Source organism: uncultured Exiguobacterium sp., from assembly GCF_964277885.1.
Lineage (GTDB): Bacteria > Bacillota > Bacilli > Exiguobacteriales > Exiguobacteriaceae > Exiguobacterium_A.
On sequence record NZ_CAXYJR010000008.1, the window covers coordinates 1 to 54,462 of the forward strand.

Consider the following 54,462-nt stretch of genomic DNA (forward strand, 5'->3'; position numbering starts at 1 on the left):
TCTCCATAAAGTGTTTGACTTGCTCGTTGTGTGACCGAAGTCACGATTGACGAAGCTTGCGCTTCATTCGTTTTTGTATTCCGTAGAATACGATTTTTGCCTCATCGTTCAGTTTTCAAAGTCCAATATGTCATTTGACGACTTTTAAATCTTACAGTAAAGTAATATGTGATGTCAATTACTTTTTTGAAGTTTTTTTCGTCTGTGACGTTCGCGTTTGGCGTGTGCCTCAGCGACATGTATTAATATATCAACTCTTGTTTTTTTCGTCAACTGTTTTTCTAAAAAAACTTTAGAAAAAAGATAGACCCGCTTGAACCGGTAAAACACTACCCGTTCGCGGGTCTTTTTCATTACGCTTGTTTTTGCGATTGCCCTTGAGAAGCAGGCTTTTCTTGTAAGCGGTGCAGCATCAGAATCTGATACGCGTTACAGACCAAGAGTGTCGCAAGTGCTGCCCACAACATCCGTTTGTCTTGTGTCGCCTGCAGAGCAGGTACCCATTCAATCAAGGTGATGACTGTCATGAGGAACAATGTCGGAATGAATGCCGTAAAGTTCGTTTCACGTGCTTTCGTCCGCGCGACTAGGAAGGCGATTAAAAGTAAGACGACCATCTCGCCAATATAGAGGCTAGTCTTATCAAAACCATATGCTAGTCCGCGTAGATAGACACCATCAAACAGTGCAAATGCGATCAAGACGATCTGAACACGATTCCAAAGCTTTGCGCCTCGGAACAGATCAAGTCCGACACGGTGTAAGATCAAGTACGAGAAGAATCCCATCAAACTGATGGCAGTCCACGTACTACTGTAGGAGAGAGCCGTCACATATCCGCTGATCGATTGATTTCGGATATATCCAGGTTCCGCTACCAAGTTAAACACGAAGCCGGCGAGCGTTCCAATCAGGAGCGTCATCCAAAACAGCTTCAAAAATCCTTTAATCTTCATTCTTATCCCTCTACTTTTTCGATGACACGCGTGGCGAGTTCATTATAGTACGTCTCAAATGGATGATCATCGCGATAGATCGATGGAGCGAAGTCCGCATCATTCGCATATGGTTGTCCAAGTGGAATCTTAGCTAGAATATCGGTTTTTAACGCTTCTGACAACCTCTCTCCGCCACCACTACCGAAGACATATTCTTTTTCGCCTGTCACTTTGCTTTCAAAGTACGCCATGTTCTCAACGATTCCGAGGAGACGATGGTTCGTTTTGATCGCCATTGCCCCTGCTCGTGCTGCAACAAAAGCAGCTGTTGCGTGAGGTGTCGTGACGATGACTTCCTGACAGCTCGGGAGCATCGAATGAATGTCGAGCGCGACATCCCCTGTCCCTGGTGGAAGATCAAGCAACAAGTAATCGAGATCGCCCCATTCGACGTCTGCGAAGAAGTTATTGAGCATCTTCCCGAGCATTGGTCCCCGCCAGATGACTGGTGCATTATCTTCGACGAAGAAGCCCATTGAGATGACCTTGACGCCAAAGCGTTCTGGTGGAACGATTCGGTCGTTGACGACAGTCGGACGTGTTTCAATTCCCATCATGTCTGGAACACTAAAGCCGTAGATATCGGCATCAATCAAACCAACCTTCTTCCCTGCTCGTGCGAGGGCGACTGCTAGGTTAACAGAAACCGTTGATTTTCCGACGCCCCCTTTACCGGAAGCGATCGCGATGAACGTCGTACCGGATTCTGGTTTAAGGATCGACGGTGTCGTCGCTGCTTGGATCCCGTGATCACCAAGTGCCTCAAAACGGAGTCCCACCGTCTTAAATCCTTTTTCTTTTAGTTCCTTGACGATTTGCTGTTGGAGCACGAGTTGCTCCCCAGAACCGGATTGTGCTAAAGCGATTTTCAGACTGACATAATCACCTTTAATCCGGACGTCACGAATGCCGTTCGTATCTGCAAGCGGGCGGTCAATCGTCGGATCGACGAGCGTTCCGACTACCTCGCGAATTTCTTGTTCATTCAACATAGTGCCTTCCCCCTGAAAACGTTCGATTTAATCCTTATTAGTATAACAAAAATAAGAGAGCGCTTGCACATTTCGACACCGGAAAGGATGACTTTTCCATGTCCGATGTCTGTTTTCATCATTTAGATCAATCATTCGCTCATTTTAGAACATTCGGTTCCATGTACGAGGACCCACGACACCATCGACATCAAGTCCTTGACGTGTTTGGTAGGCGCGCACCTTCTGAGTTGTCTCTGCATCAAAGCGCTGAGTCACGGTTGCTTTGACTGCACGCTGGATTCGTTCGATATCCCGTGGATTCATATTAGCTGCACCTTGATACAACGGACGACCTGGATACGGAACAATCGCACGAGAGCGATTCATCGTTTCTTCAGACACTCCTTGTAATTCAAAGTGTGGATAATCCCTAAAGCTCGTCCAGTCCCCACCCCAAGAAAAACCACGTTGTTTCATCGCAGTAACGATCTTTTGAAAGCGTTGATCGTTTCGAAACAGCGCTTGTGTACCGTCTTCGGAATATTGAAAGAGGTCGACGGCGATACCGCGGTTATGACTCGATTGTCCCCCACGTGCGTTCGTCACGATCGGTCCAGGTAACGTCCGTCCCTGTGCGTACAACCGATTCTGTTCCGCGATGGATCGGTACCCTTGCGCGACACCGACATAAATTCCTTGCGCATGCATCTCCCGGATGACCTCTTGCGTCCGTTTGGCGACTTCTCGTGACAGTCCCGACGCATTCAATTTCCGATTCGCTCGCTCGAGTAACCAGCTGATCGATAATGCCATCTATGCTCACTCCCCTTTGTTTCCTGTTCCCGAAAACAAAATCCGCTATACTTATGGAATGTATAACAAATCTAACTGATATCAAAAGGAGCATGATATGAAAAAACGTCTTATTTGGACGCTTGGCGTCACCTGCCTCTTACACCTCGGCTTCATACTGTATCTAACGCTGCAATCCGCTGTAGCTCCTGAGACAAAACTACCTACTAATGCAACTGTCTTGAGTGAGGAAACCTCTTTTACGGGACATGTCGGTCAAGAGACTGTCCACACCCAGATCGACTTCGTCAAGCCTCTCTTCCTCATCAGCATTCCATTGACGTTTACGGTCGTCTATTTATTACTCGTTCTATTGCTTCGACTGATGCGCATTCGTTCACGCTGACTTCGACCATTCTTTCCGAAATCCATTCGGAAGAGTGGTTTTTAATACACAAAAAAAACCTCCCACCACAAGGGTGAGAGGAATTCGAAAAGAATTAACGTTTCGAGAATTGTGGTGCACGACGAGCTGCTTTAAGACCGTATTTTTTACGCTCTTTCATACGAGCATCACGAGTCAAGAAGCCTTTCGCTTTGAGTGCGCCGCGGAATTCTGGATCCGCTTGAAGAAGAGCACGTGAGATACCGTGACGGATAGCGCCTGCTTGACCAGTGAAGCCGCCGCCTTTGACCGTTACGATTACATCGTACTTGCCTTCTGTTTCTGTGATTACGAGTGGTTCTTTTGCAGTCATGATCAATGTCTCATAACCGAAGTATTCGCTGATATCGCGACCGTTAACTGTGACTTTACCGTCTCCAGCAACAAGGAAAACGCGCGCTGCCGCGTGTTTCCGGCGACCAGTGCCGTAGTAACGTACATCTGCCATCGTGTAGTTCCTCCTAAATTCGTATTAACCGCGAAGTTCGTAAACTTCTGGTTGTTGTGCTTCGTGCTTGTGTGCAGCTCCAGCGTAGACGTGGAGTTTGTTGAACATTTGACGACCGAGGCTACCTTTTGGAAGCATTCCTTTGATCGCGAGTTCAAGCATGCGCTCAGGTTTGTTAGCAAGCATATCGCGTGCAACAGTCTGCTTTAAGCCGCCTGGATGACCAGAGTGACGGTAGTAGACTTTTTTGTCGAGTTTGTTACCAGTTAAAACGATTTTCTCAACGTTGATGAGGATAACGTTATCCCCACAGTCAACGTGTGGTGTGAACGTAGGCTTGTGCTTACCACGGAGAAGTGATGAAACTTCGCTCGCAAGGCGACCGAGTGTTTTACCTTCAGCGTCGATAAGGAGCCATTTGCGTTCTACATCAGTAGCTTTCGCCATGAAAGTTGTGCGCATGTAAAATACCTCCTAAGGAATTAAAAGTTCTGTTTTTGATTTTTCATTTATTCACTAGGTGAATCTATCATAATCTTAGGTGTACGGGGCTAAGATTGTGGTTTCATAATAAATGAAATGCCAATAAACATTGTATGTTTTTTAATAGACAATGTCAATTGCCTTTTTTCACTCCGGATAGAAAACTTCCCATAGATAGAGTCCATGAGGAGGCGCCGTCACGCCTGCGACGTTTCGGTCCTTTGCCAGCAACATTTTTTTGATGTCCTCTGGTGCAAAACGACCGCGTCCGACGTCAAGTAACGTCCCAACCATGATCCGGATTTGATTATAGAGAAACCCACTGCCCTGGAATCGAAAAACGAGTTCGTCACCGACTGTCATCAACTCTGCCTCGTAAATCGTCCGAACCCGGTTATCCGTTTCCGTCTTCGCAACACAGAACGAACTGAAGTCGTGCGTGCCGACGAGATGTGCCATCCCTTGACGAATTCGCTCGAGATCGAGTGAATACGGAATATGAACAGACAGATTCCGACGAAACGCATTTTCTTCGCGGCGGACGAAATAGCGGTATTCCTTCCCTACGACATCGTAACGCGCTTCAAAGGTCGGTTCGACCTCCTCGCAGCTCCGGACACGAATATCCGCTGGTAAGAGCGTATTCAGTGCCTTGACGACGTTCTCCGGGGGAATCGCTAGTTCCGTATCAAAATGAATGACTTGCCCGTAGGCATGCACCCTCGCATCCGTCCGTCCCGACCCGATGATCTTGACGGGATGTTTGTGCATCCGCGCAAGCGTCGTTTCAATTACTTCTTGAATCGTCAATCCGTTTGGTTGCACCTGATACCCGGCGTAGCCGGTTCCGTCATATTGAATCGTACATTTTAAACGACGCATTACCCGATCCCTCGCAATCCTACTAAACTGATCGTCAGGAGGACAAGCAAGATCATCAGACCTGTATCCCGCATCGTCCACTTGGATTCCCGTAGACGTGTCCGCCCCTCTCCTCCACGGTACCCCCGTGCTTCCATCGCTGTCGCAAGATCCTCTGCCCGCTTAAAGGCGGAGATGAACAACGGAATCAATAACGGAATGATCGCCCGTAAACGTTCCTTGATCGGTCCTGCCGATAAATCAACACCACGTGCTTGCTGTGCCTTCATGATTTTCTCCGTCTCCTCCGCTAAAGTTGGTAAGAACCGAAGCGAAATCGATAACATGAGCGCAATTTCATGCGTCGGGACACGAACGACCTTGAACGGCTTCAACAACAATTCAATCGCATCCGTCAGTTCGATTGGTGAGGTCGTCAGCGTGACGAGTGTCGTGATCGAGACGAGATAGAAGAAACGTAATGAGACGATGATCGCGAGTCGCAGTCCTTCTTCATAGATCCGAAGCCAGCCGAGTTCGAAAATCACAGCCCCTTCGCGCGTGAAGAACAGCTGGATGACGAACGTAAAGACGATCAGGAATAGAATCGGTCGCAGTCCCTTTAGAACATAACGAAGCGGTAAGCGACTACTCATGAGTGCTAAGAACGTAAAGATGAGTAAAAAGATGTTCGTTGCTGCATTGTTCGCAAGAAAGACGAGCGGAATGAAGCAGAAAGCAAAGATGATCTTCGCAAGTGCCGACGACCGGTGCAAGTACGACTGACCGGGAATATGTTGTCCGACGATCATTCGCTCACCCCTTTCGTCATCAACCACTCGATCAACTCGGTCTCCGTCCGGATATCCGGTCGTTGCAATCCGCGTCGATCAGCGACTTGCCAAGCAAGCGATAAGACGTGCGGAAGATCGAGGTGGAATTGCTCGAGCAATGTCTCTTCTTTAAACAGGTCAAGCGGTAGTCCGTCAAACGCCACCTGGGCGTTTTCCATGACGATGACACGCTCGGCATACTCAAGCACCTGATCCATGTCGTGCGTGATCAGGAGCAATGTCATACCGGTCTCTGCATGGAGCCGAGCAAACAGACTCAGCATATGCTTGCGCCCTTGCGGATCGAGTCCTGCCGTCGGCTCATCGACGATCAACACGTCTGGTTGACTAGCGAGTACGCCGGCAATTGCAACACGCCTCATTTGCCCACCAGACAGGTCAAACGGCGAACGACTCCAAAAGACTTCATCGAGTCCGACAGTCCGTAATGCCTCTTTCGCTAATTGCTCAGCCGTCGCGGCATCATGACCGAAGTTCATCGGACCGAACATGACATCCTTTAAGACCGTCTCTTCGAACAATTGATATTCCGGATATTGAAAAACAAGCCCGACGCGACGTCTTAATGGCTTGAGGTCCTGTTTTTTCTTCGGTTCAACGATGATGTCATCGACTTGTACCTTCCCCGCTGTCGGCTTGAGCAACCCATTGATGTGCTGCACGAGCGTCGATTTCCCGGATCCGGTATGCCCTACAAACGCAACAAGCGCCCCTGACGGAATCTCAAGATTCACATCACGCAGCGCGACTCGTTCGAACGGACTATTGAGTTGATACGTATAATTTAATTCCTGGATTAAGATTGGCATAAACGGTTCACCAATTCTCTTTCATCTAGTATCGTCTCCTCGAGTGAGAGACCTTGCGCCCGTAAGCGTTCTTGTACCCGAACAACGAATGGAACATCGAGTCCGATGTCTTCTAAGAACGATGCATGACGAAAGACTTCCTGAGGGGATCCTTCTAATACGATTTTCCCGGCATCCATGACGATGACACGACTAGCCCGTAATACTTCGTCTAATTCGTGTGTAATCGCGATGACCGCCATTGGGTGGGTCGCATGGAGTTCCTGAACGGTCGACATGACCTCTTGTCGTGCTAATGGATCAAGCATCGATGTGGCTTCATCGAGCACGAGAACATCAGGGCGCATCGCAAGCGCCGAAGCGATTGCGACACGCTGCTTCTGTCCGCCGGATAGTTGATGGGGTTCCCGATCAACAAAATCCGTAAGGCCAACGCGCGCTAGACTGTCGTCGATACGACGAACCATTTCCTCGCGTGGCACACCCCAGTTTTCTAGAGCAAATGCCACGTCGTCGCGCACGGTCGTGCCAACGAATTGATTATCTGGATTTTGGAAGACGATGCCGATTGCTCGGCGCATCTCCCACAGTTGCTCCGGATTCGCACTTGAAAAGCGCTCAGCAACCGTAACGGTCCCTGTTTCCGGTAACAACAATCCATTAAACAATTTCGTCAGCGTTGATTTTCCAGAGCCGTTGTGACCAACGATGGCGACCCATTCACCTGAACGAATCGTCAGAGAGACCTCGTGTAAGGCTGCTTGCTCCTGTTCCGGATACCGATAGGTGACCTGTTCCAGTTCAATCAGCTTGTCCATGATCTCTCCTCCTTCATCAAATCAATACTTTCATTTTGTAGCAAAAGGGCAGAAGCGGGATACGCACTGCCCTTTTATGGCGAATCATTTAATGAGGATTAAACGAGTTCGATGATGACCATTTCTGCGCCGTCACCACGACGTGGTCCCATTTTCATGATGCGTGTGTAACCACCTTGACGCTCAGCAAAACGTGGAGCCACATCAGCGAATAATTTTTGGATCGCGTCTTGTGCTTTGCCCTCTGCGTTTTGACCAGCAGCTTCACGGCGAACGAACGATGCAACTTGACGACGAGCGTGGAGATCACCGCGTTTACCTAAAGTGATGAGTTTCTCTACGACTGGACGAAGTTCCTTCGCTTTTTGTTCTGTAGTTTGGATACGCTCATTGATGATGAGATCAGTCGCAAGGTCACGCAAAAGTGCCTTACGTTGTGAGCTTGTACGGCCTAATTTCGAGTATGCCATGGATGGATTCCCTCCTTCGTGCAATTAATAGTATTAGTCTTCTTTGCGCAAGCCTAGTCCGAGTTCGTCGAGTTTCGCTTGAACTTCCTCGAGTGATTTACGTCCGAGGTTACGGACTTTCATCATCTCGTCTTCGCTCTTGTTCGCGAGTTCTTGAACCGTGTTGATACCAGCGCGTTTCAAACAGTTGTACGAACGAACTGAGAGATCGAGTTCTTCGATCGTCATTTCGAGTACTTTTTCTTTTTGATCTTCTTCCTTTTCGACCATGATTTCAGCATGGAGCGCTTCGTCCGTAAGACCAACAAAGATGTTTAAGTGTTCTGTCATGATTTTCGCACCGAGTGACACTGCTTCTTCAGGGCGGATTGAACCGTCCGTCCAAACATCTAGCGTCAACTTATCGAAGCTCGCATCTTGACCGACACGTGTTTTTTCAACTTGATAATTTACACGTTGAATTGGCGTGTAAATCGAGTCGATTGGGATTACACCGATTGGCATATCGTCCCGTTTGTTATCTTCAGCCTGAACATACCCACGACCACGGCGTGCTGTCAGACGCATATGAAGTGATGCACCTTCTGCAAGCGTTGCGATGTGAAGTTCTGGGTTGAGGATTTCGACGTCGCTGTCATGCGTAATGTTCGCAGCAGTGACAACACCAGCGCCTTGAATATCGATCTCAAGCGTTTTCTCTTCTTCCGAGTACACTTTGAGGGCGAGTTTCTTAAGGTTCAAGATGATTTGGGTAACGTCTTCTACAACGCCATCAATCGTCGAGAACTCATGAAGAACGCCATCGATTTGGACTGCAGTGACTGCAGCACCCGGAAGTGAAGACAATAGGATACGACGCAATGAGTTACCAAGCGTTGTACCGAATCCACGCTCAAGCGGCTCAACTACGAATTTACCAAACGTAGCATTCTCGCTTAACTCGATCGTTTCAATCTTCGGTTTTTCGATTTCGATCATCTGAACCCCTCCTTGAATATCGTCATGTTGGCCATCGCGTTCAATCGCCAACCGCCTTGTGTACGTTTCTACTGCCTTGCTTGGTCAAACGATCAACAAAAGTCTACTCGAATCCCCGCTCTGCAGTACAAGACGGGTTACACGCGACGACGTTTTGGAGGGCGGCAACCGTTGTGTGGTACTGGAGTAACGTCACGGATTGCAGTGACTTCGAGACCGATTGCTTGAAGAGCACGGATAGCTGCTTCACGACCTGCACCAGGACCTTTAACGTTAACTTCTACAGTACGCATACCGTTATCCATTGCTGTTTTAGCAGCTGTTTCAGATGCCATTTGTGCAGCGAAAGGAGTCGATTTACGTGAGCCTTTGAAGCCCATGTTACCTGCAGTTGCCCAAGAGATTGCATTCCCTTGCATATCAGTGATCGTAACGATCGTGTTGTTGAATGTTGAACGGATATGCACGATACCAGATTCAATATTCTTTTTGACTTTACGTTTACTACGAACGTTCTGTTTGCGTTTTGCCATCTTAGTTTACCCTCCCTTACTTCTTCTTGTTCGCTACTGTACGGCGTGGGCCTTTACGAGTACGCGAGTTGTTTTTAGTGTTTTGACCACGAACTGGAAGACCACGACGGTGACGAACACCACGGTAGCAACCGATTTCGATCAAACGTTTGATGTTGAGTGAGATTTCACGACGAAGGTCACCCTCAACTTTGATTTTGTCTAAACCATCACGAAGTTGGTTCAATTGTTCCTCAGTCAAGTCGCGAGTACGAGTATCTTCAGAGATACCAGTTTCTTTCAAGACTTTTTGAGCAGTCGTTTTACCAACACCATAGATGTAAGTGAGTGAGATGACGATGCGTTTCTCACGTGGAATATCTACACCAGCAATACGTGCCATGTGTGCACCTCCTTGTTTAATTACCCTTGTTTTTGTTTATGCTTAGGGTTTTCGCAAATAACCATTACTTTGCCTTTACGGCGGATAACTTTACATTTTTCACAGATCGGTTTAACCGAAGGTCTTACTTTCATTGTGAATACCTCCTCCTGAAAAAATCGGAGTTTTTATTTGAAACGGTATGTGATCCGTCCGCGAGTCAAGTCGTATGGTGACAACTCAACTGTTACTTTATCTCCTGGCAAGATCCGAATGAAGTGCATCCGAATTTTTCCTGAGACGTGCGCGAGGACCGTGTGGCCGTTTTCTAACTCCACCTTAAACATCGCGTTTGGAAGCGGCTCGATAACCGTACCTTCCACTTCGATTACATCTTGTTTCGCCATCAATTATACCCCTTTCTCTATAAAGTTGATTGGGAGCCCAGACGATTTGTAGCGCTAGGGGCTTTCTACAAGAGCCATTGAGAGATCATCGGTCACAAACACGAGTGGATACTGGCTTATAGAAAGGTGACACCAATAACGCGCACAGCTCACTCTGCATCGACCGTTAAGATCTCGTAGCCGTCGTCTGTGATGGCGATGGTGTGCTCAAAGTGGGCGCACATGCTACCGTCCACCGTCACTACCGTCCAATTGTCGGATAGTGTGCGAACATAGCGTTTCCCGACGTTGACCATTGGCTCAATTGCCAGTGTCATGCCGGTTTTCAGGCGCGGCCCTTTCCCCGGTGGTCCATAATGTGGAATTTGCGGATCTTCATGCAAATTTTGTCCCACGCCGTGGCCCACATATTCGCGGACTACAGAAAAATTCGCAGCTTCAACATGTGACTGAATCGCATGCGAAATATCTGTCAGGTGCACGCCAGCTTTGGCGCGCTCCAATCCTTTATACAGAGATTCTTCAGTTACGTCAAGTAACCGCTTCGTCTCTTCAGAGATTGTACCTACCGGATATGTCCAGGCTGAATCTCCGTGATACCCATTGTACTCTGCTCCGATGTCAATCGAGATGATGTCACCGTCCTGAAGTACACGATCTCCCGGAATACCATGGACAAGCTCTTCGTTCACGGAAGCACAGATGCTACCCGTGAAACCATTATACCCTTTAAACGATGGTGTTGCCCCTTGACTTCGAATATAGCGTTCAGCGATCACGTCGAGTTGCCCCGTCGTGATACCTGGGCGAATATGAGCTTGAAGCTCCTTATGCGTCCGGGCGACGATTTGTCCTGCTTTACGCATGATGTCGATTTCACGCGGCGCTTTCGTAATGATCATTACTGATCACCAAGGAGTGCCTGAACATCGGAATATACATCGTTGATCGGACGATCACCGTCCAAATTACGAAGATACCCTTTTTCTGCGTAAAAGTCAATCAAAGGTTGCGCTTGTGCGACATTGACTTCCAAGCGACGACGTACTGTCTCCTCTTGGTCATCTTCACGTTGTACAAGTGCTGATCCGTCGATATCACAGATCCCTTCCACTTTTGGTGGGTTATAGAGAACATGATACGTTGCTCCGCAAGTTGGGCAAATCCGGCGACCTGTCAAACGAGGGACAAGTTTCTCCGGGTCTACACCGATGTGGATGACGTGATCAATTTGTTTGCCCAGATCTTCAAGTAATGCTTCAAGAGCATCTGCTTGCTTCACTGTGCGTGGGAAACCGTCAAGGAGAAAACCATTTGCACAGTCTTCTTTGGCGAGACGCTCACGTACGATGCCGATTGTGACTTCATCCGGAACGAGTTCCCCTTTATCCATGTATGATTTCGCTTCTTGCCCGAGTGGCGTCGAATCTTTGATCGCCGCGCGGAACATGTCGCCTGTCGAGATGTGGGGGATCGCATAGTCTTCGATGATTTTCGCAGCCTGCGTTCCTTTACCAGCACCCGGCAAACCCATCAATACTAGATTCATGTCGGTAGCCTCCACTTCTATAGCTCTATAGACACAACAGAAAGGAAAGGGATGGTCCCCTTCCTCCCGCCTTATCGGATAAAGCCTTTGTAGTGTCGTTTAACCAATTGACTTTCAATCTGTTTCATCGTCTCTAATCCTACACCGATGACGATCAACAAGCTCGTTCCACCAATCTGCACCGAGTTCGGTAAGCCAGCAAACTTAATAAAGAATGTCGGCGTCACCGCGATGACAGCAAGGAAAAGTGAACCGAAGAATGTCAGACGGTATAGAATCTTCGTGATGTACTGCTCCGTTTGCTTACCAGGACGAATACCAGGAATGTATCCGCCTTGCTTTTGAAGGTTCTCTGCCATTTGTTCCGGATTCACCTGAACGAATGTGTAGAAGTACGAGAACGCGATGATCAGTGCCACATAGATCGACATACCGATTGGACTCGTGTAGTCGAAGATGTCACGGATCTTCGTTGCCGTTTCCGGACTTGCAAAGAAACTCGCAACCGTTGGTGGCGTCACCATGAACGACACCGCGAAGATGACTGGAATAACACCGGCAGCGTTCAATTTGATCGGCAAGTGTGCCGATTGTCCGCCAACTGGTGTCCGGTTCACCGTACGCTTAGCGTACTGAATCGGAATCTTACGTGCAGCTTGCTGAACATAGATGACTCCGACGATGACCGCGATGATGATTAAAAGCAAGAGTACGATATAAAGCACGTTTACAAACAAAGCATCCCCTGCATTTTGGAGCTTCGTTTCATAAATCTGGCGGAATGCATTCGGGAAGCCCGCGACGATCCCAGCGAAGATGATCATTGATATCCCGTTACCAATGCCCTTCTCCGTGATGAGTTCACCGAGGAACATCAAGAATGCCGTTCCCGCTGTCAATACGAGTGCAATCATAACGTATGTCCAGGTGCCGAACTGTTCGTCGACAAGACCTGGGTAGATACGGTTAAATCCAAGCGCGATTCCAAACGCTTGGACTAAGCCGAGTACGATCGTTCCATAGCGCGTTACCGTTGCTAACTTCTTACGGCCCGCCTCTCCTTGTTTTGCCCATTCGGCAAACTTTGGAACAACGTCCATCTGTAAGAGTTGGACAACGATCGAGGCCGTGATATACGGCATGATTCCCATCGCAAAGAGTGAGAAATTCTTCAAAGCATTCCCGCCGAACGAGTTCAAGAAACCGAGAACACCGTTCTGGTCAATCTTAAACACTTCCGTGTTTACCATCGGCACCGGGATATGTGCTCCGATACGGAACACGATGATCAGTGCCAAGGTAAAGAGAATGCGCCGACGAATGTCGGCTACGCGCCACATATTGGAGATCGCTTGAAACATTAGATCACCTCAACCGTACCGCCGGCAGCTTCGATTGCTTGCTTCGCAGCGTCGGAGAACTTATGAGCTTTGACTGTTAGTTTCTTTTCGATCTTACCGTTAGAAAGAATTTTCACGCCGTCTTTCATGCCTTTGACTGCACGAGTCTCGACAAGAAGTTCTGGAGTGACTTCAGTTCCTTCTTCAAAACGGTTGAGTGTGTCAAGGTTAATGACCGCGAACTCTTTACGAGTTGGGTTGTTGAAGCCGCGTTTTGGTAAACGACGGTAAAGTGGGTTTTGTCCACCTTCGAAACCTGGACGAACACCACCGCCTGAACGAGCTTTTTGACCTTTATGACCACGGCCAGAAGTCTTACCGTTACCAGAAGACATACCGCGACCTACACGGTTGCGTTCTGAACGTGAACCAGCAGCTGGTTTCAATTCATGGAGTTTCATAGTGGGGCACCTCCTCATAAAATTATATCGAACTATTACTCTTGAATTTCTTTTACTGTCACTAAGTGTGACACGTGGTTAATCATCCCACGCATAGCAGCGTTGTCAGGTACGACAACAGTCTGGTGCATCTTACGGAGACCAAGCGTACGAGTAGTAACGCGTTGGTTCTCCGGACGACCGATCATGCTGCGTGTGAGGGTAACTGCGAGTTTCGCCATCTGTTTTCCCTCCCTTTCTTAACCGCGAAGTTCTTCGACGGTTTTACCGCGGAGTTTCGCAACTTCTTCAGCACGTTTGAGTGATGTGAGACCTTCGACAGTCGCACGAACCATGTTGATTGGAGTGCTTGATCCAAGTGATTTTGAAAGAATGTCGTTGATTCCCGCTAATTCGAGAACCGCACGAACTGGACCACCAGCGATGACTCCAGTACCTTCAGAAGCAGGCTTCAAGAAGACGTGACCTGCACCGAATACACCGTTGACTTCGTGTGGAATTGTTGTGTTAACGATTGGAACGTTAACCATGTTTTTCTTAGCATCTTCGATTGCTTTACGGATCGCTTCAGGCACTTCCTGAGCTTTACCCGTACCGAAACCTACGTGACCATTCTTGTCACCAACGACGACGAGGGCAGCAAAACGGAAGCGACGGCCACCTTTTACTACTTTCGCGACGCGGTTTACGGTAACAACGCGTTCTTCGAGTTGATCCATGTTAATTTCTAACTGGCGCATGTAGAGGTTCCCTCCTTTTCTATTAGAATTTGAGACCAGCTTCACGAGCTGCTTCAGCTACAGCTTTGATACGTCCATGATAGAGATATCCTCCACGGTCGAAAACGACTGTTTCGATACCTTTTTCAAGAGCGCGCTCAGCTGCGAGCTTACCAACTGCTGCCGCAGCGTCAGTCGTGTTGCCTTTTTCAAGGTCGAGTGATGATGCAGATGCGAGTGTTGCATGTGTTGCATCGTCAATGACTTGTACGTAAATGTTCTTGTTCGAACGGAATACGTTCATACGTGGACGTGTTGCAGTCCCGATGATTGTACGACGGACACGACCATGACGTTTTTTACGCGTAGCGTTTTTATCTGCCTTTGAGATCATTTATGCCACTCCTTTCCGGTCAATTCGCATTCGCGAATTACTTACCTGTTTTACCTTCTTTACGACGAACGACTTCATCACTGTAACGAATACCTTTACCTTTGTACGGCTCAGGTTGACGGTACGAACGGATCAATGCAGCGACGTGACCAACACGTTCTTTGCTGATTCCGCGAACGATGAGTTGCGTATTCGTAGGAACTTCGACTTCGATGCCTTGTTCCGGAGTGTACTCGATTGGGTGTGAGTAACCGAGGTTGAGTACGATTTTGTTACCTTGCTTTTGTGCACGGTAACCAACACCTTGGATATCGAGTGTCTTAGCGAAACCGTTGCTTACACCTTCGACCATGTTCGCGATAAGCGCACGAGTCGTTCCGTGGATCGTACGGCTTGCTTTCTCGTCGTTCGGACGAGTGACAGTCAATTCATTACCTTCTACGTTAATCGCCATAGCTGGGCTGAACTCGCGTGAGAGTTCCCCTTTAGGACCTTTTACCGTAACCGTGTTGTTTTCAACTGTTACTGTAACGCCTGCTGGGATGACGACTGGCTTTTTACCAATACGTGACATTTAAGACACCTCCGTTCTTTTTATGCGTGTATTACCAGATGTATGCGATCACTTCGCCGCCGACTTTTTGTTGGCGAGCTTCTTTGTCAGTCATTACACCTTTAGATGTTGAAACGATAGCGATTCCGAGACCACCGAGTACTTTCGGGATTTCATCAGCTTTCGCGTAAACGCGAAGACCTGGTTTCGAGATACGTTTGAGTCCAGTGATAACGCGCTCGTTGCTTGCGCCATATTTAAGGAATACGCGGAGCGTACCTTGTTTGCTGTCCTCGAGATATTCAACATCGCGGATGAAACCTTCACGTTTGAGGATTTCAGCGACTTCACGTTTGATTGTAGAAGCTGGCATTTCCAACTTCTCATGGCGAACCATGTTTGCATTACGAATGCGTGTAAGCATATCTGCAATCGGATCTGTCATAACCATGCGATGTACCTCCTTTCACAACTTTAATGAATTACCAGCTTGCTTTTTTAACACCAGGGATTTGACCTTTATGAGCAAGATCACGGAACTTAATACGGCTGATACCGAATTTACCAATGTAACCGTGTGGACGGCCAGTGATACTACAACGGTTGTGTAAACGAACCGCTGAAGAGTTACGTGGGAGTTTGCTCAAGCCGATGTAGTCGCCTTGTGCTTTCAATTCTGCGCGTTTTTCAGCGAAGCGCTCAACGAGTGCTTGACGTTTTACTTCACGTGCGATCATTGATTTCTTAGCCATGTTGTCGACCTCCCTTATTTTTGGAATGGCATGCCGAGTGCTGTGAGAAGCTCACGTGACTCTTCATCCGTGTTAGCAGTAGTTACGATAACGATGTCCATACCACGGACTTTCGATACGCGATCGTAGTCGATCTCTGGGAAGATCAATTGTTCCTTCACGCCTAGCGTGTAGTTACCACGGCCATCGAAAGATTTTTTCGATACGCCACGGAAGTCACGTACACGTGGAAGTGACACGTTGATCAACTTGTCGAGGAATTCGTACATGCGCTCGCCACGAAGTGTAACCTTCGCACCGATTGGCATACCTTCACGAAGTTTGAAACCAGCGATTGATTTCTTAGCTTTCGTGATGAGTGGCTTCTGACCAGTGAGGAGCTGAAGCTCTTCGACTGCCATGTCAAGTGCCTTAGAGTTCGTAACAGCGTCACCAACACCCATGTTGATTACGATCTTATCGACTTTCGGCGCTTGCATTACAGAACTGTAATTGAATTTCTCCATCATTACTTTGACGATTTCGTCTTGGTATTTAGCTTTTAAACGGTTCATCAGAAAGTGGACCTCCTTTCTTTAAATCTTCTTATTTATCTAAAGCTTCGCCCGATTTTTTAGCGATACGTACTTTCTTGCCGTCAACCACAGTGAAACCAACGCGTGTTGGGTTACCTGTCTTAGGGTCGATGAGCATAACGTTCGATACGTGAATCGGTGCTTCTTTCTCGACAATTCCGCCTTGCGGGTTGAGTTGAGAAGGTTTTGAGTGTTTTTTGATCATGTTAACGCCTTCGACGATTACGCGATCTTTTTTAGGCATAGCTGTAAGGACAACGCCTTGTTTGCCTTTGTCTTTACCAGTCATAACCTGAACTTTATCACCTTTTTTGACATGCATCGTTAGAGCACCTCCTTGTAGGAATTCTTTGGAATTAAAGTACTTCCGGTGCCAACGAGACGATCTTCATGAAGTCTTTTTCACGAAGTTCGCGTGCGACTGGTCCGAAGATACGTGTGCCACGTGGGCTTTTGTCATCTTTGATGATGACTGCTGCGTTTTCGTCAAAACGGATGTACGAACCGTCTTTACGACGAACGCCACGTTTAGTACGAACGACTACTGCGCGTACAACTTCACCTTTTTTGACAACGCCACCTGGTGTTGCTTGTTTTACTGTACAAACAATAACGTCACCGATGTTAGCAGTTTTACGACCAGAACCACCGAGGACTTTGATCGTCAAGACTTCACGAGCTCCTGAGTTGTCTGCTACTTTTAAGCGAGATTCTTGTTGAATCATACGATTGTACCTCCCTCCGGATGTTTATTCACCCGAACTAATTAGAGTTTAGATGATTACTGCTTCTTCAATGACTTCTACGAGACGGAAACGTTTGTCCTTAGATAATGGACGTGTTTCTTGAATGCGTACAACATCACCGATTTTAGCTGTGTTGTTTTCATCATGCGCTTTGTACTTTTTAGAGTAGTTTACGCGTTTGCCGTAAAGCTTGTGCTTTACTTTTGTTTCAACTGTAACTACGATCGTTTTGTCCATTTTGTCAGAAACGACGCGTCCAGTTAACACTTTGCGGTTGTTAGTGCGTTCCATTGAGTGTTCCTCCTCTCAGAATCCGAGTGAATTATGCGTTGTTGATGCCGAGTTCGCGTTCACGAAGAACGGTTTTCGCGCGTGCAATCGACTTGCGCACTTCACGGATACGAGCAGGGTTCTCAAGCTGACCAGTCGCGAGTTGGAAACGAAGGTTGAACAACTCTTCTTTCCACGAACCGACTTTACCGTTAAGCTCTTCAGTTGTTTGCTGACGGAGATCAGTTGCTTTCATTCGTATCACCACCATTTTCTTCACGTTTTACGAACTTACATTTTACTGGAAGTTTGTGTGATGCAAGACGGAGAGCTTCGCGTGCGATCTCTTCCGATACTCCTGCGATTTCGAACATTACTTTACCCGGTTTGACGACTGCTACCCAGCCCTCCGGAGCACCTTTACCTGAACCCATTCGGACTTCAAGAGGTTTTTTAGTGTATGGCTTGTGTGGGAAGATCTTGATCCACACTTTACCACCACGTTTCATATAACGAGTCATCGCGATACGCGCTGATTCGATTTGACGGCTAGTGATCCAGCTAGCTTCTTGAGCTTGGATACCGAACTCGCCGAAGTGTACTGTAGTACCACGTTTCGCTTTACCACGCATGTTGCCGCGGTGAACACGACGATATTTTACACGTTTTGGTAACAACATGTTGTGTTGCCTCCTTCCCTAGACGGATGTGGATTATTCTTCGTTTGCTGCTGCTTTTTTCGTAGGAAGCACTTCACCGTGGTGGAGCCATACTTTTACGCCAATTTTGCCGTAAGTTGTATCTGCTTCTGCAGTACCGTAATCGATGTCTGCACGGAGTGTATGAAGTGGAACTGTTCCTTCCGAATACTTCTCAGAACGAGCGATATCAGCGCCACCAAGACGACCAGAAACTTCAGTCTTGATTCCTTTGATACCAGAACGCATTGAGCGTTGGATTGATTGCTTCATAGCACGACGGAACGATACGCGACCTTCAAGTTGGCGAGCGATGTTCTCAGCGACGAGTTTAGCAACTGCATCCGGGTTTTTCACTTCAACGACGTTAACGTGAACGCGTTTGCCTTTTGCAAGGTTAGTGATGTCTTTACGAAGTGTTTCGATTTCAGAACCGCCTTTACCGATAACCATACCAGGCTTAGCAGTGTGAAGTGAGATGTTCAAGCGGTTAGCTGCGCGCTCGATTTCTACTTTAGAGACACTAGCGTCTTTAAGACGTTTTTCGATATATTCACGAACTACGTAGTCTTCATGAAGGAGATCAGCATAGTCTTTATCTGCGAACCAACGTGATTCCCAGTCTTTGATGATACCTACGCGAAGACCAGTTGGGTTAATCTTCTGACCCACGGTAATCCCTCCTTATTTTTCAGATACCACGATGTGAACGTGGCTCGTACGTTTGTTGATGCGGCTTGCGCGACCCATTGCACGTGGGCGGAAACGTTTGAGCGTTGGACCTTCGTTTACGTAAGCCTCAGTAACTACGAGGTTTTCGATGTTCATGTCGAAGTTGTGCTCAGCGTTCGCGATTGCCGATTTCAATACTTTCTCAACGATTGGCGTTGCTGCCTTGTTCGTGTAAGCAAGAATCGAAAGTGCTTCGCCGATTTGCTTCCCGCGGATTAAGTCTACTACGAGACGTGCCTTACGAGGAGCAATGCGAACCATATTAGCCGATGCTTTTGATTGCATAATGAGTACCTCCCCTCAGATTAACGTTTCGTTTTCTTATCGTTTCCAGCATGTCCTTTGTAAGAACGTGTTGGAGCGAATTCACCAAGTTTGTGACCGACCATATCTTCTGTCACGTAAACCGGTACGTGTTTACGACCATCGTAGACAGCGATCGTGTGACCGATGAACTCTGGGAAGATTGTCGAGCGGCGTGACCAAGTTTTGATGACATGTTTGTCACCAGCTTCGTTGGCTTTATCAACCTTAGCGAGCAGATGGTGATCTGCGAATGGACCTTTTTTCAAGCTGCGACCCATAGTTGTACCTCCCTTTGGCATGATTCAGGAACGGTTCCTACGAACCGTCCAGAAATCATGTAATTATTTTTTAGAACGACGGACGATATATTTATCGCTCGCTTTGTTTTTCTTACGAGTTTTGTATCCGAGTGCCGGTTTACCCCAAGGAGTAAGTGGGCCCGAACGACCGATTGGAGCACGTCCTTCACCACCACCGTGTGGGTGATCGACTGGGTTCATGACAGAACCACGAACTGTAGGACGTTTTCCGAGCCAGCGTGAACGACCAGCTTTACCGATATTGACGAGCTCGTGCTCTTCATTACCGACAGCGCCGACTGTTGCACGGCAAGTAGCAAGGATCATACGAGTTTCGCCTGATTGAAGACGAACGATCGCGTATTTACCATCTTTACCGAGAAGCTGAGCAGAAGTACCAGCTGCGCGAACGAGCTGACCACCTTTACCTGGCTTAAGTTCGATGTTGTGGATCAACGTACCGACTGGGATGTTTGAAAGTGGAAGAGCATTACCGACTTTAATGTCAGCTTCTGGTCCAGCCATGACTTGCATGTCTACTTTCAAGCCTTTCGGTGCGAGGATGTAGCGTTTTTCACCATCGATGTAGTGGATCAATGCGATGTTAGCAGAGCGGTTTGGATCGTACTCAATTGTAGCGACACGACCAGCGATGCCATCCTTGTTCCGTTTGAAGTCGATGATACGATATTTACGTTTGTGTCCGCCACCTTGGTGACGTACTGTCAAGCGACCTTGGTTGTTACGTCCGCCCTTTTTCGAAAGCTTTTCAGTTAACGATTTTTCAGGACGTGAAGCCGTAATCTCAGCAAAGTCAAGTGCAGTCATATTACGACGACCGTTAGTGGTCGGTTTAAACTTTTTAATTCCCATCGAGAGTTCCCTCCTTTTCTACAGAGTTCCGATTAACCGAGGTAATCGAGTTCTTTGCTATCTGCAGTAAGCGTGACGACCGCTTTTTTGCGGCGTGCTGTGTAACCAGCGTGACGACCTACGCGTTTTGCTTTTGGTTTTGAGATCAATGTGTTGACTTTGTCAACTTTCACTCCGAAGATCGCTTCAACTGCATCTTTGATTTGAGTCTTAGATGCCTTCACGTCTACTTCGAATGTGTACTTTTTCTCAGCCATTTGGTTTACTGAACGTTCAGTAATGACAGGACGTTTGATAATGTCGTGTGTGTGTGCCATTATGCAAGCACCTCCTCTACTCTCGCAACAGCGTCCTTCGTAATGATGACTTTGTCATGAGCGACAAGATCAAGGACGTTTACACCTGCAGCGTCAACGACTGTGACACCTGGGATGTTGCGTGTTGAAAGAACGACTGACTCGTTGTAATCAGCAGTAACGACGAGAACTTTACGTTCGATTGAAAGAGCAGCGAATACTGCGATCATGTCCTTAGTTTTAGGAGCATCGATTGTCAATCCTTCAAGAACGATGAACTCGTTGTTAGCGACTTTCGAAGAAAGTGCTGAACGAAGTGCGAGACGACGAACCTTTTTAGGAAGTTTGTAAGCGTACGAACGTGGTGTTGGACCGAAGACAGTTCCACCGCCAACCCATTGTGGCGAACGGATCGAACCTTGGCGTGCACGACCAGTACCTTTTTGTTTCCATGGTTTACGGCCGCCACCGCGAACTTCCGAGCGACCTTTTGTATCATGTGTACCTTGGCGACGTGAAGCTTGTTGCATGACGATTGCATCGTATACGACTGCTTCATTTGGCTCGATTCCGAAAACGGCATCTGCGAGCTCGATGTCTCCAACTTGTGTACCTGTTTGGTTAAGCAAAGCTACTTTAGGCATTCGTTATTCCTCCTTTCCTTGCAAACGGATTAGTTGCCTTTAACCGCAGTTTTGATGACAACTTGGCTCTTACGTGCGCCTGGGATAGCACCCTTGACGAGGAGTAAGCCGCGTTCTGCATCAACTTTTACGATTTCAAGGTTTTGAACAGTGATTTGCTCTCCACCCATGCGTCCAGGGAGCAATTTCCCTTTGAATACACGGTTAGGAGCAACAGGACCCATTGAACCTGGGCGACGGTGGTAACGCGAACCGTGAGCCATTGGACCACGTGATTGGTTGTGACGCTTGATTGCACCAGCGAAACCTTTACCTTTCGACGTACCTGTTACATCAACCATTTCGCCTGCAGCGAAAGTATCTGCTTTAATCTCTTGACCGATTTCGAAATCTGCTACTGATGTACGGATTTCTTTAATGAAGCGCTTAGGTGTCGCGTTTGCTTTCGCAGCGTGACCTTTTTGCGGTTTGTTTTGACGACCTTCTTTGATATCACCAAAGCCGAGTTGGACTGCTTCGTAACCGTCAACTTCCGTTGTTTTCAATTGAAGAACAACGTTACCTTCGACTGAAACGACAGTAACAGGGACGACTTCGCCTGACTCGTTGAAGATTTGTGTCATACCGAGTTTAGTTCCTAAGATTCCTTTAGCCATGAGATACACCTCCTAATATTGAATGATTTTGATCTTCTGGCTAGTATCAACTATCTATAGAAGAAAAATTAAAGTTTGATTTCGATGTCAACGCCCGATGGAAGTTCGAGACGCATAAGCGCATCAACAGTTTTCGGTGTTGGGTTAACGATGTCGATCAAACGTTTGTGTGTACGCATTTCGAACTGCTCACGAGCATCTTTATACTTGTGAACGGCACGAAGTACTGTGTAGACCGCTTTCTCCGTTGGGAGTGGGATCGGACCAGATACAGTAGCACCTGAACGTTTTGCTGTGTCGACAATCTTCTCAGCCGATTGATCAAGCACGCGGTGATCGTATGCTTTCAAACGGATCCGAATTTTTTCATTTGCCATGTTATTTCCCTCCTTTTCGCCTATTTCGTAAATAGACATTCTCCGCGGAAATTTCCACACTAGCCATGGCAATGCCGCCTGGTGTGTCATAACCTCCCGCTTCATCGCGTTGTGTTTGTGACCAACATATTCTATCATACTGAATCACCAGCAAGAATGCAAGCACTAATAAAATAGAATATGTATTCAAGTCTCTCACCACTCGCACAAACACTTTCCTCAGTATATAAGATGTCAGACCATGTTGCAAGACTGTTTTCAAAGAAATGAAAAAAGGTCTTCCGCCACGGGAGACGGAAGACCTTTGTCTTAAAAATTACTCAACGATTTCTGTAACTGATCCAGCGCCTACTGTACGGCCACCTTCACGGATTGAGAAACGAGTTTCTTTTTCAAGAGCGATTGGTGCGATGAGTTCAACAGTCATTTCGATGTTGTCCCCAGGCATAACCATTTCAGTACCTTCTGGAAGTTGAACCATACCAGTTACGTCAGTTGTACGGAAGTAGAACTGCGGGCGGTAGTTCGCGAAGAATGGCGTGTGACGGCCACCCTCTTCTTTAGAAAGAACGTAAACTTGCGCTTTGAACTTTTTGTGTGGTGTGATTGTGTTTGGTTTCGCGAGAACTTGTCCACGCTCGATGTCGTCACGTGATACACCACGGAGAAGAGCACCGATGTTGTCGCCAGCTTCAGCATAGTCAAGAAGCTTACGGAACATCTCTACGCCAGTACATACTGATTTTTTAGTTTCTTCGTGAAGACCAACGATTTCGATCTCGTCGTTGACTTTAAGAACTCCACGCTCAACGCGGCCAGTAGCAACTGTACCACGACCAGTGATTGAGAAGACATCCTCAACTGGCATCATGAAGTCTTTTTCAGTGTCACGAGTTGGTTCTGGGATGTACTCATCGACAGCTGCCATGAGTTCCATGATTTTTTCTTCCCATTTAGCTTCGCCGTTAAGCGCGCCAAGAGCAGAACCTTGGATAACTGGGAGGTCATCACCTGGGAAGTCGTACTCAGAAAGAAGCTCACGGATTTCCATTTCGACGAGCTCAAGAAGCTCTTCGTCGTCAACCATGTCAACTTTGTTCATGAATACTACGATGAAAGGAACACCTACTTGACGTGAAAGCAAGATGTGCTCACGTGTTTGTGGCATTGGACCATCTGTTGCAGAAACAACGAGGATCGCGCCGTCCATTTGTGCAGCACCAGTGATCATGTTTTTAACATAGTCAGCGTGACCTGGGCAGTCAACGTGTGCATAGTGGCGTTTTTCTGTTTCGTACTCGATGTGAGCTGTTGCGATTGTGATACCGCGCTCGCGCTCTTCTGGAGCACCATCGATTTGGTCAAACTTAGTTGCAGCTTTACCTTGTGCTTTTGCAAGTACAGCTGAGATAGCTGCTGTTAAAGTTGTTTTACCGTGGTCGACGTGGCCGATTGTACCAACGTTAACGTGCGGTTTAGAACGGTCGAATTTTTCCTTACCCATTCTGAATTCCTCCTCTATGTGTCTAATAATTTTTTATAACTAGGAAGGTGAGTCGTAAGATAACGTACACCTTCCTTAGCTTACACTAATCATAAAAGCGTGACAACCTGTGAAGGATTAGCCGTTCGCTTTTTTGATGATTTCTTCCGCAACTGATTTCGGTACTTCTTCGTAGTGATCGAAGTGCATCGAGTACGTTCCGCGACCTTGTGTGCGTGAACGAAGACCAGTAGCGTATCCGAACATTTCAGAAAGTGGAATCATTGAACGGACAACTTGAGCGTTACCGCGTGCTTCCATACCTTCTACGCGACCACGGCGTGATGTAACATCACCCATGATGTCTCCCATGTATTCGTCTGGGATGACGATTTCAACTTTCATCATTGGCTCAAGGATAACAGCGCCGCTCTTATCTTTGAGTTGTTTGACTGCCATTGAAGCCGCAACTTTAAATGCCATCTCGTTTGAGTCGACATCGTGGTACGATCCGAAGACGAGTGAAGCTTTTACGTCAACGACCGGGTAACCAGCAAGGATACCGTTTTGAAGTGCTTCTTCGATTCCGTTCTCAACCGCTGGGATGTATTCACGTGGAACAACACCACCGACGATTTTGTTGTTGAACTCGAAGCCAGCGCCTTCTTCGTTCGGCTCGAATTCTACGACGACGTGACCATACTGACCACGACCACCAGATTGACGAGCGAACTTCGAATCGATCTTCGCCGCTTGGCGGATCGTTTCACGGTAAGCTACTTGTGGAGCACCAACGTTTGCTTCGACTTTGAACTCGCGACGCATACGGTCAACGATGATGTCGAGGTGAAGCTCACCCATACCTGAGATGATCGTTTGACCAGTCTCTGGGTTTGTTTCAGTGCGGAACGTTGGATCCTCTTCAGCAAGCTTAGCAAGGGCTTGACCCATTTTATCTTGGTCAGCTTTCGTTTTTGGTTCGATAGCGACCGAGATAACTGGTTCTGGGAATGTCATTGATTCGAGAACGACGTTGTCTTTCTCTGCACAAAGCGTATCTCCAGTAGTTGTATCTTTCAAACCTACAGCTGCAGCGATGTCACCCGCGTATACCATCGGGATCTCTTCACGGCTGTTTGCGTGCATTTGAAGAATACGTCCAAGACGCTCACGTTTGCCTTTTGTTGAGTTTTTAACGTACGATCCTGCCGAAGCTGTACCAGAGTACACACGGAAGAATGTAAGTTTACCGACGTAAGGGTCAGTCATGACTTTGAACGCGAGTGCAGAGAATGGTGCTTCGTCCGAAGACTCACGCACGATTTCTTCATCCGTATCCATGTCGATACCTGAGATCGCTTTAACGTCGATTGGTGATGGGAGGTAATCGAGAACTGCGTCAAGCATAAGCTGAACACCTTTGTTCTTGAATGCCGAACCTACGAGTACAGGATAGAAGTCAACTGTCAGAGTTGCTTTACGGATAGCCGCTTTCAACTCGTCGATTGTGATTTCTTCACCCTCGAGGTATTTCATCATCAATTCTTCTTCGTAATCCGCAACTGCTTCGATCAATGATCCACGGAGTTCTTCAGCTTGATCAGCGAGATCAGCTGGGAAACCGTCAGTCACTTCGATGTCAGTTCCGAGATCGTTGCCGTACATGTATGTTTTCTGTTCGACGAGATCGATGATTCCTTTGAATTCATCTTCCGCACCGATTGGAAGTTGGATCGCGTGTGCGTTCGCTTGGAGGCGTTCGCGAAGCGTTCCGACCGAGTACAAGAAGTCTGCACCGATTTTATCCATTTTGTTAACGAAAACGATACGTGGTACGCCGTAAGTTGTAGCTTGGCGCCATACTGTCTCAGTTTGTGGCTCAACACCAGACTGAGCGTCAAGTACTGCTACCGCACCATCAAGTACGCGAAGTGAACGTTCAACCTCAACTGTGAAGTCTACGTGTCCAGGTGTATCGATGATGTTTACGCGGTTACCTTTCCATTGAGCAGTTGTTGCTGCCGATGTAATCGTGATCCCACGCTCTTGCTCTTGCTCCATCCAGTCCATTTGTGAAGCACCTTCGTGCGTTTCACCAATCTTGTGGATACGACCCGTGTAATACAGGATACGCTCAGTCGTTGTTGTTTTACCAGCATCGATGTGAGCCATGATCCCGATGTTACGAGTGTTCTTAAGGGAGAATTCTCTTGCCATCTTTAAACATTCTCCTTTCGCATTTTAGTTTAGTGGTCGTGTGTTGCCACACGTCATGACTATACCCGAAAGCCACCTCATAATTCCATTAAAAATGGCATGCATGAGGTGGTGATTTTCGGAATTACCAGCGGTAGTGAGCAAACGCTTTGTTCGCTTCCGCCATTTTGTGCATATCTTCGCGCTTCTTAACAGAAGCACCAGTGTTGTTTGCAGCGTCCATGATTTCGTTAGCAAGGCGCGCATCCATAGTTTTTTCGTTACGGAGACGTGAGTAGTTCACGAGGTAACGAAGTGCAAGTGTCGTACGACGCTCTGGGCGAACTTCGACAGGAACTTGATAGTTAGCTCCACCTACACGGCGTGCTTTAACTTCAAGAACTGGCATGATGTTGTTCATCGCTTCTTCAAAGACTTCCATTGCATCGCGACCTGAACGTTCAGCGATAGTTTCGAAAGCTTTGTATAAGATTTGTTGAGCAGTACCTTTTTTACCATCTAACATAAGACGGTTGATAAGGCGGGTAACGAGTTTAGAGTTGTAGATCGGATCAGCCATTACATCACGACGTTCTGCTTGACCTTTACGTGGCATTCCGAGTCCCTCCTTTCATATAGTGAGGTGATATCTTAAGATATCTAGATTATTTTTTAACTTTAGGACGTTTAGTACCGTATTTCGAACGACCTTGCATACGGCCGTCAACACCAGCTGTATCAAGCGCACCACGAACGATGTGGTAACGTACCCCTGGTAAGTCTTTTACACGGCCGCCGCGGATAAGAACAACACTGTGCTCTTGAAGGTTGTGGCCGATACCTGGGATGTAAGCTGTTACTTCCATTGTGTTCGTCAAACGTACACGTGCGTATTTACGAAGAGCCGAGTTCGGTTTCTTCGGAGTCATTGTACCTACACGAGTACAAACACCACGTTTTTGTGGTGAGCTGATGTCAGTACGAGCTTTAATGAAGCTGTTGTACCCTTTGTTCAGCGCTGGCGAATCTGATTTCACAACTTTTGATTGACGTCCTTTACGGACTAATTGGTTGATAGTAGGCATCTTTGAGATCCTCCCTTCCTGAATTCATGACAAATTTCAAAACCACCGAGCCGGGTGGTTCATCGAAAGTCATAATGAAACGTTTTGCGTGGCTCAGGCATTCCATCGCCACACAAAACGCATTATCAAACTTTCTTAATGGCAACAGCTGTTGCTGCGACATCGATTCCACAAGCTTTTCCAAGCTCTTGCTTAGAAGGAACATTCACGACTGGAACGTTAGCTTGTTTCGCCGCATCGAGCAATGCTTGTTTTACGTGTTCATCTGCGTCATCCGCAATGATCACTTCCGACGCCTTGCCAGATCGCAATGCTTTGAGCGTTTGCTTTTGACCGACAAACTTCAAATCTGCGCCGACTACTTTTTTGTAAGACATGAAGATATCCTCCAAAATAACACAGCCGGTTGGCAACACTATATCATAGTAGCACCGCCATACCGGCGTGTCAAGGCGTTTTATTCTACCGGAGAATCGGCTTCTACAGGTGCTTCGCCAGCTACTTCGAGATCGATCTGACGGTAACGTGACATCCCAGTACCAGCTGGAACCAACTTACCGATGATGACGTTCTCTTTCAAGCCGCGAAGGTAGTCGCTCTTCCCTTTAATCGCTGCATCCGTAAGGACACGAGTCGTTTCTTGGAACGACGCAGCCGATAGGAATGAATCTGTTTCAAGTGACGCTTTCGTGATACCGAGAAGAACTGGTTTCGCCGAAGCGAGAGCTTTCCCGTTACGGAGCGCTTCTTTACAAGCTTCCTTGAACGTGCTGATATCGACGAGCGAACCTGGTAAGAGTGAAGTCTCACCAGACTCGATGACACGTACGCGACGGATCATTTGGCGAACCATGACCTCGACGTGTTTGTCACCGATCTCAACCCCTTGCATCCGGTATACTTTTTGAACTTCTTGGAGCAAGTAGTTCTGAACGCCGGATACACCTTTAACGTTCAAGAGTTCTTTCGGATCGATCGAACCTTCCGTGAAGACTTGACCAGCTTTGACCTCGTCCCCGAGCTGAACACGTAGACGCGAACCGAATGGGATCGTGTATGTGCGTGTTTCGCTGAGTCCTTGGACCGTCAATTCACGTTTGTCACGCGATTCCGTGAAGTCGATGACTTGACCATCGATTTCCGAAATGACCGCTTGACCTTTCGGGTTACGCGCTTCGAACAACTCTTGGATACGCGGAAGACCTTGTGTGATATCGTCCCCGGCAACCCCACCTGTGTGGAAGGTACGCATTGTAAGCTGCGTTCCTGGCTCACCGATTGATTGTGCCGCGATGATACCGACAGCTTCGCCGACTTCGACGTCGTTGCCTGTAGCCAAGTTACGTCCGTAACATTTCTTACAGACACCATGGCTTGTGTTACATGTGAAGGCAGTACGGATCTCAACGTTATCGACACCAGCGTCCGTGATGGCACGCGCGAGGTCTTCATCGATGAGTTCGTTCGTTGAAACGAGGACTTCTCCTGTTTCTGGGTGAACGACGTTTTCGAATGCAGTACGGCCGACGAGACGGTCGTAGAGACTTTCGATTTCTTCCGTTCCTTCACGGAGTGCTGTGACGCGGATACCACGATCCGTTCCACAATCATCTTCACGAATGATGACGTCTTGAGCAACGTCAACAAGACGACGAGTCAGGTAACCTGAGTCAGCCGTTTTCAAGGCTGTATCGGCAAGACCTTTACGTGCACCGTGTGTTGAGATGAAGTATTCCTGTACCGTTAGACCTTCACGGAACGATGATTTGATCGGGAGCTCGATGATCCGTCCACTTGGAGCGGCCATGAGCCCACGCATACCAGCGAGCTGCGTGAAGTTCGACGCGTTACCACGGGCACCGGAGTCACTCATCATGAAGATCGGGTTGAGACGGTTGAGGGATTTCATCAGACGAGACTGAATTTCATCCTTCGCATCATTCCACGATTTAACGACGCGCTCATAGCGCTCGTCTTCTGTGATGAGACCACGACGGTACGATTTCATGACGCGATCGACATTGTCCTGCGCTTCAACAAGAATCTCTTGTTTATCCGGAAGAACGATGATGTCCGCGATCCCTACCGTGATACCGGCACGAGTCGAGTGTTTGAATCCGAGGTTTTTCATGCGGTCGAGCATGCGACTTGTTTCTGTCGTCTCAAACCGTTTGAAGACTTCCGCGATGACATTTCCAAGGAATCCTTTTTTGAACGGGTCGATAATCGGACGGTTCTTCAGTTCTGCCGCGACATCTGTTCCTTTTTCAAGGAAGTACTTGTCTGGCGTCGCTTCTTGAAGGTTCGTCATCGTTGGTTCGTTCAAGTAAGGGAACGTCGTTGGGAGGATCTCGTTGAAGATCAACTTACCGACTGTTGTAATCAATAATTTCTCGTTTTGCTCTTCCGTGAATGTCGGGTTCTTCAGAACGCCGGCTGGAATCGCAACACGTGTATGGAAGTGCGCATAACCGTTTTGGTAAGCGATGAGCGCTTCGTTCACTGTCGAGAAGATTTTACCTTCGCCGATCGCGTTTTCGCGCTCGAGCGTGAGGTAGTAGTTACCGAGGACCATATCCTGCGATGGTGTAACAACAGGTTTACCGTCTTTCGGGTTCAAGATGTTTTGTGCAGCGAGCATGAGAAGACGTGCTTCTGCTTGTGCTTCTGCCGAAAGTGGTACGTGAACCGCCATTTGGTCACCATCGAAATCGGCGTTGTATGCCGTACATACGAGTGGGTGAAGGCGAATCGCGCGTCCTTCGACGAGCGTTGGTTCGAACGCCTGGATACCGAGACGGTGAAGTGTCGGTGCACGGTTCAAGAGAACCGGATGCTCACGGATGACTTCTTCGAGGACATCCCAGATTTCAGGTTGAACGCGCTCGATTTTCCGTTTCGCACTCTTGATGTTCGGTGCGATGCCACGAGAGACGAGTTCTTTCATGACGAACGGTTTGAAGAGTTCAAGGGCCATTTCTTTTGGAAGACCACATTGATACATCTTCAAGTTTGGACCAACGACGATAACCGAACGACCAGAGTAGTCGACACGTTTACCGAGCAAGTTTTGACGGAAACGTCCTTGTTTCCCTTTCAACATGTGTGAAAGTGATTTAAGTGGACGGTTACCTGGTCCAGTGACTGGACGACCACGACGACCGTTATCGATCAAAGCATCGACTGCTTCTTGAAGCATCCGTTTTTCATTCTGAACGATGATGTTCGGAGCGCCAAGGTCAAGAAGACGCTTGAGACGGTTGTTACGGTTGATGACGCGGCGGTACAAGTCGTTCAAGTCAGACGTCGCGAAACGTCCGCCATCGAGTTGAACCATCGGACGAAGTTCCGGTGGGATGACTGGAAGTACTTCAAGCACCATCCATTCTGGATTGTTGCCTGAGTTACGGAACGCATCGAGGACTTCAAGGCGTTTGATCGCACGCGTACGACGTTGTCCTTGAATCATACGAAGCTCTTCACGTAATGCAGCGACTTCTTTATCGAGTTCTACATCACGGAGCAATTTACGAACTGCTTCCGCACCCATTTCAGCAGTGAACGAACGACCGAACTTCTCACGATATGCACGGTATTCTTTCTCTGAAAGGAGTTGTTTCTTCTCAAGTGTCGATTCGCCTGGATCTGTGACGACGTACGACGCGAAGTAGATGATCTCTTCTAACGCACGCGGTGACATGTCGAGGACGAGTCCCATACGGCTAGGAATTCCTTTGAAGTACCAAATGTGCGAAACCGGTGCTGCGAGCTCGATGTGACCCATGCGCTCACGACGGACTTTCGACTTCGTGACTTCAACGCCACAGCGGTCACAAATGATTCCTTTATAACGGATCCGTTTGTATTTACCACAGTAACATTCCCAGTCTTTTGTTGGACCAAAGATACGTTCACAGAACAAACCGTCTTTCTCCGGTTTGAGTGTACGATAGTTGATCGTCTCCGGCTTTTTCACTTCCCCGAAAGACCATGAACGGATCTTTTCGGGGGAAGCGAGGCCGATTTGCATATATTCAAATCTATTAACATCTACCAAGGGGTGGACCTCCCTTTCGCTTATTCCTCTTCAGTAACAACTGGTGCGACAGGCGCTTGAACTTCTTCGAGTGCTGGAGTCGCGTTCGGGATATTGTCCTCGTCTTCGTCGCGCATTTCGATCTCTTCATCATCAGCAGACATCATCTTGACGTCCATACCGAGTGATTGAAGCTCTTTAATGAGGACTCGGAACGATTCCGGTACGCCCGGTTGTGGTACATTCTCACCTTTGACGATTGCTTCGTACGCTTTAACACGACCGATCGTGTCATCCGACTTGATTGTAAGGATCTCTTGGAGCGTGTAGGCTGCGCCGTATGCTTCAAGTGCCCATACTTCCATCTCACCGAAACGCTGACCACCGAACTGGGCTTTACCACCGAGCGGTTGTTGTGTAACGAGTGAGTATGGTCCTGTCGAACGTGCGTGAAGTTTATCATCGACCATGTGAGCAAGTTTAATCATATACATGACACCGACAGAGATGCGGTTATCGAACGCTTCACCCGAACGACCATCATAAAGGACAGTCTTCGCGTCGCGATCCATACCTGCTTCTTCAATCGTTGCCCAAACATCTTCCTCACGCGCACCATCGAATACTGGTGATGCGACTTTGATGCCGAGTTGACGTGCTGCCATCCCGAGGTGAAGCTCGAGCAACTGCCCGATGTTCATCCGTGATGGAACCCCAAGTGGGTTCAACATGATGTCAATTGGTGTACCGTCTGGCATATACGGCATGTCTTCTTCTGGAAGGATACGCGAGATAACACCTTTGTTACCGTGACGACCCGCCATTTTGTCACCCTCGTGAATCTTACGCTTCTGAACGATGTAAGCACGAATCAACTGGTTGACACCAGGTGAGAGCTCGTCCCCATTATCGCGGTCGAAGATTTTGACGTCGAGGATGATTCCATCACCACCGTGTGGTACACGGAGAGATGTATCACGGACTTCACGTGCTTTTTCACCGAAGATTGCATGAAGAAGACGTTCTTCCGCTGTCAATTCCGTTACACCCTTCGGCGTAACTTTACCGACGAGGATATCGCCGTCCTTGACTTCCGCACCGACACGGATGATTCCGCGATCGTCGAGGTTTTTCAAGGCATCATCACCGACGTTCGGAATATCACGTGTGATTTCTTCCGGTCCGAGTTTCGTATCACGCGACTCACATTCGTATTCTTCAATGTGGATCGATGTGTAGACGTCGTCTTTAACAAGACGCTCACTCATGATGACAGCATCCTCATAGTTGTAACCATCCCATGTCATGAAACCGACGAGTACGTTACGACCAAGCGCAAGTTCCCCACCGTCCATCGATGGACCATCTGCAAGGATCTCGCCTTTATCGACTGGGTCGCCTGCTTTGATGATTGGTTTTTGGTTATAACACGTTCCTTGGTTAGAACGGATGAATTTTTGAATCTTGTAACGATCGAGTTCACCTTCAACGATGTTGCCATCGACTTCCGTCGTACGACGGACAAGGATTTCACGCGCCGTGACACGCTCAGCGATCCCTGCGTGCTTCGCAACGACAGCGGCTCCTGAGTCTTTCGCAGACACGTACTCCATTCCTGTACCGACAATCGGAGATTCCGGGTTCAGAAGTGGGACGGCCTGACGTTGCATGTTCGCTCCCATGAGGGCACGGTTCGAGTCATCGTTCTCAAGGAACGGGATACAAGCCGTTGCGGCAGATACAACCTGCTTCGGCGAAACGTCCATGTAATCGACACGTGCTGGTTCGACAGACAAGTTTTGTCCACGGAAACGTGAAAGGACGTGTGAATCTTTGAACGTCTTCTCTTCCGTCAACAACATGTTTGCCTGTGCGACGACGTAGAGATCCTCTTCGTCAGCAGTCATGTAGTGGATTTCATCCGTGACGACGCCCGTTTCCGGATCCACACGACGATATGGCGCTTCGATGAAGCCGTACTCATTGACCTTCGCGTACGAAGACAACGAGTTGATCAAACCAATGTTTGGTCCCTCTGGCGTTTCGATCGGACACATACGGGAATAGTGCGAGTAGTGTACGTCACGAACTTCGAAACCAGCGCGCTCACGTGTCAAACCACCCGGTCCGAGTGCTGAAAGACGACGTTTGTGCGTCAATTCCGCAAGCGGGTTCGTTTGGTCCATGAACTGAGACAACTGCGAGCTACCGAAGAACTCTTTAATCGATGCGATAACTGGACGAATGTTGATCAATGCCTGTGGCGTGATCGCATTCTGATCCTGAATCGACATCCGCTCCTTAACGACACGTTCCATCCGTGAGAGACCGATCCGGAATTGGTTCTGGAGCAGCTCACCGACTGAACGGAGACGACGGTTACCAAGGTGGTCGATATCGTCTGTCGTACCGACTTCATGCAACAAGTTGAAGAAGTAGTTGATGGCAGCAATCATGTCAGCAGGCGTGATGTGCTTGATGTCACGATCGATGTTACCGTTACCGATGATATTGATGATGCGTTCACCTTCAGCATCGTCCGGTGCGAACACCTTGATTGACTGTAAGTTGAAAGCCTCACCCTGCGTCACGCCGCCAGTAGGCGTCGCTTCGATGTAACCAACGGATCCTTCGAGGAATGGAAGAACTTTATCGAGCATACGACGATCAAGGACCGTTCCTGCTTCCGCGATGACTTCACCTGTCTCAGGATCAACAAGCGTTTCCGCAAGTTTTTGACCGAAGAGACGGTTCTTAAGATGAAGCTTTTTATTGATTTTATAACGACCAACGTTTGCCAAATCATAACGTTTCGGGTCAAAGAAGCGCGACACGAGCAACGCTTTTGCGTTTTCGACTGTCGGCGGCTCTCCCGGACGTAGACGCTCATAAATCTCGATGAGGGCTTTTTCCGTTGATTCCGTATTATCTTTTTCAAGTGAATTCCGGAGGTACTCATCATCACCGAGAAGATCGATGATTTCCTGATCCGTACCGAAACCAAGAGCACGTAAAAGAACCGTTACTGGAATCTTACGCGTGCGATCAATGCGAACATAAACGATGTCTTTCGCGTCTGTCTCGAGCTCGAGCCATGCACCACGGTTTGGGATGACTGTCGCGGAGAATCCACGCTTACCGTTCTTATCTAACTTATTGTTGTAATAAACACTTGGCGAACGAACAAGCTGCGAAACGATTACGCGCTCCGCTCCATTGATGATGAATGTTCCCGACTCCGTCATAAGCGGGAAGTCACCCATGAAGACTTCTTGTTCTTTCAATTCACCCGTCTCTTTATTTTGAAGACGGACTTTAACGCGTAGTGGTGCCGAATAGGTCACGTCGCGCTCTTTCGATTCATCGATCGAATACTTCGGCTCTCCGAGCGAGTAGTCGATGAATTCTAATACGAGATTCCCTGTGAAATCGGAAATCGGCGAAATGTCATGAAACATCTCACGAAGACCTTCCCGCAGGAACCACTCATACGAATTCGTTTGAATCTCGATTAAGTTTGGAAGTTCCAATACTTCGCTGATACGTGCATAGCTTCTTCTCTGACGGTGACGACCGTACTGAACAAGTTGACCAGTCAACTGATTCACCTCTCAGACCCACTTCTTCTTATAGAGAAGGACGGGTGTAATATCGAACATTGAAGCCATTTTTTGATTGATAAGCGCAAAAAAGCGACGTCTTGTCTACTCAATCATCTGTAGTCGAGAACGCCAGCTGCTTTCAAACATCTTATCCAAAAATCACTCCAATGGCATTTTATAATACTATCATAGACACAACATGCGGTCAACGACAAATCCTTCGATTTGTCAAGACCGAATTGATTTAAATATCGAGTACCCTTTATCGCGGGTAACTGTCTCACACATACCGAATACGTCTTCCATCAATTTCTTCGCTGATGGTCCACCTTGTTTCTTTTGAATGACGACCCAAAGCTCGCCGCCGACGACAAGGTGATCATACGCTTCCCGGAGAATACGATGGACGACCGTTTTTCCCGCCCGAATCGGTGGATTCGTCACGATCGCTGCGAATGTCGATTCGCCTACCCCATCATACCCGTCACTCACACCGGTCGTCACGGAAACACCGTTCGCGCGCGCATTGTCTGCCGCTAGTTCGAGCGCCCGTTCATTGACATCGATCAAGTGTGCCGGACGACCCGTCGACTTCGAAAGCGCGATGCCCATCGGTCCGTATCCGCAACCGACATCCAAGATGTCTCCCGCTACAGCCGGTTCCGTGAATGCCTCGATCAACAGACGGGAACCAAAATCGATTCCGTTCTTCGAAAAGACACCATGGTCCGATGTAAAGCGGAGCGTCTGACCACGCAGAACATATTCCCACGTCTTCGGATCTCGTTTCGATGAAGGGTCATTCGTATAATAATGATCCGCCATGTTTCCTTCCCCTCTCATGTAAAAGATGAAAACAAAAGAAGCTCGCAATGCGAGCTTCTCTTGTTTCTACGGAAGAAGAAAATTACTTAACTTCTACAGTAGCGCCAGCTTCTTCAAGCTTAGCTTTCATTGCTTCAGCGTCTTCTTTCGAAACGCCTTCTTTAACTGGTGCTGGAGTTCCGTCTACGAGAGCTTTCGCTTCTTTAAGACCGAGACCAGTCAATTCGCGAACTGCTTTGATGACGTTGATTTTACCAGATCCAGCGTTAGTAAGGATAACGTCGAATTCAGTTTGCTCTTCAGCTGCTGCGCCTGCGCCAGCACCTGCAACTGCTACTGGAGCTGCTGCTGATACGCCGAATTCTTCTTCGATTGTTTTTACGAGTTCGTTAAGTTCAAGAACAGTCATGCCCTTGAGGTCTTCGATAAATTGCTCTTTGTTGAAAGCCATTATGGTTTTCCTCCTTTGATTTAGCCCACGTTGGGGTGTGAAAATTGTGTTGGTTGCCTATCCCGCTAAGCAGAAATTAAGCAGATTGTTCTTCTTTTTGCTCTGCGATTGCGTTCGTTGCCACCGCGAGTCCACGGATTGGCGCTTGAAGCACGCTGAGGAGCATCGAAAGGAGACCTTCGCGTGATGGAAGTTCCGCAAGGGCTTTGACATCTTCTACTGAAGTGACTTTGCCTTCGATGATACCACCTTTAAGTTCGAGAGCCTTGTGCGTTTTAGCGAAGTCGTTCAAGATCTTAGCTGGCGCGATAACGTCTTCATTGCTGAAGGCGATCGCACTAGGACCTGTGAAGACTTCATCAAGACCTTCGAGGTTGCTTTGAACTGCCGCGCGGCGGAGGAGACCGTTTTTGTAAACTTTGAATTCAACGCCCGCTTCGCGGAGTTGTTTACGAAGTTCAGTGACTTCTTCTACTGTGAGACCACGGTAGTCGACGACAACTGTTCCTGCGCTCGCTTGGAGTTTCTCAGCGATCTCAGATACGAGATCCGCTTTGACAGCGATAACTTTTTCGTTTGCCATTTCTGTTGCACCTCCTGGTAGATGAAATGTACCGGTGCGAGGGGCTGCTCGATTTCAAATAAAAAGCCTCCGTCTGCAGAGCAGAGGAGGCGTAATCGTCAAAAAGGATACCTGAACAAACAGGCTCTCTGAGCAAGAACACCTCGGAAGGATTTATGCCCATGTGAGCACCTTCTGTCTACGGTATGTCGAAATATATCAACGTTTTATACTGTAACAGCGTTCTTAGAACGTTGTCAAGTTCGTTTTAGACGAAATTATTTCGCGAAGTCAGCTGAAGATACTTTTACACCAGGACCCATTGTAGAAGCGATCGCGATGTTCTTAAGGTATACACCTTTAGCAGTAGCAGGCTTAACTTTTACGAGAGTTTCGATAACTGTGTTGATGTTATCAACGAGTTTCTCGTTATCGAATGATTTTTTACCGACAGGAACGTGGATGTTACCTGATTTGTCGACACGGTACTCAACTTTACCAGCTTTGATATCGTTGATTGCTTTTGTGACGTCAAATGTAACTGTACCTGTTTTCGGGTTTGGCATGAGGCCTTTTGGTCCGAGAACGCGACCAAGTTTACCAACTTCACCCATCATGTCTGGTGTCGCGACGATAACGTCGAAGTCGAACCATCCTTGTTGGATTTTGTTGATGTACTCAGCATCACCAGCGTAATCTGCTCCAGCAGCTTCCGCTTCTTTTAATTTCTCACCTTTCGCGAAGACGAGAACTTTTTGTGTTTTACCAGTACCGTGTGGCAATACGACTGCTCCACGGATTTGTTGGTCTGCTTTCTTCGGATCTACTCCGAGACGAACAGCCAATTCGATAGTCTCATCGAATTTCGCAGTTGCAGATTTTTTAGTCAAATCTACAGCTTCTGCGAGTTCGTATGAAACCGTACGATCGATAAGTTTAGCAGCTTCTTTGTACTTCTTACCCATTTTAGGTTCCTCCTTTGTGGTTGTGCGGAAAATCCTCCCACATAATGAAAGGGTAGCAGGCTTCAAGAAACTATCCGCCTGCGACCCTCATCGTTGTTCATGGTAATCAAAAAGACAATTAGTCTTCGATTACGATACCCATAGAACGTGCAGTACCTTCAACCATCAACATTGCTGTTTCAACAGATGATGCGTTAAGGTCTGGCATTTTTGTTTCAGCGATTTCACGAACTTTGTCACGTTTGACAGTCGCTACTTTCTTACGGTTCGGTTCACCTGAACCACTCTCAATTCCAGCTGCTTTCTTCAAGAGAACTGCTGCTGGAGGAGTTTTAGTGATGAATGTGAATGAACGATCTTCAAAAACCGTGATGACTACAGGGATAATCAAGCCGGCTTGGTCTTGTGTACGAGCGTTGAACTCTTTACAGAAGCCCATGATGTTCACACCTGCTTGACCGAGTGCCGGTCCAACTGGTGGAGCTGGGTTTGCTTTGCCCGCAGGAATTTGAAGTTTTACGAGTTTCATAACCTTCTTCGCCACGAGACACACCTCCTTAATTCTTTAATGTGGTTTAATTGGACGTTGCGCGTCCTCCCACTCATTCTATTCGACGAGTTATTTATCGAAATAAGCACAACATCAAACACGAAAAATTGTATCATTAAAACAAAACATTCGCAATAGGAAACTTAGTCGATTTTATCGACCTGTGCGAAATCAAGCTCGACCTTCGTTTCGCGACCGAACATATCAACAGAGACTTTCATCTTCTCAGTATCTGTATCAAGCTCCTCGATCGTACCTTCGAGATTTTCGAAAGCCCCTTCTTTGATTCGGACGATTTGTCCGAGTGAGAAGTCGTAACGGCTCTTCAGATCAACGAGACCCATTGATCCAAGGATGTTTTCTGCTTCTTCCGGAAGGAGTGGTGTCGGTTTTGAACCGCCGCCTACTGATCCGAGGAAGCCCGTGACGTTCGGAGTGTTCCGGACGACATACCAAGAATCATCCGTCATGACCATCTCGACGAGGACATACCCCGGGAAGATCTTGACTTCACGTTCTTTGATTTTCGTTTCTCCCTTTTTGTTCGTTACTTCTTCTTGTACCGTTTCAATCGGAACGAGTACACGGAAGATTTTTTCGTCCATGTTCATGGATTCAATCCGACGTTCAAGGTTCGCCTTGACGTTGTTTTCGAATCCGGAATACGTTTGGACGACAAACCATTGTTTCTCCATGGTAGGCCACCTCTTCTTTTTACTTAATCAACCAGCTCATCAATGCGCTAAGCCCTGAATCGATACCGAAGATGAAGACACCCATAAAGATCACCATACCGATGACCGTCAATGTGTATTTCGTCAGCTCTTTTCGTTTTGGCCAGCTCGTCTTTTTCAATTCATTCCATACGTCACGCAAAAATTTCATCGTACTTTCCCTCCAGGATGTAATAAATCGGGACAGATGAAGCCTTATTTCGCTTCTTTATGAATCGTATGCGCGTTACAACGACGGCAGAATTTCTTCAATTCCAAGCGGACAGTGACGTCCTCTTTTTTCATCGTCGTATAGTCGCGGGCACCGCAATTATCACAAGCAAGGCCTACTTTCTTCGCCATCTCAAAGTCCTCCTTCTTTGCCACTCTTCTCTTCTGTTAAGGTGCTTTCTTTCCGAAAAAGAGCGTAAAAAAAAACGCCTATGAGCGGCGTCTCGCTAGTAAGGCGCTAGTTATACAGTAGCATAGGAAGGGATTACGGTCAATCTACCTCTCTGTTAGACCGTCATCTTTCGTGCTTCGAGGTAGCGTTCAAGCTTCCGTTTGACGCGTTGCAAAGCATTATCGATCGATTTAACGTGACGATCGAGGTCGTCGGAGATTTCTTGATACGTCCGTCCATCGAGATAGAGCGCGAGGACTTTCCGTTCGAGATCACTCAGAATCTCCTCCATCTTCGATTCGATGTCTGCGTATTCTTCTCGGTTGACGATCAAGATTTGTGGATCAGAAGGTGCTGTCGACGTGATGATATCCAGTAGCGTCCGCTCTGATTCATCATCATAGATCGGTTTATCGAGCGAGATGTACGAGTTCAACGGAATATGTTTCTGACGTGTTGCTGTCTTAATCGCAGTAATCATCTGTCGCGTGATGCATAATTCGGCAAATCCTTTAAACGAGGCGAGCTTATCCGTTCGGTAATCTCGTACCGCTTTATAGAGACCAATCATTCCTTCTTGAATGATATCTTCTCGGTCTGCCCCAATCAAAAAATAAGAACGGGCTTTGGCGCGTACGAAATTTCGATACCGCTCGATCAAAAATTCGAGCGCATCGCTGTTATCGAACTCTTTCGCTTGTTCTACAAGCGCTTCATCGGTCATGCACTCAAACTGGTCGAACGAAACCAAACTCATCCTGTATCCCTCCAAGCATCATTGACGAATAGTTCAATTGTTTTTAATTATACAATAATTACCTATCGTACGACAATGAAAATTGGCATGACCTCTTTTGTTGTATCCAAAATGTATCTTTTCTATAAAAAAACCACCGTTCTTCCGAATGAAGGAGAACGGTGGATCGCTCATGCGAATGGTTCATATCATATATCCGAATTCTTTCGTCGACGAATCGCTTCGAGACGAGCAATGACGTCTTCCGGTAAGTCAATCTTCGAGCGCGGTTGAGCTGCTGTCTTCGCAGACGTCGTCTGTTGCTTGATGACGGCAACTGCCGCTTTCCATTCACGTCTAAGTTCCTGCGCCGATATACGAAGTGCTCCGAGTGTGAAGATGACCCACTGCTCCGTGTAATCATTCGTTGCTACCGTCAGCTTGACTCGGATGTCCTGTAACCAATCAGCAGCTGTCTTTTCAATCCATTCATCTGCCGTTTCGTTCTCCCGTGTATAGACGATATCGATTCCACTTTTTTGCATCCGTGATTCACGGCCCGGTTGCAGATACGCGTCAAAGACGATCGTGACGCTGATTCCTGTAACGGCTTGGTACTCTGCCATCGCATGAATCAACCGTTCCCGCGCTAATTCAAAATCTTGCTCCCGCAACGTCCGAAATTCCGGCCATGCACCAATGATATTGTAGCCATCTACGATGAGGCGATCATACTTCATCGCGCATACGGCTTTCTAGTCCGGTAGACTTCATATAATAATAGCGAAGCGGCAACCGATGCGTTAAGTGACGTGACATGTCCTGCCATCGGGAGGTGGACGAGGAAGTCACATTTTTCACGGACGAGCCGGCTCATTCCTTTTCCTTCACTGCCAATGACGATTCCGAGCGGCATCGTCCCATCGAGTGTCCGGTAGTCGTCACTTTCACGTGCATCCGTTCCGACGAACCAGATGCCTTGTTTCTTTAAATCCTCCATCGTCCGCGCGAGGTTCGTCACACGAACGACCGGGATATGTTCGATTGCGCCTGTTGACGCCTTCGCGACGACTTGCGTCAATCCGACTGACCGACGCTTCGGAATGATGATCCCGTGTGCCCCAACAGCATCTGCCGTCCGCAAGATCGATCCGAGGTTATGTGGATCCTCGAGTTCATCAAGCATGATCAAGAGCGGTGTTTCATCCTTTTGACGTGCGAGTTCGAAGATGTCTTCCATCTCAGCGTACTCATACGCAGCAACCGCTGCGACGACACCTTGATGATTTTCCGTTCCAGCTAAACCGGTTAACCGCGAACGCGGGACGAGCTGAATTTGAATCCCTGCTTCCTGCGCCATCGAATGGATGACGGCAAGCGGTCCTTTGTGTTGTCCTTCCTGTAAGAACAGCTTGTTCATCTCTCGTCCACTCCGTAATGCTTCTAGGACCGGATTACGACCTGACAAGAAATCTTGTCCTTCTTCGAGCGGTTCGATCGCGACGGGCTGTTCCTTGACCGGAGTGGCTTTTCGTTTCTCTTGTGCTGGGCGCTGTGCCTTCGTTTTTGGCTTCGCACCGGTTGCCTTAGGATTCGTCTGTTTTTTCGGCTTCGAGTAGTTCGAACGCTTGTCCGATGAGTTCTTCAAGGCGATCCCCTCCTTCTGAAAGATAAATATAACCGAGCAATGCTTCAAATGCTGTCGCGTAGCGATACGTGTGGACGTCCGTGCTCTTCGGGACAGAACCGGATTTCGCGTTCTTTCCGCGCCGAACGACCGCTGCCTCTTCTTCCGTCAACGCATCCGTATTCAACCAGTGCGTCACGACCGTCGCTTGTGCTTGTGCCCGAACATACCGGACAGCTGCTCTATGCAACTCGCCCGGCTTCACATAACCTTGTTCGAGCAATCGCTCCCGCACACGAATCTCATAGACGACATCGCCCATGTACGCTAACGCGAGTGCATTCAGTTGTTTATAGTTCTTCATCCGCGCTTCCACCGCATCCCTTGCGCTGTGTCTTCGAGCAGGATCCCTTGATCACGCAGCTGATCGCGGATTGCGTCCGCTCGTGCGAAGTCACGATTTTGACGGGCTGTGTTCCGCTCTTCGATCAACTGTTCGACTTCTTCATCGAGTAAGCCTTTGTCGACTGTCAACGTGACACCGAGGACATCTGATAATTCCGAGAAGAGTGCGAGGAACTGTTCGAGCACCTGTTTCGACACATGTGCTTCTCCGAGGTACAAGTTGGCTTCTTTCGAGAGATCGAATAAATCCGTCACAGCGTTCGCTGTATTGAAATCATCATCCATCGATGTGATGAAATGTTCCTTGATCGCCGCTAGACGATTCAACCACTTCTCGTCACCTGTTCCGAGATCAGCCGTCATGTCAAGACGGTGTTCGATGTTTGCGACCGACTCCCGAATCCGCGCGAGACCGTTCGCTGCTTGATCGATCAGTTCCCGACTATAGTTGATCGGGTGACGATACTGAACCGATAACATGAAGAACCGTAACACCATCGGATCGACCGCTTGGATCGCTTCATGGACTGTCAGGAAGTTACCGAGCGACTTCGACATCTTCTCGTTTTCGATGTTCAAGAACCCGTTATGCATCCAGTAGTTCGCGAACTTCTTCGAGTTGCATGCTTCCGACTGGGCGATCTCATTCTCATGATGCGGGAACTTCAAGTCTTGTCCACCAGCATGAATGTCGATCGTCTCCCCGAGATATTTCTTCGCCATCGCCGAGCACTCGATGTGCCAGCCTGGTCGTCCTTCGCCCCATGGACTCGTCCATGCCGGCTCCCCTGGTTTTGCTGCTTTCCAGAGCACAAAATCAAGTGGATCTTCTTTTTTCTCTCCAACTTCAATTCGTGCGCCTGCGCGCAATTCATCAATCGACTGTTGGCTCAATTGTCCATAATCATCGAAGCTACGCGTCCGGAAGTAGACATCTCCGCTCGATGCGTAGGCATTGCCTTTTTCGACGAGAACTTCGATGAAGGCGATGATATCGTCCATCGTTTCCGTGACGAGCGGATGGATATCCGCTTTTTGGACATTCAAGGCACCCGTGTCCGCGTGATACGCCTCGATGAAACGTTTCGTCAACGCATGATAGTCTTCTCCGAGTTCGTTCGCTGTCCGGATGATCTTATCGTCGACGTCCGTGAAGTTCGAGACATATTTGACTTCATATCCGCGGTATGTGAAGTAGCGGCGGACCGTATCGAAGACGATGGCTGGACGTGCGTTCCCGATATGAATGTAGTTGTAAACAGTCGGGCCACAGACATACATCTTGACCTTTCCTTCTTCTAATGGTTTAAATGGTTCCTTTTTTCCGGTCATGCTGTTGTACAGTTGAATCATGACGTCGCCCTCCTTTAATCCGTTCAATTTCTTGTTTTAATACTTCTAGTTCCATTTCAATCCGCTCTTGGCATTCGCTGACCGGATCCGGGAAACGATGATCAAGTGGTGCTTCGACCTTCATGCCGTCTTGAATGACGACACGTCCCGGAATGCCGACGACGGTCGCATTTGGAGGAACGTGTTTTAAGACGACGGAACTGGCACCGATTTTCGAGTATGCCCCGATCGTGATATCACCAAGGACACGGGCACCGGCAGAGACAAGTACACCGTCTTCAATCGTCGGATGACGCTTTCCTGTTTCTTTCCCCGTTCCGCCGAGCGTCACGCCTTGAAACAACGTGACGTCATCACCAATGATCGTCGTCTCACCAATGACGACACCCATCCCGTGGTCGATAAAGAATCGGCGTCCGATCGTTGCTCCTGGATGAATCTCGATGCCTGTCAAAAAGCGACTGAACTGCGAAATCAATCGACCGAGCAAGCGGAACTTCGCGTTCCAGAGTCGATGGGCCAGGCGATGCATCCAAATCGCATGTAAGCCCGGGTATGTCAAAATGACTTCTAACGTGCTGCGGGCAGCTGGATCTTGCTCAAACACATTGCGGATATCTTCTCGTATCCGTGTCATATACGTTCTCCTCTCCATAAGAAAAAGCGCCTCCATGCATTGCTGCACAGAGACGCTAACGAAGCGCGGTCCCACTCTGTTTGGACGATTGACTCGTCCCTCTCGACGTCCGTTAACGCCGGAGATACGTCTGCGCCTACTCTCACGGATTTCGGGCAGCACTCAGAGGGGCATTTCATGATTCGCTTCTTCAAGCCCTCGCACCATTCGAGCTTGTCTCTGGAGAAGAAGACGCATCGTTACTTTCCTCGTCTACGCTTTCGTTATTCTGCTTCAAGCCGTGCAAGCACACGGTCTTTTCCTAGTAATTGAATCGTGTTCGGGAGTTCTGGACCATGTGTCTGTCCTGTCGTCGCGACACGAATTGGCATGAACAAGTTTTTACCTTTTTGACCAGTCGCTTTTTGCGTCGCTTTGATCGATGCTTTAATCGCTTCTGGTGTCCACTCTTCGAGAGCACGTAACTGGTTCGCGAATTCTGCAAGTACAGTCGGAACCGTCTCGCCACTCAAGACAGTGTTTGCCTCTTCATCATACACCACTTCGTCCTCAAAGAACATCTCTGAAAGCTTGACGATTTCCGCGCCATGCGTCATTTGTTCGCGGTATAACGCGACAAGATCACGTGCCCAAGCGAGCTCTTCTTCTGAAGGTGACGCTTCGACGCGACCTGCTTCTTGTAGGAACGGAAGACTGGCTTCGAATACTTCTTCGAACGATTGATGTTTCATGTACTGGCTATTGATCCAAGCCAATTTGTTTTGGTCGAAGACAGCTGGACTCTTCGAGAGACGATCCGCGTCAAAGATCTCGATGAACTCTTCTTTCGTGAAGATTTCTTGTTCGCCGACTGGTGACCAACCGAGAAGCGTGATGAAGTTGAGCAATGCTTCCGGGAGATAACCGAGCTCTTTATACTGCTCGATATACTGAATGATCGAGTGATCACGTTTCGAGAGTTTTTTGTGTGATTCGTTGACGATCAATGTCATGTGACCGAACGTCGGGTATTCCCAACCGAACGCATCATAGATCATCATTTGTTTCGGTGTGTTCGAAATATGATCATCCCCACGAAGAACATGGCTGATCGCCATCAAGTGATCGTCGATGACGACGGCAAAGTTGTACGTCGGAATGCCATCTTTTTTGACGATGACCCAGTCACCGAAGTCTTTTGATTCGAATGAGACGTCATCTTTAACGATATCATTCCATGTATACGTGACATCTTCCGGTACACGAATCCGAATCGATGGCGTGCGACCTTCTGCGCGGAACGCTTCTTCTTGTTCTGCTGTCAGGTTACGGTGCGCTCCTGAATAACGTGGTGCTTCTCCGCGTGCGATTTGTGCTTCGCGTTCTGCTTCAAGCTCTTCCGATGTCATGTAGCAACGGTAAGCAAGTCCTTTTTCAAGTAACTCGTCCGTGTACTTTTGGTAGATATCGAGACGCTCCATTTGTGAATAAGGACCGTACTCGCCACCGCGACCCGGACCTTCGTCCCAATCGACACCGAGCCACTCGAGGTTCTTCATTTGACTCTCGACACCACCTGCGATATTCCGCTTTTGGTCCGTATCCTCGATTCGTAATACCATCTTACCGCCTAAGTGGCGCGCAAACAGATAGTTAAATAATGCAGTCCGGGCATTCCCGATATGCAAGTGTCCTGTTGGACTTGGGGCATAACGTACTCGTACTTCTGCCATTGCCAATCACTCCTTCGACTAAAATTCGCTTATCTAGTATACCTTATTCTTCGATTCGTTTCAGTAGAATCACTGCTTGACAAGCGATTCCCTCTTCTCGTCCCGTAAAACCTAACCATTCCGTCGTCGTTGCCTTGACATTGATCTGTTCAATGTCCGCTTCGAGCAATTCCGCGATCCGCGCACGCATCGTGTCGATGTACGGACGGAGCTTTGGTGCCTGTGCGATGACTGTCGCATCTAGGTTGCCAAGCTCATACCCTTGTTGTTTAACGAGCGCGTAAACATGCTGCAGCAATTTTGCTGAATCGGCATCCTTGAATTCCGGATCCGTATCCGGAAAATGTTTTCCGATATCTCCTGCTGCGATTGCACCAAGTGCCGCGTCGGCAATCGTATGTAACAAGACGTCTGCATCCGAATGACCGAGCAATCCTTTCGTGTGCGGAATCTCGATGCCGCCTAAAATCAATTTCCGATCTTCTGCAAAGGCATGTACATCAAAACCTTGTCCAATTCGAATCATCGTCATTTCCCTCGTTTCATTAGAATCGCTTCACCGAACCACAAATCGTCCGGTGTCGTCATCTTGATATTTTCGTAGTGACCGTGGACGATCGTTACTTTTCCTCCGTCCCATTCTATCAAACTTGCATCATCGGTTCCTAGGTATTTCGTTGCCGCTTTTTCATGAACCGTGCGAATCGTCGCAAGATCAAACGCTTGTGGTGTCTGCGCTGCCATCAGGTGTTCCCGCGGGACGGTCTCACTGATGTGATTCGCTTCGATCCGTTTGACGGTATCTTTGATCGGTACCGCGAGAATCGCTGCCTGATCTAGGACTGCTGCTTGGACGACCGCCTGAATCGCTGCTTGTGAAATGAACGGTCGAGCACCATCATGGATCAGAACAATCCCTTCGCCTTCTAACGCCTCAAGACCACGGAGCACACTTTCCTGACGTTCGGCACCACCCGCGACAAGTCTAATCGATGTCTTATAAGACGCGATAAGACTTGTAAACCATTCTTGTTCTAGTGGATTGATCGCGAGGACGATTTCCGTACATGCCGGATCTGCCTCGAAGACATCCAGTGTCCAAGCGATGATTGGACGGTCTCTTAGTTCAAGCATCAATTTATTACGATCTGCGCCCATCCGCTTACCGGCACCGGCAGCGGGGATGACGACGCGATATGTGGCTGTAGACATCCCATTCCCTCTTTTCTCTCTCACTGATCATCATGATCCATTCCATCACACCGAAAACGGACTCGATCATGAAATCGAATCCGTTGCAGGGTCTATCCGAATGCCTCTCGATGTCTCTCTAGGCATAGTGTCTCATTTTTCTTGTGGTTTCGCAAAAATCATTCGTCCAGCTGACGTCTGCAAGACGCTCGTGACGACAACGCCAATCGTTTTCGAAATGAGGTGTTTGCCTCCTTCAACAACGACCATTGTCCCATCTTCGAGATAGGCAATGCCTTGTTTTTGTTCTTTTCCTTCCTTGATGACAAGAACGGTCATCTCTTCTCCTGGAATGACGACTTGTTTGACGGCATTCGCCAGATCATTGATGTTAAGGACAGGAACATGTCGGACTTCACAGACTTTGTTCAAGTTATAGTCGTTCGTGACGACGATCCCTTTGACGAGTTCCGCGAGTTTAATCAGTTTAATATCGACTTCCGGTACATCCTCGAAGTCGCCATCATAAATTTCGACCTCGACTCCAGGAATCTCTTGTAACTCTTTTAAGACATCGAGTCCACGACGTCCACGGTTTCGTTTCAACGTATCGGAAGAATCGGCGATGTATTGCAACTCACCGATGACGAATTGCGGGACGATCAGTTTTCCTTCGACGAAGCCGGTTTTTGTGATATCCGTAATTCGTCCGTCGATGATGACACTCGTATCAAGTACCTTGCTGTTTGACTTAACTGGGACGACGACTTCTGACGTCGCCTTTTTCTCACTTTGGTTACTACGTAAGAAGATTTTCGTCAATTCATGACGTTTACGATACCCGACCGTAAAGCCGAGGTATCCGAATAATGCCGTCACGATAATCGTGAGGACGTTACTTAAGAAAGGAATCCCAACCAAGTCGATTAACGTACTGACAAGAAATGCCAATATCAATCCGATTAAGAGACCTAATGTTCCAAAAAAGAGATCTGCCACTGGGGCTTTGACGAGTCGTTCTTCTAAAAATCGGAGAAGTCGAATTACCGAATCCGTAATGAATAATCCAATTAATAAGAATATGAGTGCACCAATCGTTCCAGTTACGTATTCGCTCATCAACCATGCAGGGAATGTCGTATTTGTTGCCGTTTCAATCAATTGGAAGAACTGAGGTAGCAACAAAATTCCGAGGGCAAGTCCGAGTAATGCAAAAAATACCCGAATGACGATTTTCAATCTTCTCACCTCCTTTGCTTATTTTAAGTTCATTGTAACATGTACTGAATTGAACTACCTACGCCGGAAGGAGGGGAAACTGTTTACATATCCATTACAGTCCCCCCATTTTTTGCGTCATTCCAGCTTAAAACGGAATGGTTTCACGTAATGCTTCGTCCACACTCTCGACACCGACGACCGTAATCCCGTCCGGATACGTCCAACCGCCTAAGTTATTTTTCGGAATGATCGCTCGCGTGAAACCGAGTTTGGCTGCTTCTGCTACACGTTGTTCAATCCGCGATACACGGCGAACCTCACCTGTCAATCCGACTTCACCAATCACGACATCCGTCGGACGCGTCGGCTTGTCACGGAAACTAGAAGCAATCGCGACACAAACCGCCAAGTCAATCGCGGGTTCATCAAGCTTCACCCCCCCGGCTGCCTTGAGGTACGCATCTTGTGTCTGTAAGAGAAGACCCGATCGTTTCTCAAGCACAGCCATCAATAAAGCCACCTTATTTTGATCGATTCCGGTCGCCATCCGTCTTGGATTGCCGAATGACGTCGGTGAAATCAACGCTTGCAGTTCGACAAGGACCGTCCGTGTCCCTTCCATGGAAGCAACGATCGTCGAACCGGATACACCGGACGTCCGCTCCTCGAGGAAAATTTCTGACGGATTCAAGACCTCTTCAAGACCAGACTCCCGCATCTCAAAAATTCCGATCTCATTCGTTGAACCAAATCGGTTTTTGACAGCACGCAGAATCCGGAACGTATGGTGACGTTCGCCTTCGAAATACAAGACGGCATCCACCATGTGCTCTAGTAAACGTGGTCCAGCAATCGAACCTTGTTTCGTGACGTGACCGACGATGAAGATCGCGATCCCGCGACTCTTCGCAATTTTCATCAGCATCGCCGTACATTCCCGTACCTGTGTCACGCTGCCGGGTGCAGACTGAATTTCATCAATGTAGACGGTTTGAATCGAGTCGATGATTAAAAAACGTGGCTGTTCTTCATCGACGACACGTTCAATCATGTTCATATCCGTCTCACTAAGGACGAACAAATCCTGAGTCGGTAAGCCAAGCCGTTCCGCGCGCAATTTGGTTTGTTTGAGCGATTCTTCTCCTGAGATGTAGAGCACTTTTTCGCCACGTTGGGCAAGACGTGCGCTCGTCTGCAGTAAGATCGTCGACTTCCCAATCCCCGGATCTCCTCCAACTAGCACCATCGAACCTGGAACGATACCACCTCCGAGAACACGGTCGAATTCACCACTTCCGGTAAAGACGCGACTCTCTTCTTGTGAGACGATGTTCGCGAGGCGCTCTGGCTTCAATTGTTTTGTTGTCGTATGAACGAAAGCGGCACCGCGCCGTCCTTTTTTCTCTTCGACGACTTCTTCGACCATCGTGTTCCATTCTCCGCATCCAGAACAACGTCCCATCCATTTCGGTGATTCGGTCCCACAGCTTTGACAAACGAATTTTGTTTTTAACTTAGCCAATCGATTCATCCTTTCTGTTTCAAAAAAAGAACCAGCTTCGCTCAGAAAGTGCGAAAGCTGGCCCTGTGCTCAGTGCTTATTCCGTTGCGGCAGAACTCACGTGATTCCGGCGAACGATGAATTCGTTCTCTTCGACATCAAGCGCAACACGTTCTCCTTTTTGGATATCGCCTGCGAGCAATGCTTCTGACAACCGGTCTTCCGCTTCCCGTTGAAGGGCACGACGGATTGGACGTGCGCCGTACTCTGGATCGTATCCGATATCGGCAATCTTCGAGAGGGCAGCTGGTGTCAATTCAAAATGAATTTCCTGTTCAGCCAAACGTTTTTCAAGGGTTTTCGCCATCAACTTCACAATCTCTTCGATGTGTTGTTTCTCGAGTGAGTGGAAGACGATCGTTTCATCAATCCGGTTCAAGAACTCTGGACGGAACGCCCGTTTGAGTTCTTCCATGACTTTATCTTTCATGTCTTTGTATTCGCGATCCGTATCTTCAGAAACAGCGAATCCGACATATTTATTCCGTTTAAGGGCACTTGCACCGACGTTCGATGTCATGACGATGATCGTGTTACGGAAATCAACCGTCCGACCTTTCGAGTCTGTTAAGCGTCCATCATCAAGTACTTGCAAGAGAATGTTGAAGACTTCCGGGTGCGCCTTCTCGATTTCATCAAGTAAGATGACTGAGTATGGTTTCCGGCGAACTTTTTCCGTTAATTGACCGCCTTCTTCGTAACCGACATATCCTGGAGGTGAACCGACGAGACGGCTCGTTGCATGTTTCTCCATGTACTCTGACATGTCGATCCGGATGATCGCATCCTCATCTCCGAACATCGCTTCGGCAACCGCACGAGCGAGTTCTGTCTTACCAACCCCAGTAGGACCGAGGAAGATGAATGAACCGATCGGACGTTTTGGATCTTTCAGTCCAGCACGTGCGCGACGGATGGCTTTTGAAATCGATTTAACGGCTTCATTTTGACCGATGACACGATCGTGAAGGATTTCTTCGAGGCGAAGGAGACGATCCGTCTCTTCTTCCGCGATCTTCGTAACCGGTACACCTGTCCAGTTGGCAACAACTTGTGCGATGTCATCTTTTGTGACTTCAAGTTTTTCGTTGCCTTGTTTATTCTGCCACTCCTCTTTCAAACGCTCAAGCTCATCGCGTAATTTTTGTTCCGTGTCGCGGAGGCTTGCTGCTTTTTCGAACTCTTGGCTTTGGACCGCTTCATCCTTGTCCTTACGGATACCCTCGAGTTTTGCTTCGACTTCTTTTAAGTTCGGTGGTGCTGTGTATGAACGCAACCGAACTTTCGATGCCGCTTCATCGATCAAATCGATCGCTTTATCCGGAAGGAAACGATCCGAAATGTATCGATCCGACAATGTGACGGCTTCTTGAATCGCTTCGTCTGTGATCGTTACACGGTGGTGTGCTTCATAACGATCGCGAAGACCAAATAAGATTTGTGTTGCTTCATCCGTTGTTGGCTCTGCGACTTGGATCGGTTGGAAACGACGTTCGAGTGCCGCATCTTTTTCGATGTATTTCCGGTACTCATCAAGAGTCGTTGCTCCAATACACTGGAGTTCGCCTCGTGCGAGCGATGGTTTAAGGATGTTCGATGCATCGATCGCACCTTCTGCTCCACCCGCTCCGATCAATGTATGCAATTCATCGATGAAAAGAATGATGTTCCCCGCTTGACGAATCTCATCCATGACCTTTTTCAAACGATCCTCGAATTCACCACGGTATTTCGTACCGGCGACGAGTGTCCCCATATCGAGTACCATGACGCGTTTATTGCGTAACGTCTCCGGTACTTCATTGTTGATGATTTGTTGAGCGAGACCTTCGACGACAGCCGTTTTACCGACCCCTGGTTCCCCGATCAAGACCGGGTTATTTTTCGTCCGGCGGCTCAAGACTTCGATGACGCGTTGAATTTCTTTCGCACGACCGATAACTGGATCAAGACGTGTTTCGCGTGCTTGTTGTGTCAAATCACGAGCAAGACCATCAAGTGTAGGTGTTGCGACACCTGAACCTGCTTGCGACGCGTTTGCTGTCGTTTCGCTGTTCCCGAGCAACTGGAGTACTTGCTGACGGGCTTTTGAAAGACTGATGCCTAAGTTATTCAAGACACGAGCAGCAACGCCCTCTCCTTCTCGGATCAATCCGAGTAAGAGGTGTTCTGTTCCAACGTAAGAGTGACCTAGTTTACGTGCCTCATCCATTGATAACTCGATGACCTTTTTCGCGCGTGGTGTATAGTGAATCGTCGTTGCACCATCTTGTCCGCGACCGATCAATGCTTCGACTTCCATCTGAATTTTATCTGAACTGAGACCGAGTGCTGTTAAGGCTTTCGCAGCGATTCCGTCTCCTTCACGTACAAGTCCGAGTAAAATGTGTTCTGTTCCGATATTGTGGTGCCCTAACCGTACTGCCTCTTCTTGAGCAAGTGCCAATACACGTTGTGCACGTTCTGTGAATCGTCCAAACATCATTATGCAAAACCTCCTTGTGTGTGATCCCTGTTTGTCTGTTCGGTTAACATCGTCCGGATCCGTTTCGCCCGTTCGATGTCCCGTTCTCTAGATGTTAATTGTTTCCCGAAATGCTTTTGTAGAAAACCTGTTTGTAATGAAACGAGCAGTTGATGAAAAAGATTTGGAGGAAGATTGACCTCTAGTCCCAGACTGTCTGCTAAGCGAACATCCGATAGTCGTTCCGTTGCTTCCCGCGCTGTAATCAGTCGAGCTGATGTCAGGATACCGTAGGAACGATATAGTCTGTCCTCTAGTTCTTCTTGATACATCTCCAATAATCCTTTTCGTGCTGCCTGTTCTGCTTCAATTAATGCTTCGACGGCAAATTGATAGTCCGTGATCAGCATATCCTCACTTGCCCCAAGCGTCCGCTGGTTCGAAAGTTGGAACATACGACCAGAAGCATCGCTTCCCTCGCCGTAACGCCCACGAATCGCGAATCCGAGCTGTCGTAAGTGTTTGATATAGCCTTGAATCTGATTCGTCAGGACCAGTCCCGGTAAGTGCAACATCACGGAAGCACGAAGACCTGTTCCGACGTTACTCGGACAAGTCGTTAAATAACCAAGCGTGTCATCAAAAGCAATTTTAAATCGTTCACTGATCAAGCGATCGACTTGTTTTGCGATCCGAAACGCTTCTTCAAGCTGTAGCCCAGGTAATAACGTCTGAATTCGAAAATGATCCTCTTCGTTTACCATGACACTGATCTGCTCATCCTCACTAATGAAGAGTCCTGTCCGTGGATGACTGGCTAACGCTGGACTGATCAGATGCTTTTCTACTAAAGCGGTTCGAGTCAGGACATCCGCCTGATCGACGCGACCAAATCGGAACCCTTTCATCCCGTTTAATTGGCGTTCCGTCTCTTCAATGAGTGCATTCGCTTGTGCTTCGGACAACATCGTTGAGAACGGATAACGTGTCGTATTACGCGCCAATCGAATCCGTGTCGAAACGACGATGTCGTCAAAAGGAGAAGATTGATTCATCGATTCGCTTAAAGGGTGTTGGAGCAACTCTTCAAACATGACGCAAATCCTCCTCGACACTCTCAATCTGTTGTTTTATGACTTCTGCTTCTTCATAATCTTCTGCTAAGATTTTGCGGTTGAGTTGTTCTTTAAGTCGACTGAGCTGCTGGTTCAATCGTTTTTCCACGGATTCTTCATCGGGTCGTGAGCCATAGTGCTGCGTATGACCGTGTTGGAACTGACGAACCATACCGTCGACTTCGTCTTTAAAAAATGAATAACAAGTCGGGCAACCGACTTTGCGAAGATGAAGCAATTGTTGACGGGTCATACCGCAAGACGGACACGCCGTCCCTTGATATTCACGTGCTAACTCCCGCACACAAACCGAGCATAAGAACTTCTCATCGGTTTCCGATTCTTGTGGAAGTTTGACACGGACGATTGCTTCTCGTTCGCCACATCGTTGACAACGCATCATGCATTCCTCCAATGTCCGACGACTAGAGTCGCTTCATGGTTTGAAGAAGCGTCCGCATCAAGTGGGCACGCATCCGGTGTTGATCTTCGACCGCCATTGGCAAACTCTCTTTTTGCAACAGCGATTGAATCAAAATAGCTTCCCGCCGCGTCAGTAATTGTTCGTTCATCAAACGAATCAAATAATCTTCTGCAGCTTGTTCCGTCAAATGATCACCGATCCATGAACTGACTTCGTCTAATAGATCGTGACTATCGAGCACAACGATTTTTTGAATCCGAATGTATCCACCGCCACCCCGTTTACTTTCAACAAAATAGCCCTTCTCGACCGTAAAACGAGTATTAATGACGTAGTTGATTTGTGATGGAACACAGTCAAAACGTTGTGCAATTTCTTGACGTTTGATTTCAATCGTCTTTTCGTCGTGTAAAATTTGCTTTAAATAGGCTTCGATGATATCTGTGATGTTTTGCATTGGCACCACCTCTCTGACCATCTTTGACTATTGTTTGATTTAATAGTAATCATCTAAAAAAAGAAATGCAACTGATAAGGCTTTTTAGAAAACACAAAAAGACCGACCTGCAATCTGCAGATCGGTCAAGTGCCTGGCAACGTCCTATCCTCACAGGGGGAAGCCCCCAACTACTTTCGGCGTTCAAGTGCTTAACTTCCGTGTTCGGCATGGGAAC

At 47.9% G+C, this 54,462-nt stretch carries 70 protein-coding genes, 1 rRNA gene and 2 other annotated features; of the genes, 1 reads left to right on the forward strand and 70 read right to left on the reverse strand.

Annotated elements, in window-relative coordinates; all coding sequences use genetic code 11:
- Positions 1-353: 353 nt before the first annotated feature.
- From ACHWTJ_RS15610 to ACHWTJ_RS15620, 3 genes are all read right to left on the reverse strand, one after another.
- Positions 354-956 (reverse strand): KinB-signaling pathway activation protein, encoded by a 603-nt coding sequence (locus ACHWTJ_RS15610; RefSeq protein WP_294739830.1) that lies wholly within the window; start codon positions 954-956, stop codon positions 354-356.
- Between the two features lie 2 nt (positions 957-958).
- A complete protein-coding gene (locus tag ACHWTJ_RS15615; protein WP_035413182.1) occupies positions 959-1,990 on the reverse strand; it encodes an Mrp/NBP35 family ATP-binding protein in 1,032 nt (343 codons plus the stop codon).
- A 144-nt stretch (positions 1,991-2,134) separates the two neighbouring features.
- Positions 2,135-2,785: a M15 family metallopeptidase gene (locus ACHWTJ_RS15620; protein WP_394679999.1), complete on the reverse strand. Its 651-nt coding sequence runs from the start codon at positions 2,783-2,785 to the stop codon at positions 2,135-2,137.
- A 97-nt stretch (positions 2,786-2,882) separates the two neighbouring features.
- Between ACHWTJ_RS15620 and ACHWTJ_RS15625 the strand changes: the two genes are divergently transcribed.
- Positions 2,883-3,170, forward strand: coding sequence for a hypothetical protein (locus ACHWTJ_RS15625; RefSeq protein ID WP_394680000.1), 288 nt, complete (start codon positions 2,883-2,885; stop codon positions 3,168-3,170).
- Between the two features lie 94 nt (positions 3,171-3,264).
- On the opposite strand, the gene rpsI is transcribed toward ACHWTJ_RS15625, so the two are convergent.
- From rpsI to rrf, 67 genes are all read right to left on the reverse strand, one after another.
- The gene (gene rpsI / locus ACHWTJ_RS15630) at positions 3,265-3,657 is read right to left on the reverse strand and encodes a 30S ribosomal protein S9 (protein WP_023466655.1); all 393 of its coding nucleotides are present in this window, start codon (positions 3,655-3,657) and stop codon (positions 3,265-3,267) included.
- Between the two features lie 24 nt (positions 3,658-3,681).
- Entirely contained in the window at positions 3,682-4,119 is a 438-nt protein-coding gene (gene rplM / locus ACHWTJ_RS15635; RefSeq protein ID WP_023466654.1) for a 50S ribosomal protein L13, read from the reverse strand.
- A gap of 168 nt (positions 4,120-4,287) precedes the next feature.
- Complete coding sequence (gene truA / locus ACHWTJ_RS15640; protein ID WP_394680001.1) at positions 4,288-5,022, reverse strand: tRNA pseudouridine(38-40) synthase TruA; 735 nt, start codon at positions 5,020-5,022, stop codon at positions 4,288-4,290.
- Positions 5,022-5,813, reverse strand: coding sequence for an energy-coupling factor transporter transmembrane protein EcfT (locus ACHWTJ_RS15645; protein ID WP_294739818.1), 792 nt, complete (start codon positions 5,811-5,813; stop codon positions 5,022-5,024). Before ACHWTJ_RS15645 ends, truA begins: the two co-directional genes overlap by 1 nt.
- The gene (locus ACHWTJ_RS15650; protein WP_055966768.1) at positions 5,810-6,664 is read right to left on the reverse strand and encodes an energy-coupling factor transporter ATPase; all 855 of its coding nucleotides are present in this window, start codon (positions 6,662-6,664) and stop codon (positions 5,810-5,812) included. The genes ACHWTJ_RS15645 and ACHWTJ_RS15650 overlap by 4 nt, the downstream gene beginning before the upstream one ends.
- The gene (locus tag ACHWTJ_RS15655) at positions 6,652-7,482 is read right to left on the reverse strand and encodes an energy-coupling factor ABC transporter ATP-binding protein (protein WP_029343095.1); all 831 of its coding nucleotides are present in this window, start codon (positions 7,480-7,482) and stop codon (positions 6,652-6,654) included. Before ACHWTJ_RS15655 ends, ACHWTJ_RS15650 begins: the two co-directional genes overlap by 13 nt.
- 98 nt (positions 7,483-7,580) lie before the next feature.
- Positions 7,581-7,952: a 50S ribosomal protein L17 gene (rplQ, locus tag ACHWTJ_RS15660; protein ID WP_023466649.1), complete on the reverse strand. Its 372-nt coding sequence runs from the start codon at positions 7,950-7,952 to the stop codon at positions 7,581-7,583.
- A 33-nt stretch (positions 7,953-7,985) separates the two neighbouring features.
- A complete protein-coding gene (locus ACHWTJ_RS15665) occupies positions 7,986-8,930 on the reverse strand; it encodes a DNA-directed RNA polymerase subunit alpha (protein WP_023466648.1) in 945 nt (314 codons plus the stop codon).
- Positions 8,931-9,067: 137 nt separating this feature from the next.
- Positions 9,068-9,463 (reverse strand): 30S ribosomal protein S11, encoded by a 396-nt coding sequence (rpsK, locus tag ACHWTJ_RS15670; protein ID WP_023466647.1) that lies wholly within the window; start codon positions 9,461-9,463, stop codon positions 9,068-9,070.
- Between the two features lie 16 nt (positions 9,464-9,479).
- Positions 9,480-9,845, reverse strand: a complete 366-nt coding sequence (gene rpsM / locus ACHWTJ_RS15675; RefSeq protein WP_023466646.1) for a 30S ribosomal protein S13 — start codon at positions 9,843-9,845, stop codon at positions 9,480-9,482.
- A gap of 20 nt (positions 9,846-9,865) precedes the next feature.
- Positions 9,866-9,979: a 50S ribosomal protein L36 gene (gene rpmJ / locus ACHWTJ_RS15680; RefSeq protein ID WP_003156543.1), complete on the reverse strand. Its 114-nt coding sequence runs from the start codon at positions 9,977-9,979 to the stop codon at positions 9,866-9,868.
- 33 nt (positions 9,980-10,012) lie between these two features.
- Complete coding sequence (gene infA, locus ACHWTJ_RS15685; RefSeq protein WP_012369032.1) at positions 10,013-10,231, reverse strand: translation initiation factor IF-1; 219 nt, start codon at positions 10,229-10,231, stop codon at positions 10,013-10,015.
- 149 nt (positions 10,232-10,380) lie between these two features.
- Positions 10,381-11,133 (reverse strand): type I methionyl aminopeptidase, encoded by a 753-nt coding sequence (gene map / locus ACHWTJ_RS15690; RefSeq protein WP_294739807.1) that lies wholly within the window; start codon positions 11,131-11,133, stop codon positions 10,381-10,383.
- Complete coding sequence (locus ACHWTJ_RS15695; protein WP_023466643.1) at positions 11,133-11,780, reverse strand: adenylate kinase; 648 nt, start codon at positions 11,778-11,780, stop codon at positions 11,133-11,135. Before ACHWTJ_RS15695 ends, map begins: the two co-directional genes overlap by 1 nt.
- Before the next feature lie 71 nt (positions 11,781-11,851).
- Positions 11,852-13,141, reverse strand: a complete 1,290-nt coding sequence (gene secY / locus ACHWTJ_RS15700; protein ID WP_294739802.1) for a preprotein translocase subunit SecY — start codon at positions 13,139-13,141, stop codon at positions 11,852-11,854.
- Positions 13,141-13,581: a 50S ribosomal protein L15 gene (rplO, locus tag ACHWTJ_RS15705; protein WP_035399353.1), complete on the reverse strand. Its 441-nt coding sequence runs from the start codon at positions 13,579-13,581 to the stop codon at positions 13,141-13,143. Before rplO ends, secY begins: the two co-directional genes overlap by 1 nt.
- 35 nt (positions 13,582-13,616) lie before the next feature.
- Positions 13,617-13,802, reverse strand: a complete 186-nt coding sequence (gene rpmD / locus ACHWTJ_RS15710; protein ID WP_023466640.1) for a 50S ribosomal protein L30 — start codon at positions 13,800-13,802, stop codon at positions 13,617-13,619.
- 18 nt (positions 13,803-13,820) lie between these two features.
- Positions 13,821-14,321 carry a 30S ribosomal protein S5 gene (gene rpsE / locus ACHWTJ_RS15715; RefSeq protein WP_023466639.1) on the reverse strand — a complete coding sequence of 167 codons (501 nt, stop codon included), beginning with the start codon at positions 14,319-14,321 and terminating at the stop codon, positions 13,821-13,823.
- 22 nt (positions 14,322-14,343) lie between these two features.
- Complete coding sequence (gene rplR / locus ACHWTJ_RS15720) at positions 14,344-14,694, reverse strand: 50S ribosomal protein L18 (protein ID WP_023466638.1); 351 nt, start codon at positions 14,692-14,694, stop codon at positions 14,344-14,346.
- Between the two features lie 37 nt (positions 14,695-14,731).
- On the reverse strand, positions 14,732-15,268 hold the full coding sequence (gene rplF / locus ACHWTJ_RS15725; RefSeq protein WP_023466637.1) for a 50S ribosomal protein L6: 537 nt from the start codon (positions 15,266-15,268) through the stop codon (positions 14,732-14,734).
- 31 nt (positions 15,269-15,299) lie between these two features.
- Entirely contained in the window at positions 15,300-15,698 is a 399-nt protein-coding gene (rpsH, locus tag ACHWTJ_RS15730) for a 30S ribosomal protein S8 (protein ID WP_012369023.1), read from the reverse strand.
- A 31-nt stretch (positions 15,699-15,729) separates the two neighbouring features.
- Positions 15,730-15,999, reverse strand: a complete 270-nt coding sequence (rpsN, locus tag ACHWTJ_RS15735) for a 30S ribosomal protein S14 (RefSeq protein ID WP_035413163.1) — start codon at positions 15,997-15,999, stop codon at positions 15,730-15,732.
- A gap of 14 nt (positions 16,000-16,013) precedes the next feature.
- The gene (gene rplE / locus ACHWTJ_RS15740; RefSeq protein ID WP_023466635.1) at positions 16,014-16,553 is read right to left on the reverse strand and encodes a 50S ribosomal protein L5; all 540 of its coding nucleotides are present in this window, start codon (positions 16,551-16,553) and stop codon (positions 16,014-16,016) included.
- A 31-nt stretch (positions 16,554-16,584) separates the two neighbouring features.
- Positions 16,585-16,896: a 50S ribosomal protein L24 gene (gene rplX / locus ACHWTJ_RS15745; RefSeq protein ID WP_012369020.1), complete on the reverse strand. Its 312-nt coding sequence runs from the start codon at positions 16,894-16,896 to the stop codon at positions 16,585-16,587.
- Between the two features lie 34 nt (positions 16,897-16,930).
- Positions 16,931-17,299, reverse strand: coding sequence for a 50S ribosomal protein L14 (rplN, locus tag ACHWTJ_RS15750; RefSeq protein ID WP_012369019.1), 369 nt, complete (start codon positions 17,297-17,299; stop codon positions 16,931-16,933).
- Positions 17,300-17,347: 48 nt separating this feature from the next.
- Positions 17,348-17,611 carry a 30S ribosomal protein S17 gene (gene rpsQ / locus ACHWTJ_RS15755; protein ID WP_023466634.1) on the reverse strand — a complete coding sequence of 88 codons (264 nt, stop codon included), beginning with the start codon at positions 17,609-17,611 and terminating at the stop codon, positions 17,348-17,350.
- Positions 17,612-17,642: 31 nt separating this feature from the next.
- Entirely contained in the window at positions 17,643-17,846 is a 204-nt protein-coding gene (gene rpmC / locus ACHWTJ_RS15760; RefSeq protein ID WP_012369017.1) for a 50S ribosomal protein L29, read from the reverse strand.
- A complete protein-coding gene (gene rplP / locus ACHWTJ_RS15765) occupies positions 17,833-18,270 on the reverse strand; it encodes a 50S ribosomal protein L16 (protein WP_012369016.1) in 438 nt (145 codons plus the stop codon). The genes rpmC and rplP overlap by 14 nt, the downstream gene beginning before the upstream one ends.
- A gap of 33 nt (positions 18,271-18,303) precedes the next feature.
- The gene (gene rpsC / locus ACHWTJ_RS15770; RefSeq protein WP_023466633.1) at positions 18,304-18,960 is read right to left on the reverse strand and encodes a 30S ribosomal protein S3; all 657 of its coding nucleotides are present in this window, start codon (positions 18,958-18,960) and stop codon (positions 18,304-18,306) included.
- Positions 18,961-18,972: 12 nt separating this feature from the next.
- The gene (gene rplV, locus ACHWTJ_RS15775) at positions 18,973-19,305 is read right to left on the reverse strand and encodes a 50S ribosomal protein L22 (protein ID WP_012369014.1); all 333 of its coding nucleotides are present in this window, start codon (positions 19,303-19,305) and stop codon (positions 18,973-18,975) included.
- 20 nt (positions 19,306-19,325) lie between these two features.
- Positions 19,326-19,604 carry a 30S ribosomal protein S19 gene (gene rpsS, locus ACHWTJ_RS15780; protein ID WP_012369013.1) on the reverse strand — a complete coding sequence of 93 codons (279 nt, stop codon included), beginning with the start codon at positions 19,602-19,604 and terminating at the stop codon, positions 19,326-19,328.
- A 63-nt stretch (positions 19,605-19,667) separates the two neighbouring features.
- Positions 19,668-20,498 carry a 50S ribosomal protein L2 gene (gene rplB / locus ACHWTJ_RS15785; protein WP_023466632.1) on the reverse strand — a complete coding sequence of 277 codons (831 nt, stop codon included), beginning with the start codon at positions 20,496-20,498 and terminating at the stop codon, positions 19,668-19,670.
- Positions 20,499-20,530: 32 nt separating this feature from the next.
- Entirely contained in the window at positions 20,531-20,815 is a 285-nt protein-coding gene (gene rplW / locus ACHWTJ_RS15790) for a 50S ribosomal protein L23 (protein ID WP_023466631.1), read from the reverse strand.
- Positions 20,815-21,438 (reverse strand): 50S ribosomal protein L4, encoded by a 624-nt coding sequence (gene rplD / locus ACHWTJ_RS15795; RefSeq protein WP_023466630.1) that lies wholly within the window; start codon positions 21,436-21,438, stop codon positions 20,815-20,817. The genes rplW and rplD overlap by 1 nt, the downstream gene beginning before the upstream one ends.
- 29 nt (positions 21,439-21,467) lie before the next feature.
- The gene (gene rplC / locus ACHWTJ_RS15800) at positions 21,468-22,094 is read right to left on the reverse strand and encodes a 50S ribosomal protein L3 (protein ID WP_023466629.1); all 627 of its coding nucleotides are present in this window, start codon (positions 22,092-22,094) and stop codon (positions 21,468-21,470) included.
- A 68-nt stretch (positions 22,095-22,162) separates the two neighbouring features.
- Entirely contained in the window at positions 22,163-22,471 is a 309-nt protein-coding gene (gene rpsJ / locus ACHWTJ_RS15805; protein ID WP_029343090.1) for a 30S ribosomal protein S10, read from the reverse strand.
- Positions 22,472-22,787: 316 nt separating this feature from the next.
- Positions 22,788-23,975, reverse strand: coding sequence for an elongation factor Tu (gene tuf, locus ACHWTJ_RS15810; RefSeq protein WP_023466627.1), 1,188 nt, complete (start codon positions 23,973-23,975; stop codon positions 22,788-22,790).
- A 117-nt stretch (positions 23,976-24,092) separates the two neighbouring features.
- Positions 24,093-26,171, reverse strand: a complete 2,079-nt coding sequence (gene fusA / locus ACHWTJ_RS15815; RefSeq protein WP_023466625.1) for an elongation factor G — start codon at positions 26,169-26,171, stop codon at positions 24,093-24,095.
- Positions 26,172-26,295: 124 nt separating this feature from the next.
- Positions 26,296-26,766: a 30S ribosomal protein S7 gene (gene rpsG, locus ACHWTJ_RS15820; protein ID WP_023466623.1), complete on the reverse strand. Its 471-nt coding sequence runs from the start codon at positions 26,764-26,766 to the stop codon at positions 26,296-26,298.
- A gap of 49 nt (positions 26,767-26,815) precedes the next feature.
- Positions 26,816-27,235: a 30S ribosomal protein S12 gene (rpsL, locus tag ACHWTJ_RS15825; protein ID WP_023466621.1), complete on the reverse strand. Its 420-nt coding sequence runs from the start codon at positions 27,233-27,235 to the stop codon at positions 26,816-26,818.
- Positions 27,236-27,360: 125 nt separating this feature from the next.
- A complete protein-coding gene (locus tag ACHWTJ_RS15830) occupies positions 27,361-27,612 on the reverse strand; it encodes a ribosomal L7Ae/L30e/S12e/Gadd45 family protein (protein ID WP_023466620.1) in 252 nt (83 codons plus the stop codon).
- Between the two features lie 80 nt (positions 27,613-27,692).
- The gene (gene rpoC / locus ACHWTJ_RS15835) at positions 27,693-31,292 is read right to left on the reverse strand and encodes a DNA-directed RNA polymerase subunit beta' (RefSeq protein ID WP_023466618.1); all 3,600 of its coding nucleotides are present in this window, start codon (positions 31,290-31,292) and stop codon (positions 27,693-27,695) included.
- A gap of 20 nt (positions 31,293-31,312) precedes the next feature.
- The gene (rpoB, locus tag ACHWTJ_RS15840) at positions 31,313-34,870 is read right to left on the reverse strand and encodes a DNA-directed RNA polymerase subunit beta (RefSeq protein ID WP_058705179.1); all 3,558 of its coding nucleotides are present in this window, start codon (positions 34,868-34,870) and stop codon (positions 31,313-31,315) included.
- Between the two features lie 231 nt (positions 34,871-35,101).
- Complete coding sequence (locus ACHWTJ_RS15845; RefSeq protein ID WP_023466614.1) at positions 35,102-35,698, reverse strand: class I SAM-dependent methyltransferase; 597 nt, start codon at positions 35,696-35,698, stop codon at positions 35,102-35,104.
- Between the two features lie 82 nt (positions 35,699-35,780).
- The gene (gene rplL, locus ACHWTJ_RS15850; RefSeq protein ID WP_023466613.1) at positions 35,781-36,149 is read right to left on the reverse strand and encodes a 50S ribosomal protein L7/L12; all 369 of its coding nucleotides are present in this window, start codon (positions 36,147-36,149) and stop codon (positions 35,781-35,783) included.
- A gap of 76 nt (positions 36,150-36,225) precedes the next feature.
- Positions 36,226-36,732: a 50S ribosomal protein L10 gene (gene rplJ, locus ACHWTJ_RS15855; RefSeq protein WP_023466611.1), complete on the reverse strand. Its 507-nt coding sequence runs from the start codon at positions 36,730-36,732 to the stop codon at positions 36,226-36,228.
- 50 nt (positions 36,733-36,782) lie between these two features.
- Positions 36,783-36,934: a sequence feature (ribosomal protein L10 leader region), on the reverse strand.
- 55 nt (positions 36,935-36,989) lie between these two features.
- Positions 36,990-37,676: a 50S ribosomal protein L1 gene (rplA, locus tag ACHWTJ_RS15860; RefSeq protein ID WP_064300983.1), complete on the reverse strand. Its 687-nt coding sequence runs from the start codon at positions 37,674-37,676 to the stop codon at positions 36,990-36,992.
- Positions 37,677-37,794: 118 nt separating this feature from the next.
- Entirely contained in the window at positions 37,795-38,220 is a 426-nt protein-coding gene (gene rplK, locus ACHWTJ_RS15865) for a 50S ribosomal protein L11 (RefSeq protein ID WP_023466609.1), read from the reverse strand.
- Between the two features lie 149 nt (positions 38,221-38,369).
- On the reverse strand, positions 38,370-38,921 hold the full coding sequence (gene nusG / locus ACHWTJ_RS15870) for a transcription termination/antitermination protein NusG (protein WP_149426605.1): 552 nt from the start codon (positions 38,919-38,921) through the stop codon (positions 38,370-38,372).
- Positions 38,922-38,940: 19 nt separating this feature from the next.
- Complete coding sequence (gene secE, locus ACHWTJ_RS15875) at positions 38,941-39,111, reverse strand: preprotein translocase subunit SecE (protein ID WP_029332248.1); 171 nt, start codon at positions 39,109-39,111, stop codon at positions 38,941-38,943.
- Between the two features lie 44 nt (positions 39,112-39,155).
- Positions 39,156-39,302, reverse strand: coding sequence for a 50S ribosomal protein L33 (gene rpmG, locus ACHWTJ_RS15880; RefSeq protein ID WP_023466603.1), 147 nt, complete (start codon positions 39,300-39,302; stop codon positions 39,156-39,158).
- A 155-nt stretch (positions 39,303-39,457) separates the two neighbouring features.
- Positions 39,458-40,099, reverse strand: coding sequence for an RNA polymerase sporulation sigma factor SigH (gene sigH, locus ACHWTJ_RS15885; protein ID WP_023469884.1), 642 nt, complete (start codon positions 40,097-40,099; stop codon positions 39,458-39,460).
- 188 nt (positions 40,100-40,287) lie between these two features.
- Complete coding sequence (locus ACHWTJ_RS15890; protein ID WP_394680002.1) at positions 40,288-40,818, reverse strand: NYN domain-containing protein; 531 nt, start codon at positions 40,816-40,818, stop codon at positions 40,288-40,290.
- Entirely contained in the window at positions 40,815-41,576 is a 762-nt protein-coding gene (rlmB, locus tag ACHWTJ_RS15895; RefSeq protein ID WP_394680003.1) for a 23S rRNA (guanosine(2251)-2'-O)-methyltransferase RlmB, read from the reverse strand. The genes ACHWTJ_RS15890 and rlmB overlap by 4 nt, the downstream gene beginning before the upstream one ends.
- A gap of 88 nt (positions 41,577-41,664) precedes the next feature.
- Complete coding sequence (locus tag ACHWTJ_RS15900) at positions 41,665-42,069, reverse strand: Mini-ribonuclease 3 (protein WP_294739723.1); 405 nt, start codon at positions 42,067-42,069, stop codon at positions 41,665-41,667.
- Positions 42,066-43,463 (reverse strand): cysteine--tRNA ligase, encoded by a 1,398-nt coding sequence (gene cysS / locus ACHWTJ_RS15905; RefSeq protein WP_223041108.1) that lies wholly within the window; start codon positions 43,461-43,463, stop codon positions 42,066-42,068. The genes ACHWTJ_RS15900 and cysS overlap by 4 nt, the downstream gene beginning before the upstream one ends.
- Entirely contained in the window at positions 43,417-44,118 is a 702-nt protein-coding gene (epsC, locus tag ACHWTJ_RS15910; RefSeq protein ID WP_081637456.1) for a serine O-acetyltransferase EpsC, read from the reverse strand. Before epsC ends, cysS begins: the two co-directional genes overlap by 47 nt.
- A 27-nt stretch (positions 44,119-44,145) precedes the next feature.
- Positions 44,146-44,364, reverse strand: a binding site (T-box leader).
- Complete coding sequence (gene gltX, locus ACHWTJ_RS15915; protein WP_023466595.1) at positions 44,364-45,812, reverse strand: glutamate--tRNA ligase; 1,449 nt, start codon at positions 45,810-45,812, stop codon at positions 44,364-44,366. (Overlaps the previous feature by 1 nt.)
- Before the next feature lie 43 nt (positions 45,813-45,855).
- Positions 45,856-46,338, reverse strand: coding sequence for a 2-C-methyl-D-erythritol 2,4-cyclodiphosphate synthase (gene ispF, locus ACHWTJ_RS15920; protein WP_029343079.1), 483 nt, complete (start codon positions 46,336-46,338; stop codon positions 45,856-45,858).
- Positions 46,339-46,340: 2 nt separating this feature from the next.
- Positions 46,341-47,024, reverse strand: a complete 684-nt coding sequence (gene ispD, locus ACHWTJ_RS15925; protein WP_294744523.1) for a 2-C-methyl-D-erythritol 4-phosphate cytidylyltransferase — start codon at positions 47,022-47,024, stop codon at positions 46,341-46,343.
- A 132-nt stretch (positions 47,025-47,156) separates the two neighbouring features.
- Positions 47,157-48,242 (reverse strand): PIN/TRAM domain-containing protein, encoded by a 1,086-nt coding sequence (locus tag ACHWTJ_RS15930; protein WP_294744525.1) that lies wholly within the window; start codon positions 48,240-48,242, stop codon positions 47,157-47,159.
- Between the two features lie 127 nt (positions 48,243-48,369).
- Positions 48,370-49,746, reverse strand: a complete 1,377-nt coding sequence (gene radA / locus ACHWTJ_RS15935; RefSeq protein WP_029343076.1) for a DNA repair protein RadA — start codon at positions 49,744-49,746, stop codon at positions 48,370-48,372.
- A 76-nt stretch (positions 49,747-49,822) separates the two neighbouring features.
- Positions 49,823-52,270, reverse strand: coding sequence for an ATP-dependent protease ATP-binding subunit ClpC (gene clpC, locus ACHWTJ_RS15940; protein ID WP_023466588.1), 2,448 nt, complete (start codon positions 52,268-52,270; stop codon positions 49,823-49,825).
- On the reverse strand, positions 52,270-53,343 hold the full coding sequence (locus ACHWTJ_RS15945) for an ATP--guanido phosphotransferase (protein ID WP_023466586.1): 1,074 nt from the start codon (positions 53,341-53,343) through the stop codon (positions 52,270-52,272). The genes clpC and ACHWTJ_RS15945 overlap by 1 nt, the downstream gene beginning before the upstream one ends.
- Entirely contained in the window at positions 53,336-53,764 is a 429-nt protein-coding gene (locus tag ACHWTJ_RS15950; RefSeq protein ID WP_023466580.1) for a hypothetical protein, read from the reverse strand. The genes ACHWTJ_RS15945 and ACHWTJ_RS15950 overlap by 8 nt, the downstream gene beginning before the upstream one ends.
- Positions 53,765-53,789: 25 nt before the next feature.
- Positions 53,790-54,245 carry a CtsR family transcriptional regulator gene (locus ACHWTJ_RS15955; protein ID WP_023466578.1) on the reverse strand — a complete coding sequence of 152 codons (456 nt, stop codon included), beginning with the start codon at positions 54,243-54,245 and terminating at the stop codon, positions 53,790-53,792.
- A 131-nt stretch (positions 54,246-54,376) separates the two neighbouring features.
- A 5S ribosomal RNA gene (rrf, locus tag ACHWTJ_RS15960) occupies positions 54,377-54,462 on the reverse strand; the annotation flags it as partial.

What these genes read in the sequence shown, in the direction of transcription:
- rplD (WP_023466630.1), bottom strand. Translation starts at nt 21,438, where the DNA reads ATGCCTAAAGTAGCTTTGCTTAACCAAACAGGTACACAAGTTGGAGAC.
- rplL (WP_023466613.1), bottom strand. Translation starts at nt 36,149, where the DNA reads ATGGCTTTCAACAAAGAGCAATTTATCGAAGACCTCAAGGGCATGACT.
- rplV (WP_012369014.1), bottom strand. Translation starts at nt 19,305, where the DNA reads ATGCAATCAAAAGCATCGGCTAATATGGTTCGCATTGCTCCTCGTAAG.
- rpsM (WP_023466646.1), bottom strand. Translation starts at nt 9,845, where the DNA reads ATGGCACGTATTGCTGGTGTAGATATTCCACGTGAGAAACGCATCGTC.
- rplW (WP_023466631.1), bottom strand. Translation starts at nt 20,815, where the DNA reads ATGGCACACACACACGACATTATCAAACGTCCTGTCATTACTGAACGT.
- rpsN (WP_035413163.1), bottom strand. Translation starts at nt 15,999, where the DNA reads ATGGCTAAGAAATCAATGATCGCACGTGAAGTAAAACGTCAAGCACTC.
- ACHWTJ_RS15665 (WP_023466648.1), bottom strand. Translation starts at nt 8,930, where the DNA reads ATGATCGAAATCGAAAAACCGAAGATTGAAACGATCGAGTTAAGCGAG.
- clpC (WP_023466588.1), bottom strand. Translation starts at nt 52,270, where the DNA reads ATGATGTTTGGACGATTCACAGAACGTGCACAACGTGTATTGGCACTT.
- ACHWTJ_RS15890 (WP_394680002.1), bottom strand. Translation starts at nt 40,818, where the DNA reads ATGAAGTATGATCGCCTCATCGTAGATGGCTACAATATCATTGGTGCA.
- cysS (WP_223041108.1), bottom strand. Translation starts at nt 43,463, where the DNA reads ATGATTCAACTGTACAACAGCATGACCGGAAAAAAGGAACCATTTAAA.
- rpsH (WP_012369023.1), bottom strand. Translation starts at nt 15,698, where the DNA reads ATGGTTATGACAGATCCGATTGCAGATATGCTTACACGCATTCGTAAT.
- ACHWTJ_RS15845 (WP_023466614.1), bottom strand. Translation starts at nt 35,698, where the DNA reads ATGGCGGATCATTATTATACGAATGACCCTTCATCGAAACGAGATCCG.
- rplN (WP_012369019.1), bottom strand. Translation starts at nt 17,299, where the DNA reads ATGATTCAACAAGAATCTCGCTTAAAAGTAGCAGACAACTCAGGAGCT.
- ACHWTJ_RS15900 (WP_294739723.1), bottom strand. Translation starts at nt 42,069, where the DNA reads ATGAAGAACTATAAACAACTGAATGCACTCGCGTTAGCGTACATGGGC.
- rplM (WP_023466654.1), bottom strand. Translation starts at nt 4,119, where the DNA reads ATGCGCACAACTTTCATGGCGAAAGCTACTGATGTAGAACGCAAATGG.
- rpsS (WP_012369013.1), bottom strand. Translation starts at nt 19,604, where the DNA reads ATGGGTCGCAGCTTGAAAAAAGGTCCATTCGCAGATCACCATCTGCTC.
- map (WP_294739807.1), bottom strand. Translation starts at nt 11,133, where the DNA reads ATGATCATTACGAAAGCGCCGCGTGAAATCGACATCATGCGTAAAGCA.
- ACHWTJ_RS15945 (WP_023466586.1), bottom strand. Translation starts at nt 53,343, where the DNA reads ATGTTTGAAGAGTTGCTCCAACACCCTTTAAGCGAATCGATGAATCAA.
- rplA (WP_064300983.1), bottom strand. Translation starts at nt 37,676, where the DNA reads ATGGGTAAGAAGTACAAAGAAGCTGCTAAACTTATCGATCGTACGGTT.
- rplR (WP_023466638.1), bottom strand. Translation starts at nt 14,694, where the DNA reads ATGATCTCAAAGGCAGATAAAAACGCTACGCGTAAAAAACGTCATGGT.
- tuf (WP_023466627.1), bottom strand. Translation starts at nt 23,975, where the DNA reads ATGGGTAAGGAAAAATTCGACCGTTCTAAACCGCACGTTAACGTTGGT.
- ACHWTJ_RS15955 (WP_023466578.1), bottom strand. Translation starts at nt 54,245, where the DNA reads ATGCAAAACATCACAGATATCATCGAAGCCTATTTAAAGCAAATTTTA.
- rplF (WP_023466637.1), bottom strand. Translation starts at nt 15,268, where the DNA reads ATGTCACGTATTGGTAAAAAGCCAGTCGTCATCCCAGCAGGCGTTACA.
- ACHWTJ_RS15620 (WP_394679999.1), bottom strand. Translation starts at nt 2,785, where the DNA reads ATGGCATTATCGATCAGCTGGTTACTCGAGCGAGCGAATCGGAAATTG.
- rpsJ (WP_029343090.1), bottom strand. Translation starts at nt 22,471, where the DNA reads ATGGCAAATGAAAAAATTCGGATCCGTTTGAAAGCATACGATCACCGC.
- rplJ (WP_023466611.1), bottom strand. Translation starts at nt 36,732, where the DNA reads ATGGCAAACGAAAAAGTTATCGCTGTCAAAGCGGATCTCGTATCTGAG.
- ACHWTJ_RS15650 (WP_055966768.1), bottom strand. Translation starts at nt 6,664, where the DNA reads ATGCCAATCTTAATCCAGGAATTAAATTATACGTATCAACTCAATAGT.
- ACHWTJ_RS15645 (WP_294739818.1), bottom strand. Translation starts at nt 5,813, where the DNA reads ATGATCGTCGGACAACATATTCCCGGTCAGTCGTACTTGCACCGGTCG.
- rpsK (WP_023466647.1), bottom strand. Translation starts at nt 9,463, where the DNA reads ATGGCAAAACGCAAACAGAACGTTCGTAGTAAACGTAAAGTCAAAAAG.
- ACHWTJ_RS15950 (WP_023466580.1), bottom strand. Translation starts at nt 53,764, where the DNA reads ATGCGTTGTCAACGATGTGGCGAACGAGAAGCAATCGTCCGTGTCAAA.
- secY (WP_294739802.1), bottom strand. Translation starts at nt 13,141, where the DNA reads ATGTTTCAAGCGATCTCCAATATGTGGCGCGTAGCCGACATTCGTCGG.
- rpsI (WP_023466655.1), bottom strand. Translation starts at nt 3,657, where the DNA reads ATGGCAGATGTACGTTACTACGGCACTGGTCGCCGGAAACACGCGGCA.
- infA (WP_012369032.1), bottom strand. Translation starts at nt 10,231, where the DNA reads ATGGCGAAACAAGATGTAATCGAAGTGGAAGGTACGGTTATCGAGCCG.
- truA (WP_394680001.1), bottom strand. Translation starts at nt 5,022, where the DNA reads ATGCGTCGTTTAAAATGTACGATTCAATATGACGGAACCGGCTACGCC.
- rpsE (WP_023466639.1), bottom strand. Translation starts at nt 14,321, where the DNA reads ATGCGCCAGTTAGAAATTAACATGGATCAACTCGAAGAACGCGTTGTT.
- rpmD (WP_023466640.1), bottom strand. Translation starts at nt 13,802, where the DNA reads ATGGCGAAACTCGCAGTTACCCTCACACGCAGCATGATCGGTCGTCCG.
- rpsG (WP_023466623.1), bottom strand. Translation starts at nt 26,766, where the DNA reads ATGCCACGTAAAGGTCAAGCAGAACGTCGTGATGTAATGGCTGATCCG.
- rplX (WP_012369020.1), bottom strand. Translation starts at nt 16,896, where the DNA reads ATGCATGTCAAAAAAGGTGATAAAGTTCAGGTTATGACTGGTAAAGAC.
- rplQ (WP_023466649.1), bottom strand. Translation starts at nt 7,952, where the DNA reads ATGGCATACTCGAAATTAGGCCGTACAAGCTCACAACGTAAGGCACTT.
- ACHWTJ_RS15695 (WP_023466643.1), bottom strand. Translation starts at nt 11,780, where the DNA reads ATGAATCTAGTATTGATGGGTTTGCCGGGTGCTGGTAAAGGAACGCAG.
- rpsQ (WP_023466634.1), bottom strand. Translation starts at nt 17,611, where the DNA reads ATGGAACGCACTAACAACCGCAAAGTGTTAACTGGACGCGTCGTTTCT.
- gltX (WP_023466595.1), bottom strand. Translation starts at nt 45,812, where the DNA reads ATGGCAGAAGTACGAGTACGTTATGCCCCAAGTCCAACAGGACACTTG.
- rplP (WP_012369016.1), bottom strand. Translation starts at nt 18,270, where the DNA reads ATGTTGTTACCAAAACGTGTAAAATATCGTCGTGTTCACCGCGGCAAC.
- ACHWTJ_RS15625 (WP_394680000.1), top strand. Translation starts at nt 2,883, where the DNA reads ATGAAAAAACGTCTTATTTGGACGCTTGGCGTCACCTGCCTCTTACAC.
- ispF (WP_029343079.1), bottom strand. Translation starts at nt 46,338, where the DNA reads ATGATTCGAATTGGACAAGGTTTTGATGTACATGCCTTTGCAGAAGAT.
- rplE (WP_023466635.1), bottom strand. Translation starts at nt 16,553, where the DNA reads ATGAACCGTTTAAAAGCTAAATACCAAGACGAAATCGTCAAAGTAATG.
- rpmC (WP_012369017.1), bottom strand. Translation starts at nt 17,846, where the DNA reads ATGAAAGCAACTGATCTCCGTCAGCAAACAACTGAAGAGCTTAACGGT.
- ispD (WP_294744523.1), bottom strand. Translation starts at nt 47,024, where the DNA reads ATGTCTACAGCCACATATCGCGTCGTCATCCCCGCTGCCGGTGCCGGT.
- rpmJ (WP_003156543.1), bottom strand. Translation starts at nt 9,979, where the DNA reads ATGAAAGTAAGACCTTCGGTTAAACCGATCTGTGAAAAATGTAAAGTT.
- rpsL (WP_023466621.1), bottom strand. Translation starts at nt 27,235, where the DNA reads ATGCCTACTATCAACCAATTAGTCCGTAAAGGACGTCAATCAAAAGTT.
- rpmG (WP_023466603.1), bottom strand. Translation starts at nt 39,302, where the DNA reads ATGGCGAAGAAAGTAGGCCTTGCTTGTGATAATTGCGGTGCCCGCGAC.
- ACHWTJ_RS15610 (WP_294739830.1), bottom strand. Translation starts at nt 956, where the DNA reads ATGAAGATTAAAGGATTTTTGAAGCTGTTTTGGATGACGCTCCTGATT.
- ACHWTJ_RS15615 (WP_035413182.1), bottom strand. Translation starts at nt 1,990, where the DNA reads ATGTTGAATGAACAAGAAATTCGCGAGGTAGTCGGAACGCTCGTCGAT.
- nusG (WP_149426605.1), bottom strand. Translation starts at nt 38,921, where the DNA reads ATGGAGAAACAATGGTTTGTCGTCCAAACGTATTCCGGATTCGAAAAC.
- ACHWTJ_RS15655 (WP_029343095.1), bottom strand. Translation starts at nt 7,482, where the DNA reads ATGGACAAGCTGATTGAACTGGAACAGGTCACCTATCGGTATCCGGAA.
- epsC (WP_081637456.1), bottom strand. Translation starts at nt 44,118, where the DNA reads ATGGAGAGGAGAACGTATATGACACGGATACGAGAAGATATCCGCAAT.
- ACHWTJ_RS15830 (WP_023466620.1), bottom strand. Translation starts at nt 27,612, where the DNA reads ATGTCTTACAAAAAAGTAGTCGGCGCAGATTTGAAGTTTGTCGGTCAA.
- rplO (WP_035399353.1), bottom strand. Translation starts at nt 13,581, where the DNA reads ATGAAACTCCATGAATTGAAACCAGCTGCTGGTTCACGTTCAGAACGC.
- rplB (WP_023466632.1), bottom strand. Translation starts at nt 20,498, where the DNA reads ATGGGAATTAAAAAGTTTAAACCGACCACTAACGGTCGTCGTAATATG.
- fusA (WP_023466625.1), bottom strand. Translation starts at nt 26,171, where the DNA reads ATGGCAAGAGAATTCTCCCTTAAGAACACTCGTAACATCGGGATCATG.
- rplC (WP_023466629.1), bottom strand. Translation starts at nt 22,094, where the DNA reads ATGGCTAAAGGAATCTTAGGAACTAAACTCGGTATGACACAAATCTTC.
- secE (WP_029332248.1), bottom strand. Translation starts at nt 39,111, where the DNA reads ATGAAATTTTTGCGTGACGTATGGAATGAATTGAAAAAGACGAGCTGG.
- sigH (WP_023469884.1), bottom strand. Translation starts at nt 40,099, where the DNA reads ATGAGTTTGGTTTCGTTCGACCAGTTTGAGTGCATGACCGATGAAGCG.